The sequence below is a fragment of the Sphingomonas sp. TF3 genome, from assembly GCF_003985085.1.
Taxonomy (GTDB): Bacteria; Pseudomonadota; Alphaproteobacteria; order Sphingomonadales; family Sphingomonadaceae; genus Sphingomonas.
Map to the genome: position 1 here is coordinate 111,379 of NZ_RWKS01000009.1, position 55,001 is coordinate 166,379.

Sequence of the window (55,001 nt, forward strand, 5' to 3'; positions counted from 1 at the left end):
GCTGGACGCCGGGCGCGTAACGGGCTTTCGTACGGCGATGACCGGCGAGCTTTACGCCGTATTGCTGCGACATTCGTTGCTGGGTCGTTTGGCAGAGGATCCGGGCGAGCATGACACCGCGGGTGCCTTTGCCCGTGGCGTGAACCGCGCGCTGGCAGATCCGGCGGTGTCGATGCTGCTATTCTCGGCGCGTGCGGAGGTGCTGCTGGGGAAGCTTTCTACGCGGGAGGTTGCGGCGTATCTGTCGGGCCTGCTGATCGGGGCCGAGATCGGCGCGATGATGGGGGCAGCGCCTGGCACGATCACGATGATCGGCGATCCAGCGCTCAGTGCGCGCTATCGCACCGCCTTCGCCCTTGCCGGGCGAACAGACATCGACCTCGTCGATGGCGATGCGGCCACCGCCGCCGGACTGTGGACGATTGGAAAGGAGATCCGATGACCTTCGACGACTTGCTGGACGAGCTTCCGCTCATCGCGATCCTGCGGGGGCTCACGCCGGGCGAGGCGGGGCCGGTCGCCCGCGCCCTGTGCGATTGCGGGTTCCGGTGCCTGGAAGTGCCGCTCAACTCACCCGAGCCGTTTGTGAGCATCCGCGCCATCGTCGATACGCTGGGGGATACCGCGCTGGTCGGGGCGGGGACGGTGCTGCACCCGGACGATGTGCAACGCGTCCAGGATGCAGGCGGGCAGATCGTGATCTCGCCCAATTGCAATACCGACGTGATCCGCGCGACCAAGGCGCTGGGGCTGGTGTCGCTGCCCGCCTTCTTCACCCCAACCGAAGCCTTTGCCGCAATTGACGCGGGGGCCGATGGATTGAAGCTTTTTCCTGCCGAAGTCGCCGGTCCGCAAGGCTTGAAGGCGATGCGGGCGGTGTTGCCGAAGGCGATGCCGGTGTTCCCGGTGGGCGGCATCGATGCCGAGACGATGGCCGCTTATTGTGCAGCCGGGGCGACGGGCTTCGGCATCGGCTCCTCGCTTTATGCGCCGGGTCGTTCGGCGGAAGACACCGGCGCGCGCGGGCGTGCGTTGGTTAGCGCCTTCCGGGCGGCGCGAGCGACGGCGTAGATCGCACGTCGCCCGTCCGAACGGGTCGCGTCGCTGCGCGTCAGCGCGTGGTCGACAGCCGGAAGACCATCCGGTGGTGATAGGGATTGGCGGGATCGACGCGCGCCGAGCCGAACACCGGTTGGTTGGGCGTGTCGGGGAAGAGTTGCGGCTCAAGCGCGATGCCGTCGCCCATGCGGTACAGGTGCCCGCTTTTGCCGATCAGCGTGCCATCCAGGAAATTGCCGGTGTAGAGTTGAACGCCGGGTTCGGTCGTCAACACCTCAAGCACGCGACCCGAGGCCGGATCTTCCAGCCGCGCGGCAAGCTTGGGCTCCTTGGTCCGCCCGGCATCGAGCACGAAATTGTGATCATAGCCGCGGCCGAACACGATTTGCGGGTCGGTGCCGTCGCGTATGCCATCCTGAAGCACGCGCCCGTGCGTGAAATCAAACACGCTGCCCGCGACGGGCTTCAGCACGCCGGTCGGGATCAGTTGCGCATTCACCGGGGTGTAACGGGCGGCGGGGATGGTCAGCCGGTGTTGCAGGGCACCCTGCGGCGCGCCTTCCCCGGCGAGATTGAAGATCGCGTGGTTGGTGAGGTTGACGATCGTCGGCGCGTCGCTGGTCGCATCATAGTCGATCGTCAGGTTGCCCGCATCGTCGAGTGCATAGCTGGCGGTGACCGCGAGCGTGCCGGGATACCCCTGGTCACCCGCCGCGCTTGTCAGCGCAAACGTCACGCGCGCGGTAGGACCGGAGGTTACCGAGACCACGCGCCACGGCCGTTTGTCGAAGCCCTTGGTGCCGCCGTGCAGCGAGTTGCCCTTATCGTTCTGCGCAAGCTGAATGGTCTTCCCGTCCAGGATGAAGCGTCCGCCCGCGATGCGGTTGGCATAGCGGCCCACGCTCGCACCCCAGAAATTGGGACGATCGACATAGCTTTGCAGATCGTCATAGCCGAGTTCGACATCGGCGATCTTGCCGTCTCGGTCGGGCGCTTTCAACGCTTGCAGGGTCGCGCCGAAAGAAATGATCGTCGCGCTGACGCCGTTTGCGCCCTTCAGCGTCACGGCTTCGACTGCGGTCCCGTCGGCCAGTGTGCCAAAGGGGCGTCGTTCCGCCGTCGCGGCGAAGGCCGGTGTCGCGACGCACGTTACGAGCGCTGCGAGTAGCGTTGTCTTCGTCCAACCCAGACCGTGGCGCCGCATAAACTCTCCCATCGTTGACCAGTTTGAACTTGCTATATACTCAGACAAAATAGATGCAAAGGGCACCTTGCGCGATTATGCCGACTGCCCGAACGACGGAGAGATAGAGTGACGGTTTCGCTGATTCAGATCCGCCAGCCAGATGACGCCCGTGCGGTGGTCGTCGCGCAGGGCGACATGCTGCGAACGGTTCCGGGGGTCACAACGGTGGTGGAATTGGCGCGCCGCGCGCTTGCCGAGCGACACAGCCTGATCGAGATGATCGGTGCGTTGGGCGAGGGCGAACCGGTCGATCTGTCGCGCGTCACCGTGCTCGCACCGATCGACCACCCCGATACCGCGCATTTGCTGATGACCGGCACGGGCCTGACACACCTCGGCTCGGCCGAAGGGCGCGACAAGATGCACCGTGCGATCGATGATGCCGCGCAGCAAACCGATTCGATGAAGATGTTCCTGATGGGGGTGGCGGGCGGCAAGCCCGAGGGAGACGCGGTCGGTGCCCAGCCCGAGTGGTTCTTCAAGGGCGATGGCAGTGCGTTGATCGCGCCCGACGCGCCGCTACCGTCCCCGGCGTTCGCGCTCGATGCGGGGGAGGAGCCGGAAATTGCCGGCATCTACCTGATCGATGAGGATGGCACCCCGGTGCGGCTCGGGTTTGCGCTCGCCAATGAATTTTCCGATCATGTCACGGAGCGCGGCAATTATCTGTGGCTCGCCCATTCCAAATTGCGGCCCGCGGCGCTCGGCCCGGAATTGCTGATCACGCCGTTGCCGTCACATGTCGAGGGCACCAGCAAGATACTTCGCGATGGCACTGTCCTATGGGAAAAGCCGTTCGTATCGGGCGAAGCGAACATGTCGCACAGCATCGCCAACCTTGAGCATCACCATTTCAAATATGCACTGTTTCGGCGTCCGGGCGACGTACACGTCCATTTCTTCGGCACGGCGACGCTGTCGTTCAGCGACGCGGTTCACACCCAACCGGGCGACATCTTCGAGATCGCTGCGGCCCCATTCCACTATCCCGTGCGCAACCCGATCGGCGCGGAACCCGCCACGCCCGTGTCGGTAAAAACGCTGTGAGCCCGATCCGCGTCGCCATCGTTGGGCTCGGCAAGATTGCCCATGACCAGCATTTGCCCGCGATCGCCGGGTCGCCCGAGTTCGAATTGGTCGCGGCGGCAACGCTGGCCGGGACGCTCGCCGATGTGCCGGTGTTCGCGTCGGTAGAGGCCATGCTCAATGCCGACATCGCGATCGACGCGATCGCGATGTGCCAGCCGCCGCAGGTGCGGTTCGATGCCGCCGTGCAGGCGATCCGCGCGGGCAAGCATGTGCTGCTGGAAAAGCCCCCTGGCGCGACCCTGTCCGAAGTCGAAGCGCTGACGCGCTTGTCTGACGCTGCCGGCACGACGCTGTTCGCGGCATGGCATTCGCGCTTTGCGCCTGCGGTGCACGACGCCCGCGCGTGGCTCACCGAGCGGCGCATCAACCATGTCGAGATCACCTGGAAAGAAGATGTCCGGCGCTGGCATCCCGGGCAGCAATGGATCTGGGAGCCGGGCGGGCTCGGTGTGTTCGATCCGGGCATCAACGCGCTGTCGATCGCGACGCGGATCCTGCCGCGCCATTTCTATTTGCACGACGGCACGCTCGACTTCCCCGCAAACCGTGCCGCGCCGATCGCCGCCGAGCTCAACATGATCGGGATGAGCGGTGCACCGGTCCACGCCGTGTTCGATTGGCGGCAGACCGGCCCACAGACATGGGATATCGTCGTCGATACCGATGACGGCACACTGATGCTGACGCATGGCGGCAGTCGCTTGACGATCAACGGCATGGCGCGGGAAAGTGCCCCCGAAGCCGAATATGCCGCGCTCTATCATCATTTTGCCGCGCTGATCGCAAAAGGCGAGAGCGATGTCGATCGCACTCCGCTGCGACTGGTCGCCGACGCATTCCTGCGCTGCCGCCGCCGCGATACGGACCCCTTCGACGATTGAATCGACCATAGCGGGCGCGCGCTGAGATGGTGCGCCATCCGTCGCGCGATCGGCGTTTGACGCGCTCGCTGGCCACATATACTCAGACAATAGAGGATTGATTCAGGAGAGACAGGTAATGGCGATGGTGGCCCCAACGGCGCGGATATCGGAAAGCGCGAGCGGACCAAAAGCAGGGCGGGCGCTGGCACTGCTTGCCAGCCTGTTCTTCATGTGGGGCTTCATCACCGTCATCAACGGTACGCTGTTGCCGCACCTGCGCAGCGTGTTCGCGCTGAGCTACACCCAGACCACCTTGATCGAATCGGTCTGGTTCATCGCCTATTTCTTCGCCTCGATCCCGTCGGCGATGGTGATCGAACGGGTCGGCTATCAGCGCTCGATGGTGATTGGTTTGGGGATGATGGCGGTGGGCGCGCTGATCATGGTGCCCGCGGCGAAGCTTCCTTCCTATGAAGTGACGCTGTTCGCCCTGTTCGTAATCGCCAGTGGGATCACGCTGCTACAGGTCGCTGCCAACCCCTATGTTTCGGTGCTGGGCAAGCCCGAGACCGCGTCATCGCGGTTGAACCTGGTGCAGGCATTCAATTCGGCAGGGGCGACGCTCGCGCCGTTGTTCGGCGGCTATCTGATCCTTGGCCGCACGACGTCGGGAACGGCTGCGGCAGGAGCTGCCGCCTTGACCCCGGCCGAGCGGCTGGCCGACGCGCAATCGGTCGTGCTGCCTTATGTCATCGTCGCCGTTGTTCTTGCGGTGCTGGCCGTCATCATCGCGCGCTATCCGCTGCCGCCGATGGGCGTCGCGACGCAGCGCGCCGCCAAAGCACCCCCCTCGGGCAAGTCGCTCGGCTATCGCATCGCGCATCATCCCCTGTGGCAGCACCGCAATCTCGTGCTCGGCATTCCGGCGATCTTCATTTACCTGATCGCCGAGATCGGCGTCGGCAACCTGTTCATCAACTTCGTGTCGCAGCCCGAGATCGGCAACCTGACGCACCAGCAGGCCTCCAATTATCTGTTCCTGTTGTGGGGCGGGATGATGGTGGGCCGTTTGGTCGGGGCGTTCGCGATGCAGCGCATCGAGGCCGGACACGCGCTGGCGGTCGCCAGTATCGGTGCGACGGTCGTTATGTTGATCGCCGCCTTCACCACCGGCCATGTCGCGATGTGGGCGCTGATTTCGGTCGGGCTGTTCCACTCGATCATGTTCCCGACGATCTTCACGCTCGGCATCAAGGGCCTCGGGCCGCTGACCGAGGAGGGATCGGGCCTGCTGATCATGGCGATCGCAGGCGGTGCTCTGGTCGTGGTGCAGGGCTGGCTGGCCGACAGCTATGGCCTGCAGACCTCGTTCCTGCTGACCGCTGCGTGCGAGGTCTATGTGCTGTTCTACGCGCTATGGGGCAGCAAGACGGCATAGCCGCACCGATGGGTGCACGGCGAACCTGCTATGTCGGGTTGGACCGTGCGCCCGTTATGGGGTTTGTCCCGGTCCGCGCTCAAGCCGACCGACATGCACCGGCTGACCCTGCGAGGGCAGGGTGCATCGTTTCAGAGATGTATATGGTGCGGACGGCGGGACTCGAACCCGCACACCCTGAGGGCGAGGGATTTTAAGTCCCGTGCGTCTACCAATTTCGCCACGTCCGCATGTGCGGAAATTCCAAGCGTACCGCGCGGGTTGCGTCAAGTCGCTTAGACGTTGAGGCGCGCGCGCATTTCCTTGCCAGGCTTGAAATAGGGGACGCGCTTCGCGCCGACATCGACCAATTCGCCGGTGCGGGGGTTGCGTCCGGTGCGCGCATCGCGGGCGCGGGTCGAAAAGGCACCGAAGCCGCGGAGTTCAACACGCCCGCCCAGTGCCAGTCGCTTTGTGATCTCGTCGAAAAAGGTGGTGACCAGCGCCTCGATGTCGCGCAGCGACAGATCGGGGTTTTCAGCTGCCAATGTTTGCACCAGTTCAGATCGGATCATCGCGTCGTTTCCTTGCCGCCGCGGCCTTGCTCCAATGGAATGAAGTGGCCGCTTCGGACTTTATTTATCGTAAGTCCATCATGAACGATAGCCACGAAACGACGTGAAAGGACAGGACGGGGCTACTCCATTTGGATGAATAACCCCGTCCTTTGGCCTTACTTCTTGCTGTCGGCCCCTTGCGCCTTGAGCGCGGCACCGAGGATGTCGCCCAGCGACGCACCCGAGTCGGACGAGCCGTATTGCGCCACGGCCTGCTTCTCTTCGGAGATCTGCATCGCCTTGATCGAGAAGGTCGGCTTCTTCGAACGGTCGAAACCGGTCACCATCGCATCGAACTTCTGGCCGGTCTGGAACCGCTCCGGACGCTGCTCGTCGCGATCGCGGCCGAGATCGGTGCGCTTGATGAAGCCGGTCGCGCCGTCGTCGCCGACCTGCACTTCGAGACCCGCATCGCGGACTTCGAGCACGGTGACCGTGACGATGGCATTCTTGTTGAGGCCCGACGAAGCGTTGCCGCCTGCCGCTGCCGCACCGGCTGCCGGAGCACCACGCTCAAGCTGCTTCATGCCAAGCGAGATACGCTCCTTCTCGGCGTCGATGTCGAGCACGATCGCCTGAACGACCTCGCCCTTGCGATGCAGGTTGAGGGCGTCTTCGCCCGACACGCCCCAGGCGATGTCCGACATGTGGACCATGCCGTCGACGTCGTTGTCGAGGCCGATGAACAGACCGAATTCGGTCGCGTTCTTGACTTCGCCTTCAACGGTCGAACCGATCGGATGCGCTTCGGCGAAGGCCTCCCACGGGTTGCTGATCGCCTGCTTGAGGCCGAGCGAGATGCGGCGCTTGTCGGGGTCGACCTCGATGACCACGACATCGACTTCCTGCGAGGTCGAAACGATCTTGCCCGGATGGACGTTCTTCTTGGTCCAGGACATTTCGGACACGTGGACCAGGCCTTCGATGCCCGGCTCGAGTTCGACGAACGCACCATATTCGGTGATGTTCGTGACGCGGCCCGACAGCTTCGCGCCGACCGGATACTTGGCGGCAGCGCCTTCCCACGGATCGCTCTCGAGCTGCTTCATGCCGAGCGAGATGCGCTGCGTGTCCTTGTTGATGCGGATGATCTGAACGCGGACGGTATCGCCGATGTTCAGGACTTCCGACGGATGGCCGACGCGCTTGTAGCTGAGGTCGGTGACGTGCAGCAGGCCGTCAATGCCGCCCAAGTCAACGAACGCACCGTAATCGGTGATGTTCTTGACGACGCCGTCGATGATCTGGCCTTCAGCGAGGCTGAGGATCAGGCCCGAACGCTGCTCGGCGCGGGTTTCTTCGAGGATCGCGCGACGCGACACGACGATGTTGCCGCGCTTGCGGTCCATCTTGAGGATCTGGAACGGCTGCGGGATGTCCATCAGCGGGGTGACGTCGCGCACGGGGCGGATGTCGACCTGCGAACCCGGCAGGAAGGCCACGGCACCGTTGAGGTCGACCGTGAAGCCGCCCTTGACGCGGCCGAAGATGACGCCCTCGACGCGGGCGGTCTTGGCGAATTCGGTTTCGAGCGTGTCCCAGGCGGCTTCGCGACGGGCGCGGTCGCGCGACAGCATCGCTTCGCCGTGCACGTTCTCGACGCGGTCGACGAACACTTCGACTTCGTCACCGACCTTGAGATCGGCTTTCTGGCCCGGCATCGCGAATTCGCGCAGCGGAACGCGGCCTTCCGACTTCAGGCCGACGTCGATGACGGCGAGGTCGTTTTCAATCGCGGTGACGGTGCCCTTGACGACGCGGCCTTCGAAGCTGTCGGCACCGCCGAGCGTCATTTCGAGAAGGGCGGCGAAATCGTCGCGGGTTGGGTTTGCCTGAGTGGCCATAAAGTCTTGTATTCCTAAATCATGTTCCGGCCAGCCGGTTGTCTCCGGCGGTCTTGGCCAATGGTGTCGGGGTGGCCGTATGCGCAGCCCGACATCCGTTGATTGGGGGCAGGGAGGGCCAAGTCGCGCGAATGCGAAAAGGGCGCGAGAGGACATGCCTGTCGCGCCAGCCTCCGTGAACACCGCTCACCGGACGACCGCTCTATAGCGTGAGATGCCACTGCGGGCAAGCCGTAGGGGGGCGTTGAGGCACGGTGCCGTTGGCTATACCAATGCGGGAGAGACAGGGGAGCGATATGCGGCATTATCGATCGGCGATTGCAATAGGCACGTTATTGATGATCGGCGGCAGCGCCGTGGCGCAGGCCGTCGACGATCCGCTGACCCGGCCGATCGCCGCCGACTACGCCGCGCGCTGGCTGGCACTACAACCACCCACGCGCATCTACGGCAACACCTATCTGGTCGGCTTCCGCAAGATGAACGTCGCGCTGATCGATACCGGGGCGGGGCTGATCCTGATCGATGCGGCGCTCCCGCAATCGGTCGCGGCGGTCGAAGCCAATATTCGCACGCTCGGTTTCAAGCTGCGCGACGTGAAATTCATCCTCAGCACCGAGCCGCATTATGACCATGCCGGCGGGCTGGCCGCGCTTGCGCGTGATAGCGGCGCGACAATAATAGCCAGCGCGCCGGCCGCCAAAACGCTTCGGCAGGGGCATAGCGATGCCGATGACCCGCAATTCGGGCAATTACCCAATCTTCCTGCCGTTACCGGCCCGTTGCGAGTGGTGAAGGATGGCGAGGCAGTCCGGCTGGGGAAAGTCGACGTCACCGCAGTGGCCACGCCCGGCCATGCCGCCGGAAGCACGAGTTGGCGGTGGCGGTCCTGCGAGGCTGGGCGCTGCCTGAACATAGTGTTCGCCTCCAGCATCAACCCGGTATCGGTGGACGGCTACCGTTTCTCGGATCCGGCGCACCGCGCCATCGTCGCCACGTTCCGGCAGACGATTGCCCGGGTCGGCGCATTGCCGTGCGATATTCTGTTCACCGCGCATCCGGACAATTCCGGCGGGGATGTGACGTTTGCGCAGTTCGAGCGACACCCGACGCCCAATCCGTTCATAGATCCCGCCGCCTGCCGAAAACTGAGTGCCAGCTACACGAGCATCCTCGACGCCCGGCTGGCCAGGGAAGCGAAGCCCGCCGACCCGCAGTGAGCGCGAGGGACTATCCTTCAGCCTGAGCAGATTTCGCCTGAAGCCTGGCGTCAACGATCGCGATCGCGCGCTGCACGCTGGCTTCGATCGAGAGGAAGCTGGTGTCGAGCAAGGCCGCGTCGTTGGCGGGAACCAGCGGGGCGTTGGACCGTGTCGAATCGCGCAGGTCGCGCGCGCGAATGTCGGCCAGCACCTTGTCGAGGCTGATCGTCGAACCGTGCGCGCGCAGCTCGGCATGGCGGCGCTTGGCGCGGATATTGGGCGTCGCGCGGATGAAGAGCTTGGCATCGGCATCGGGGGCGATCACCGTGCCGATGTCGCGCCCGTCGAGCACTGCGCCGCCGGGTTGATAGGCGAAACGCTTTTGCCGGTGAAACAATGCCGCGCGCACCAGCGGATGCGCCGACACGATCGAGGCGAGCGAACCGATCGCGTCGGTGCGCAGGATCGGATCGTCGAGCAGGGCATCGTCAAAATCGCACGCGGCGACAGCGTCGGCCTCGATCGAACCGTCCAGTTCCAACCGCTCTACATTCGCCGCGACCGCACGATAGAGCAGCCCGGTGTCGAGATGCGGCAGGCCATAATGCTGGGCGAGCGCGCGCGCGATCGTGCCCTTGCCGGACGCGGCGGGTCCATCGACAGCAATAATCATCGGCGAAAACTCAAAATGCGAACCAATCCAAGAAGTGCAATGGCGGCCCAGGCCAGTTCAAGGGCGAGCGCGGGGAGGTTGTAGTTCACCATCAGCGACACCGCCAGCAAGGATGCGCCGAGAAAATTCAAACCGTTCGACAAGAGGTTAGGCGCGGCATTGCGCAGCGTCTGATAAGCAAAGCCAGCGAGGATGGTCAACGCGCCCACGAAACCAAGGATGTCGGCGGCATGCGAGTCGATCATCCCGCGCCGCCCTGCAGTTGCGCGATCTGGGCGAAAAAAGCGGGGTAGCTGGTCGCGACCGGGCTGGCATCGTCGAGCGTGACGCCGGTGCCGTCATTGGCGCGGCGGCAGTGCAGGCCAGCGACCGTCATGCTCATCGCGATGCGGTGGTCGAGCAGGGTCGCGATGGTACCGCCACCCGGCAGCGGATCGCCACCAGTGCCGTCTATGATCATGCCGTCCTCGACCTCTTCGACACGCGCGCCGATCACGGTGAGGGCGGCGGCCATCGCGGCGATGCGGTCCGATTCCTTGACGCGCAACTCGTCGGCACCGCGCGCTACGGTGCGGCCGCTGGCGAAGGCTGCGGCGACGAACAGCACTGGATATTCGTCGATCATGCTGGGCGCGAGATCGGGCGGGATTTCGATGCCGGTAAGCGCCGCATGGCGTACGCGCAGGTCGGCGACCGGTTCGCCGCCGACATCGCGCGGATCCAGTTCCTCGATGCTCGCGCCCATCATCCGCAACGCGGTGAACAGTCCGGCGCGGGTGGGATTGAGGCCGACATTTTCGACCACGATATCCGACCCCGGCACGATCGTTGCCGCGACGACCAGAAAGGCAGCGGAGGAGGGGTCGCCCGGCACGACGATCTGCTGGGGGACAAGCTCGGCCTCGCCAGTGATCGAGATGATGCGGCCTCGCGGCGAGGGCTCGACCGTCACGTTTGCACCAAACCCGCGCAGCATCCGCTCGCTATGGTCGCGCGTCGCAATCGGTTCGATCACGCGGGTGATCCCCGGCGTGTTGAGCCCGGCCAGCAGCACCGCCGATTTCACCTGCGCCGATGCGACGGGCAGGGTGTAGGTGATCGGGATGGCCGGGCAGATCCCGCGCAGCATCAGCGGCAAGCGGCCGCCCGGGCTCGACGTGAACTCCGCGCCCATTTGCGACAGCGGCGTTATCACGCGCCCCATCGGACGTTTGGACAGCGAGGCGTCGCCAATGAAGGTGGCTGTAATGGGATGGCTGGCGACCAGCCCCATCAACAGTCGGGTCGAGGTGCCCGAATTGCCCATGTCGAGCGCATTGGTCGGCTGCAGCAGGCCACCGACGCCGACGCCGTCAATCGTCCACACACCATCGTCGCCCCGGACGATGCTTGCGCCCATTGCGCGCAAGGCGGCGGCGGTGGCGAGAACATCCTCGCCCTCCAGTAGGCCGGTGACGCGACTGGTGCCGACGGCGAGCGCCGAAAACATCAGCGAGCGGTGACTGATCGACTTGTCGCCCGGAACGCGAACGCGACCGGTGAGCGGACCAGAGGGTTGGACTTCAAGCGGAGCGGGAGTAGGATGTGCCATCGGCCCCGCGCTTTGACAGTGCGCTTGCGCTATGGCAAGGCGCGCCCCACTTTGCGGCGTCGCGGTCGCAAGATCTCATTATCATCTTGAAGAAGGTCAACTCGGCATATGATCCAGCCGGAATGGGGCACGAAGCGTACGTGCCCGAAATGCGCCACCCGTTTTTATGACCTGGGCAAGGACGATCCCGTCACGTGCATCAACTGCGGCGCACATTGGGAGCCCGAGCCGATCCTGAAGTCGAAGCAGCCGCTGCCGTTCGAGCAGGCCAAGCCGGAGCTGATCAAGAAGGACGACGATCTCGCCGGTGACGACGAGGATCTGGACACCGGTGAAGACGAGGAGCCCTCGCCCGACGACGAGGTCGATCTCGGCGGTGATGACGATCTCGGCGTGGAAGCGCCGACCAGTGACGACGATCATTGATTTCCAGGCGTAATCGATGATTTTTTTGGCAAGCGGCACATTGGCCGCTTGCCAAGGGCGCGCCGCCTCGGTAGGGGCGACGCCTTCCCGCTGAAGGTCCGGTTTTACGGACCTTCGAAAACGCGATGGGGCCGTAGCTCAGCTGGGAGAGCGTTCGCATGGCATGCGAAAGGTCAGGGGTTCGATCCCCCTCGGCTCCACCATTTTTCCTGTAAATCCGGATGATGTGTCACGGGACCAAAACCGCGGCACCATCGAACCGGCCATGCCGCAAATCGTCCAACGCCGTATTGGCGTTTTGGAGCGAGTAGACCGTGGTCTTTACGGCGATCCCGATTTTGGGGACAAGGCCGAGGAAATCGATTCCATCCTGCCGCGTGAGATTGGCGACCGACACGAGTTGGCGTTCTTCCCAGAGAGCTTCGTAGGGGAAGCTCGGGATATCGCTCATATGAATCCCGGCGCACACCACGCGCCCGCCCTTGCGGACCGCCTTTAGCGCCATCGGAACGAGATCACCTGCCGTCGCGTAGATGATCGCGGCGTCCAGCTGTTCGGGCGGACTTTCGTCGGACCCGCCCGCCCAAATCACGCCCAGGCTTCGCGCAAAGTCCTGCGTTCGTGTGTCGCCCGGCCGCGTGAAGGCGAAGACCGCACGTCCCTGCCATTTTGCGACTTGCGCGACGATATGGCCTGCCGCACCAAAACCGTAAATTCCCAACCGCTTGCCGTCGCCCGCGATCTTAAGCGACCGCCAGCCGATCAACCCGGCGCAAAGAAGCGGTGCCAGCGACACGTCGCTACCGGATTCTCCAAGCGGGAAAGCAAAGCGTGCGTCGGCGATCACCGAGGTCGCAAACCCACCATCCCGGGTATACCCCGTGAATTGTGGCGCATCGCACAGATTTTCCCGCTGCTCCCGGCAATATAGGCACACGCCGCAAGTGTGGCCGAGCCAGGGGATGCCGACCCGATCCCCTATTTCTAAGTCTGCGACGCCCGCACCGATCGCGTCGACGCGACCGACGATCTCATGACCGGGAATGATCGGCGATTTCGGGTCGGGCAATTCGCCATCGACAACGTGCAAGTCGGTGCGGCAAACCCCGCAGGCAAGCACCTTCACCCCGACTTCGCCGGGGCCGGGTGCACGATCGGGCAGCTCGGTCCACTCAAGCGGCGTTCCCGCGCGGTTCAATACCATCGCCTTCATGGTCCGAAACTCCTCGCACGGGTGCCTTGGTTCTGCCCTGACAGACGCAGGTTCACGATCGTTGAGCAGGGAACTCCGATGATAGCGGGCTACGCGACCGTCGGGAGGTTCGGATATTACGCAGGTTTCCACCTGTAAGGGCCGTTCGGCGATCATTCAGCCCGGTGCCGTTGGCTGCGCGGGACGGCGCCGGTGCCGGTCAGCGATACGCGGCCGCCGCTCGACCGGGATGGGGTACGCAGGCCAGGTCAGTCGCAAGACGTTCTTCCACACCCCTAGCGTATCGGCGGGTCGGCGTTTACATGGACCGCCACGACTCGCTCCCCACTACGCGCAGGACACGGCATCCCATGGACATTCGACTCGGCTTAACCTTCGACGATGTCCTGCTGGTGCCGGCGGAATCCGACATCGTACCGAGCCAGACCAACACCGCGACGCACGTGACCAAGGGTATCGCGCTCGATATCCCGATCCTGTCGTCTGCAATGGACACCGTGACCGAGGCGGACATGGCGATTGTGATGGCGCAATTGGGCGGCATCGGTGTGCTGCATCGCAATCTCGAGATTGACGAACAAGTCGCCGCAGTGCGAGCGGTCAAGCGCTTCGAAAGCGGCATGGTCGTCAACCCGATCACGATCGCGCCCGGTGCGACGCTCGCCGAGGCGCAGGCTTTGATGGTGCGCAACCGCATCAGCGGTATCCCGGTGGTCGAGGCCGATGGCAAACTCGTCGGCATCCTTACCAATCGCGACGTGCGCTTTGCCGAAAACCCGCATCAGCCGGTGTCGGAGCTGATGACCCACGAGAATCTCGCGACCGTCTCGACCGGCGTCGGCAAGGAAGAGGCGCGCCGTCTGCTCCATCAGCGCCGGATCGAGAAGCTGTTGGTGGTGGACGAGCAATATCGCTGCGTTGGCCTGATCACCGTCAAGGATATCGAGAAAGCTGTCACCTATCCCAACGCTACCAAGGATGCTGCCGGGCGCTTGCGCGTCGCCGCCGCAACGACGGTGGGCGACAAGGGGTTTGCCCGCACCGAGGCGCTGGTCGATGCCGAACTCGATCTGGTGGTGATCGACACCGCGCATGGCCATAATCGCGACGTTGCGCGCGCGGTCGAGCGGGTGAAGAAGCTCAGCAATTCGGTGCAGGTGATTGCGGGCAACGTCGCCACCGCCGAGGCAACGCGCGCGCTGATCGATGCGGGCGCGGATGGCATCAAGGTCGGCATCGGGCCGGGCTCGATCTGCACCACGCGCGTGGTCGCAGGCGTCGGCGTGCCGCAATTGACGGCAGTGATGGATTGCGCCGAAATCGGCCTGAAGGCGGGCGTGCCGGTGATCGCCGACGGGGGCCTGCGGACCTCGGGCGACCTCGCCAAGGCGCTGGCGGCGGGTGCTTCGGCGTGCATGATCGGGTCGCTGCTGGCGGGCACCGAGGAAGCGCCGGGAGAGACCTTCCTGTATCAGGGGCGCGCGTACAAATCGTATCGCGGCATGGGTTCGGTCGGCGCGATGGGTCGCGGATCGGCTGATCGCTATTTCCAGGGCGACATCAAGGACCAGATGAAGCTGGTGCCCGAGGGCATTGAGGGCCAGGTGGCGTTCAAGGGCCCGGCCAAGGACGTGATCCATCAGCTCGTCGGCGGGATTCGCGCGGCGATGGGCTATACCGGCTCGGCCACGCTCAAGGACCTGCAGGAGCGCGCGCGCTTCGTGCAGATTACGGGTGCGGGGTTGAAGGAAAGCCACGTCCACGACGTTGATATTACGCGCGAAGCGCCGAATTACCCGACGCGCTAATTTTCTCCCTCTCCCCTTCAGGGGAGAGGGTCGGGGAGAGGGGCAGTGTTGCGCGCCCTTCGTTGCTGCCCCTCTCCCGCGCTTCGCTTCGCTCGCTTGCCCGTTGGCGGTAAACAGTGCCCCGCACTGTTTAGGTCATGCCGGGGGCATGACCGGCCGCCGACGCCCCGCAAGCGGGGAGAGGGATAAAAAGAATGACCCCATCTGCCCGCACCCAAGCCGCGATCGAACTGCTCGACCAGATCATCGCGGGCGCACGCGATTCGGGGGCGGCGGCGGATACGATCGTCGCGCGCTACTTTGCGACGCGGCGTTATGCTGGATCGAAGGACCGGCGCGCGGTGCGCGAATTGGTCTATGCCGCGATCCGGGCACTCGGCGAACGTCCGGCCTCGGGCCGCGCGGCGTTGCTGGCGCTGGCCAAGGCGGACCCGGAACTTGCCGCGACCTTTGACGGCGTCGGCCACGGCCCGGCAGTGATCGGACCGAGCGAAACCCCGGCCAAGACCGGCATCGCGCCCAACTGGATCCTCGATCGCTTGCGCCAATCGGGGCTGGATGATTCCGAATTTCCGGCCCTGATCGACCGCGCGCCGCTCGATGCGCGGATCAACCGCGTGATCGACGAAGTGATCGAGATTGAGGGAGCCGAGCCGATTGCCGGGTTGCCAAACGGGTTGCGTCTGCCCTCTGGCACGCAAGTCGAACAACTCCCGGCCTACAATCATGGTGCGATCGAAGTGCAGGATGCAGGCAGCCAGTTCGTCACGCTCGCTGCGCGGGCCCAGCCGGGCCAGCGTATCGTCGATCTGTGTGCAGGCGCAGGCGGCAAGACGCTGGCGCTTGCGGCGGCGATGGGCGGGCAGGGGGCCCTGCTCGCCACCGATACTGATCGCGCCCGCCTCTCCCGCCTTGCCCCGCGGGCGGAACGCGCGCGCGCCGGTATCATCGAAACGCGGCTGCTCAATCCCGGACGCGAAGTCGAGATGCTCGACGATTGGCTCGGCAGCGCCGATTGCGTGCTGATCGATGCCCCCTGTTCGGGCACCGGCACGTGGCGGCGCAATCCCGAGGCGCGCTGGCGGCTGACCCCGGACAGGATCGAGCGGCTGGTCGAAACGCAGCGCCATGTCCTCGAAGTCGGCGCGACGCTGGTCAAGCCGGGCGGCACCCTCGTCTACATCGTCTGTTCGCTGCTCGACGAAGAAGGGGCTGGGCAAGTGGCGGCATTCCTCGCGGCCAATCCGGGGTGGCGCGCGCAGTCGGTCGATCTGGGAGCAGGACGCGCGCATGGCGCGGGCACGCGGCTGACTCCGGCACACGATGCGACCGACGGGTTTTTTGTCGCGCGATTGCAACACGCGTGATAGCTCTGTCGTCGTGCCAAAGCTGGAGTATCTCATGCGTTATACGTCTGTCGCCGTCGCCGCTGCGCTGACGCTGCTCACCGTTGCGACTGCGGTGCAGGGACAACGCGGTGAGGATACGATCGACGGGCGGTCGATGGCGCTGCTCGCGCGCGGTCGGGCGCTGCAGGCGGCGGGCAATCTCGACGCCGCGACCGACACGCTGGAAAGCGCGCTTGCGGTCGATCCGCGCAATCGCGGTGCGTTCGTGACGCTCGCGGAAGTGGCCAAGACACGCGGCCTGCCGGGCAAGGCGATCCGCTTGTATCGCGAGGCGTTATCGCTTGATCCCAATGACGTCGTTGCCTTGAGCGGGCAGGGCGAGGCGCTGGTCGCCAAAGGCGCAGTCGCGCGCGCGCGCGAAAATCTCGCGCGGATCAAGACGGTGTGTGGCAAGCGGCCTTGTCCCGAGGTAGCCGCGCTGACGGCATCGATCGCGAAGGGGCCACCCATCGTAACGGCCGCAGCAGCGGCACCGGCGGCAGCTCCCAAGAAAGACTGAACCCTGGAACGGGGAGGAGCGACTAGCCCAGCGCGCGCGCCAAGGCGACGAACTCGGTGACGCTGACGGTCTCGGCGCGCCGCGTTGGGTCGATGCCAACGCGCTCCAGCGCCTCAAGCGCACCAGTAACGCCTTTGAGGCTTTGCCGGAGCATCTTGCGACGCTGCCCGAACGCAGCGGCCGTCAGCCGCTCCAGCGTCGCGAAGCGCACGCCCTCAGGCGCGTCTCCGGGCACGATATGCACCACCGCCGACATCACCTTGGGCGGTGGGGTGAAAGCCGAGCGGTGGACCGGCATCGCCAGCGTGGCACGCGACCGCCACTGCGCGAGCACCGCAAGCCGCCCATACGCCTCGCCGTCGGTTGGCGCGACGATGCGGTCGGCCACCTCGCGCTGGAACATCAAGGTCAGGCTTTGCCACCACGGAGCCCACTCCGCCGACAGCCAGCGTACCAGCAACGCCGTGCCGATATTATAAGGCAGGTTGGAGGCGATGTGCGGCTTGCCCTCGAACAGCGATGCGGCGTCAATCTCCAGCGCATCGCCCTCGATCACGCGCAGCTTGCCGGGAAACGCCTCGCCCAGTTCAGCCAGCGCGGGGATACAGCGATGATCGCGTTCGATCGCCGTGACGCGAGCACCCGCCGCCAGCAAGGCGCGGGTCAAGCCGCCGGGGCCGGGGCCAATCTCCAGCACTTCGGCGTCGTTCAAGTCGCCGGGAATCCGTGCGATCCGCGCCAGCAATTGCGCATCGAGCAGGAAATTCTGCCCAAGCGCCTTGCTCGCATTCAGACCGTAGCGTGCAATAACGTCGCGCAGTGGTGGAAGGTCGGGGCGCGGGGGCACCGAAGCGGGCTGGCTCACGCGTCGGCGGCAGCGCGGCGCTCGGCTGCCTCGCCCGCCAGCCGGATCGCGGCGATCGTCGCGCCGGGCTCGGCAATGTTCTTGCCGGCAATGTTGAACGCAGTCCCGTGATCGGGCGATGTGCGCACGATCGGCAAGCCGAGCGTGATGTTCACGCCCGAATCGAAATACAGCGTCTTGATCGGGATCAGCGCCTGATCGTGATAGCAGCACATCGCCGCGTCATAGGTTGCGCGGGCGCGGGCGTGGAACATCGTGTCGGCAGCAAAGGGCCCGGTCGCGTCGATCCCTTCGCTTTGCAGGATCTCGATCGCGGGGGCGATCAGGTCGATCTCCTCGCGACCGATCGCACCGCTTTCCCCGGCATGGGGGTTGAAGCCGGCAAAGACGATGCGAGGCTTGAGGATCCCGAAATTGCGCATCAGCCCGCGCGCTGTCGCGCGCGCTTTCGATACGAGCAGTTCGATCGACAACAATCCGCTCACTGCAGCAAGCGGAACGTGGGTGGTGATCGGAACGACGCGCAAGTCAGGGCCAGCCAGCATCATCACCGCATTCTCGCCCGCTATGCCGCAACGTTCGGCCACGAACTCGGTCTGACCGGGATGATTGAACCCGATTTTATAGAGTTGCGCCTTCGACACCGGCCCTGTCACCAATGCGCGCGCGGCACCGGAACGCACCAGGCCCGCCGCGAGCTCCAGCGCGCGCAGCGCACAGCGTGCACCCTCGACATCGGGAATGCCGGGCATGATCTCGCCGCCATCCTCGACCGTCAGCACCGGCAACGCAGTCTCGAACACGCGGTTGGTATCTTCCGGGTGCGAGATCGGCTCTACCGGTCCATCCCACACCGCCGCGATCGCCCTGGCGTCGCCCGTGGCAAAGAACGGCGGCAATCCCTCCGCAACGCGCTGCGCCCAGGCTTTGGCGATGATCTCGGGGCCGATCCCGGCCGGATCCCCCATCGATATGGCGAGCGGCGCGAGCATGGCGTTTTCTCCCCGGTCAGCGATATTCGATGATCGCGTCGCGTCGCAAATCGCGGAGCAACTGGTTCGCGCGCAGGTTCACGCGTGAATTTTCCATCAAAGTTCGGACCTGCTCGACGCCGGGAATGCGCGGCCCAGTCGCTTCGTCGCGCCCGCACAGCACCAGCGAGCGGATGCCGTCCTTCGCCGACCCGAAGGGCGGGGTCGATTCGCCGACCTGCAGTTTCAGCATGATCTCGCGCAGCGGTCCCGGCAGATCCTTGATCCGCACCGAATCATTGTCGACCACGTCGGCACCGAGCGCGGTCGCAACCTTGGCGACTTCACCGCAACCGTGAATCGTCTGGCTCAGCTTGGCGAACTCGGTAACGCGCGCATCGGCCTGGGCCTGCGTCGTGCCTTCGGCAAAGCGCACGCTGAGCTGCTTGAGCGTCAGCTTGGCGTCCATCGGATCGGCGACGCCGACCTTGCGCGTGTCGACCAGGTAGATGATCGAGAAACCGCCCGGCACCTCGATCGGGCCAGCCAGATGCTCGGGCGTCATCGACTTGATCGCCTCGACCAGCGTCGGCGGCAATTGCGCCAACTGCGTTTCGCTCAACCAGTCGAGATCGCCGTCGGTCGCACGCGTGGTGGCGTCGGACAGGCGCGCATAATAGCCGAACGTGTCCTCGCCCTTTTCGCGCTTCTGGATCGAACCGATAATCTGTTGCGCCTGGTTGAACACTTCCTGCGCGCGATCCGGATCTGCCTTCAGGTAGATTTCACGCACGTGATATTCGGTCGTGCCCTGCTGCTTCTTCAGCTTCTCGATGATGGCGTTGACCTCTTCGTCGCCGACATTGATGTCGACCTTGCGCCGCAAATAGCGGTTCCACGAAAGCTCGGCTTCGATCTGGCGCTTGAGTGACCGCTCCGAGGAACCGATACCGCGCAGATAGGCCCGCATTTCGGCGACGGATTTGCCGAAGTTGCGCGCGACGGTCTCATAGCTCTTGTTGACCTCATCGGGCGCGATCTTGACCTCGGCGGTCTTGGCCTGCTGGATCTGCAACGTTTCGTCGATCAACTGGCGCGCGGTCAGCAATTTGTACTGCGCCATTTCCTCGGGCGACAGCTTCAGGTCGCGCGCCGCCACCAGCAAGGCGACGCGCTGGTCGATATCGGTGCCGGTGATGACCGCCCCGTTGACGATCGCAGTCGGCTTGCGAACGTTTGGATCGACCTTGCCGAAAATCTGCAGGTTCTTCGGAATGTCGAGCCCCACGGCGGGCGTCGCATCATCGGGTACGGTCTGAGCGATCGAACCGCCGCTGCTCGAAACAAGCGCGACGAGTGCCGCACCGAGCGCCAAACGGCGGCCGAGCGAACCGAGGCCGGTGGTGGTTGCGCCGGTCTTCTTGGTGATATCAGTCTTCACGTAGTTAAAATCCCATCCCGCGCGGTCTGCGTTTCTGCTCAGCCCAACGAGCCCTTGGAAAAGGCCGTGCAACAGGCCGCCTGAACCAGTGCTTAGCGGCCAAGATTTTTGAATGCCAGCGTCAACAGGAAGCTGTTGCCGGCACGCGCGTCGCCGGTGTCCTGATAATCGCGCTTCCACGTCACCCCCAGGCGGAGGCAATCGTCCTCATATTGGAAACCCAAGCGGTGCCGGACCGGATCGAAACCGTTGGCCAGCGACAGCGGATCTTCGTTGCGGTCGGTGAGGTCGATCACGGTCGATCCGAAGACCGACCAGAATTTGGTGACCTGCACGCGTGCGCCCAAGCGCACTTCCTCGCGGTCGCGCAGATCCTCCAGCGTCGGGTCGATGTTGCGATTGAGCCGGAGGTAGCCGATGAGAACATAGGTGCTGCGCGAGCCGACCCTTGCGTCCACTTCGTTCCGGCGAATCGCCAGATTGCCCTTGTCGAGGCGATAGCGATGCGTGATCGAGACGAAATCACGATAGCGAATTTCCGTGCGCCCGACGATGTCGGAGACCCGGCCCGAAAGCCCCGTCCCATCGGGAAACAGCGTTTCGCGATTGTTCAGGCGATAGCTCTGACCGATATTGGTCGAAATCGAAAAACCGGGAAGATCGGCCGACCAATCGACCCCATAAGTGAAGCGAGTCGAATCCTCGAACCGGTCGTATCCCGGGAAGCGGTTCAGGGCGAACAGGTTGGAATCCTCGAGATCGACTGCCCGGGAATCTTCGTTCGGCACGGCAAGATTGGTCGTCTGCGGCGAAGCGACCACTTGAAACCGCGGGGTCAGGCGCTGCGTGCCGCCCAGGAAGGTGCCGATGAACGGCCACTTCACGTCGATTGCGAATGCGCCGATCGCGCGCGCACTGATTCCTTCATTGCCGCGATAGCTCGCCACCGTCGTGGCCAGCGTGTCGTTGGCATTGTACACATCGCCGCGACCGAACGCTGTGAATGTCACCTCCTGGCCCCAGGGCGTCAATTTGCGCAGATCCCACTGCGCGCTGGCAAAGGCGCGTTGCGTATCCTGGCCCGCCGGACGCGAAATCGCGAGGCTGTTGGCTTGCAGTTCGAAAGTGCCGCCCAGCAAGCTGTCGGTAAAACGGTGGCGGTAATCGATTTCGGGCAGCGCGATCGGTTGCAGGCCCTGGCGATCGCCGACGCGCATCGTCTGGACGTACCAGCCGGCGATCGAGAAATAGCTGTCGGTATCGATGCGCTCGACATTCGCGGTGGTGCGCAGGCGATCGTCCTGCGAAATGTCATAGCGACGCAGGAAGGTGCGATCGGTGGTCAAGCGCAGCGATCCGCTGACGCTCCAATTCTCATCGAGCTGGAAGCGGGCCACCCCATCCAGATAGCCGCGAAACGAATCGGGCGTGCCGGGCGCGGTCGGGGTGAGCAGATCGGCACTGCGCGGGCTGGCGGTGGCGTACGCCTTGATCGAATAGGAACCGAGCGTGTTGAGTTCCTGATACTCCGCCTTGAGCATCGGCAGCACCGCGCTGAAAAAGCGCGGGGTGATGGTCAGCCCCTTATTGGGGGCCAGCGCGAAGTGATACGGCTGCGCAAATTCGAAGCCATTGACTCGGCCGTAGCGGAAATCGGGTGAGAGCAGGCCGCTATTGTTGCCTTCGCCGACAGGATTGGAAAAGGCGGGCAGCGGCAGCGTCGGCAAGCCGAACAGGTTGATGCGCGCGCCCGTATAATAGATCCGGCCGCGATCGGGGCGATAGAGTACGCGAACCGCCGTGATCTTCCATGTCGGCTCTTTCGGGCAGTTGCTGGAATCGGTCACCGCGCACGGCGTGTACGCCGCATCCTCCAGCACGACGACTTCATCGAGCGAGCGCGTGCCCTTGCGTGCCGCCAGGCGTCCGCCCTTTTCCAGCACCAGCAACATATTGTCGACGACGCCGTCCTTCAGCGCATCGGTCAGTTCGATCGAATCGCCATAGGCCGTATCGCCACCCGGATTGACGACCGCGATGTTGCCGCTCGCGTGGACCTTCCCGGTCTTTCGGTTCCACACCACCTTGTCGGCGCGCAGGCGGTCGCCGGAGCGGTACATACGGACATCGCCCGTTGCGGTGACGATGTCCTCCTTGCTGTCATATTCCAGGTTGGTCGCGGTGAACTGGACCTGGTCATCGGGCGCGCTCGGCGTAGCGGAGGGCGGCGGCGGGGTTACTGGGCGTGTCTGGAGGTCCTGCGCCAACGCCGGATTGGCGAGCAGCACAGCGGGAAACACACAAGTGACAAGGAGAACGGCACGCTTCACGTCGGAACAAGCACCCTGTTGCGAGAAGGCCCCGGTTGAACCCCGGTTGCCGCTGGTCGATCCCGCCCTATCGCATCGACGCCGCTTTGCTGCAATCGTGCTGCGGTGAATTCGGCGTGGCCGCTTTGCCAGCGACGCGTCGCTGTCCTAAGAACACGCGACTCATCGCATTTTTCGTAACCGAGGCCTCCCCGTAATGCAGATCGAATTTTCCAGCGCCGCGCCAGCGTCGGCCGCCGCCATTGCCCTTCTTGTCGAGAAAGACGGGCTTGCTCGTCTCGCGACCACACTGATCGACGCCGCTGCGCTCGATCTGGTGAAGGCGGCGGCGCAGGCAAGCCGGTTTGAGGGCGAAGCGGCCGCTGTGGTGGAGACCTTCGTGGCGGATGGTGCCGGTGGCGTACGCCGCGTCCTGCTGCTGGGCACCGGCGCGGCCGGCGAGGCCGAGTATGAACGGGCAGGCGGCGCATTGACCGCGCGCTTGCTCACTTCGGGCGTTAAGACCGCGAGCGTCGATTTCGCCAGCGCCGGAGCCACGCCAAAGGCGGCTGCGCGTTTCGCAGCGGCGGCCGCGCAGCGCGGCTGGCGGCATGACGTCTATCGCACCAAGCTGCCCGAGAAATCCAAGCCGACGCTCAGCACGATCGTGCTGCATGGCTCGCCCGAGGGCACCGATGCGGCGTGGAGCAAGCAGAAGGCGCTGACCGAGGGGCTGGAGCTGACGCGCACGCTGGTGGCCGAGCCGCCAAACGTGATCTATCCCGAAACCTTCGTCGCCAAGGTGCGCGCCGAGGTCGAGGGGCTGGGCCTTGAGATTACCGTGCTGGGCGAAACCGAGATGCGCGAACTGGGCATGGGCTCCCTGCTCGGCGTGTCGCAGGGGTCGGCCAAGCAGGCGCAGTTGCTGGCGCTCAAGTGGAGTGGCGCGGGCGCGGGTGACCCGGCGCTGGCGCTGGTCGGCAAGGGCGTGACCTTCGACACCGGCGGCATTTCGCTGAAGCCCGGGCCCGGCATGGAAGACATGAAGTGGGACATGGGCGGCGCGGGCGCGGTGGTCGGCGCGATGAAGGCGATTGCCGGGCGCAAGGCGAAAGCAAACGTCATCGGCGTGTGCGGCCTGGTCGAGAACATGCCCGATGGCGACGCGATTCGCCCCGGCGACGTGCTGACCTCCATGTCGGGCCAGACGATCGAAGTGCTCAACACCGATGCCGAAGGGCGGCTGGTCTTGTGCGACGTCATCACCTGGGTGCAGCGCACGCACCGCCCCAAGACGATCGTCGATCTCGCCACGCTGACCGGCGCGATGATCGTCAGCCTGGGCAATGAACATGCCGGCTGCTTCGCCAATGACGATGCGCTGGCCGATCAATTGCTGGCGGCGGGCAAGGCCTCGGGCGACCTGTTGTGGCGCTTCCCGCTGTCGGATGCCTATAACAAGCTGATCGACAGCCCGATTGCCGACATGAAGAATGTGGGCCCGCGCGGGGCAGGGTCGATCACCGCGGCGCAGTTCATCCAGCGCTTCGTCGAGCCGGGCGTGAAATGGGCGCATCTCGACATCGCCGGCATGGTGTGGGCGGACAAGCCGGGTGCGACCTATGACAAGGGCGCGACGGGGTATGGCGTGCGTTTGCTCGACCGGTTCGTTGCGGACAATTTCGAGGGCTGAGCGCCAATTCCCCTCCCGCTTTGCGGGAGGGGTTAGGGGAGGGCGGTGTTTCGGGTCGAACGGGTGCCAGCGATGGATTTCCCTCCCCCAGCCCAGTTCGGGGTCGGATGTGCCCCCAGCACATCCTCGACAGCGCGGGGCGCTGTCGACCCCGAGCTCGCAAGCGGGAGGGGAGTAGGTGCAAGTCGATTTCTACCATTTGACGCTCCAGCCGCTCGACCGCGTGCTGCCGCGCATTGCCGAGCGTGTGGTCGAGGGGGGCGGGCGGTTGCTGGTGGTGGCGGAGAGCGTCGACCAGCGCGCCGCGCTCGACCGCTTGTTGTGGACCTATGCCGCCGACAGTTTCCTGCCGCATGCACAGGCCGACGGGGAGGGCGATGCGGCGCAACCGATCCTGATTGCCGAGCAGCCGGTCGCGGCGAACACCGCACGCAACATCGCGATTGCCGATGGCCTGTGGCGCGAGGAAGCGCTGGGCTTCGACCGCGCTTTCCATTTCTTCGACGAAGACCGCATCGGCGCGGCGCGGGTGGCGTGGAAAGCGCTGACCGATCGTCCCGGGATCGAACGGCGGTATTGGAAGCAAAATGACAATGGCCGTTGGGAGCAAGCGGCCTGAGGGTTGCCCAGAGGCTTGCCCAGAGGCTTGCCCAGAGACTTGCCCAGAGACTTGCTTTGCCGCGCCCCCGCGACTAGGGACACGCGACTTTCCAAATCCCCCACCTATCAACACAGGAGCTTCACGGTCATGGCCGCGAACCGCACGTTTTCGATCATCAAGCCCGACGCCACGCGCCGCAACCTGACGGGTGCCGTCACCAAGATGCTCGAGGAAGCCGGCCTGCGCGTCGTCGCCTCCAAGCGCATCCACATGACGCGCGAGCAGGCCGAAGGCTTCTACGCCGTCCACAAGGAACGCCCGTTCTTCGGTGAGCTGGTCGAGTTCATGATCTCGGGCCCGGTCGTCGTGCAGGTTCTCGAAGGCGAGAACGCGATGCAGCGTAACCGCGACATCATGGGCGCGACCAACCCCGCCAATGCCGAGCCGGGCACGATCCGCAAGGAACTGGCCGAATCGATCGAAGCCAACACCGTTCACGGTTCGGATTCGGACGAGAATGCGGCGATCGAAATCGCCTATTTCTTCAAGCCCGAAGAAATCGTCGGCTGATCATCTGATGCAATGGCGCGTGCGACAGGCAGGTGTGGCGGATGCCGACCTGCTGTCGCTTGTCGCCAATGCGACCTTCCTGGATACCTATGCGCCGTCTTTGGAGGGCGCGGACTTGCTCGCGCATTGTCTCAAGAACAATCGCGCTGAGGCCTTTGCGGTGTGGCTCGCCGATCCCGCGACCATCGTGACCGTTGCCGAGATCGAGCCGGGCCACGCACCGCTCGGGTACGCCGTTCTCACCGCACCGAATTTCCCGATTGCGCTGGAGCCGACTGATATGGAGCTCCGCCGCATCTATTCGTTGCGGCAGGCACATGGGACCGGCCTTGGGCCTGCGCTGATGGCGCGCGCGATCGAGGATGCGACGCGGATCGGCGCGCGCCGGCTGTTGCTCGGCGTGTGGGAGCAAAATGCGCGGGCGCGCGCTTTTTACGAACGGCACGGCTTCCGCGTCATCGGCACGCGCGAATTTCAGGTCGGCAGCGAAGTGCATATCGATCCGATTTACGCGCTGGACCTCTCGTCTAGGGTTTCGGCTTCGGCTTGACGTTGGCCCACACCGCATCGAGGCTCGCTTGCGTGCCGCCGAGTTCGTGCAGGTGCAGGCTTTCGAGCTTGAGCGAACGGCCGAACGGGAAACCGCCCTCTGCCTTCCAGCCAATATCATAGATGCCGCGCGTGGTGCGCGGGGTGTCGCCGTCCCAATAGGTGAGCGCGATGAGGACGGGCAGGCGGCCGGTTTTCTTTTCCGTGGCCCCATCGGTTGCCTTCAGCACTTCATGCTCGAACCAGCCGCGCTCGATCGTATCGCCGACGGTATCCTTGCTGCCGATGCCGAGCTCGCTCGGGAAGGTAACGGTGGCATCGCGGATCGGGTGGCGGTCGTCATGCTGGAGCAGCAAAGCCGTGCCGTTGGCCGCAGGCACCGCGCGCACGTCGAAGCGCGAGGAGTCGCGCTGCGCCTTGACCGCGGCGACCTGCTTGTCGGCCTGGTCGGCGCGGTGATCGGACCAATTGAGATACAGGCTACCGCCCGCGATCAGCAATCCGGCGACGGCGATAAATTCGCCGAGGTTGATCCAGCGCCGCCGCGTTGCTGCGGCTTCCGCCTGGGCGACGGCTTCGGTCGCCGCGACCTGGATTGCGGGGTCGTGCGGGGGCGGGGTTTTCGTGATGTCGTCGCTCATCGTCCACCCGCTTCCAGCAAGCGCCGCGGCGCCACCAATTCCCAACTGATCGCGATCCGGTCGCCAATGCGGTCCCAGTCGACCTCTTCGCGATCGAGCCGCATCGCAATCCAGCCAGATGGCCCGAGATAGGGCGGGCTATAATAACACTCCGGGTCCAGCTCGATCAGTATCGCTTGCTCGTCGCGGCCAGTGGTCTTGACGATCACCACGGTTTCGCCGTCGCCATGATGGTTATGCCAGAAATAGGCGAAGAACTTGCCCTTTTCGATCAGGAAGCCCGGCGATCCATGCGACGCCCGCTCAACCGTTTCCGGCAACGCCAAGGCGAGCGCGCGGACTTTGGCGAGCGGAAGGTCGGGATCGGGGCTCATCGCGTGACGAAGTCTGCCAGAACCGAGGGGTAAAGGCCATGCTCGGCCGCGAGCACGCGCGCGGCGAGGGTGTCGGATGTGTCGCCGGGGAGGATCGGCACTTCGGCCTGGCCGAGCACTTCGCCGCCATCGAGCTCCTCGGTCACGACATGGACCGAGCAGCCCGCCACCGCATCGCCCGCCGCGATCGCGCGGGCATGGGTGTCGAGGCCCTTATATTTGGGCAGCAGCGAGGGGTGGATATTGATGATCCGCCCACGCCAGCGCGCGACGAAGGCGTCGGACAGCAGGCGCATATAGCCAGCGAGCGCGATCACCTCGACCCCGGCGGCGCGCAGCGCAGCGTCGATCGCGGCTTCATAGTCGGCCTTGGGCATGCCCTTGGGCGATTGGGTGAAGGTGGCGAGGCCGCGCTCGCGCGCCCAGGCGATGCCGGCGGCATCGGGCTTGTCGGAAGCGACCAAAGCGACGTCATAGCCGCGTGCGTGCTCGACCAGCGCCATCATGTTGGAGCCACGGCCCGAGAGCAGGATGCCGACTTTGCGGTTCAAGACTCCCCTCCCGCCTGCGGGAGGGGCTGGGGGAGGGGCGTGTCTTCACGCGATGCGATGCTGCTGGAGGCCAGGCCCTCCCCCAGCCCCTCCCGCAGGCGGGAGGGGAGCAGGATGGCGTCACCCATGATTGTGCGTCGCGGTCCAGGCGCTGCGGCCGCCCCAGGTTTCGAGCGAGCCGGTCACGGTGCAACCGCGCACGCCCGCTTCGACCGCGCCGATGGTGAACACGGTTTCGCCCGCCGCAGTCAACGCTGCCGTCACCGCCTCGACCTGATCGGGCGCGACGGCGGCGACCATGCCGATGCCGCAATTGAAGGTGCGCGCCATTTCCTCGGGCTCGATATTGCCCTGCGCTTGCAGGAACGCCATCAGCCGTGGCTGCGGCCAGGCATCGGCATCGATCCGCGCGTGGACGCCTGCGGGCAGCACGCGCGGCACATTCTCGAGCAAACCGCCGCCGGTGATATGGGCGAGGCCCTTGATCCGCCGCTCGGCCAGCAAGGGCAGCAGCGACTTCACATAGATGCGGGTGGGTGCCATCAGCGCATCGATCAGCAGCACGTCGGCATCGAACAAAGCGGGGCGATCGAGCTTCCAACCTTTGTCGGCAGCCAAGCGGCGGACCAGCGAGAAGCCGTTGGAATGCACACCCGACGAGGCGAGGCCGAGCAGCACGTCGCCGGGGGCGATGTCCTGCCCGGTCAGCACGCGATCCCGCTCGACCGCGCCGACGCAGAAGCCAGCGAGGTCATAGTCATCCGCGGCATACATGCCGGGCATTTCGGCGGTCTCGCCACCGATCAGCGCGCAGCCCGCCTGGCGGCAGCCTTCGGCGATCGACGCGATGACGCGTTCGGCGACCGCAGGGTCGATTTTTGCGGTGGCATAATAATCGAGGAAGAAAAGCGGTTCGGCACCCTGCACGATCAGATCATTGGCGCACATGGCGACGAGATCGATTCCGACTCCGTCATGCGCATTATGATCGATCGCGAGTTTCAGCTTGGTGCCGACGCCGTCATTGGCAGCGACCAGCAAGGGATCGGCGAAACCCGCCGCCTTCAAATCAAAAAAGCCGCCAAAGCCGCCGAGTTCTGCGTCCGCGCCCGATCGTCGGGTGGACTTGGCGAGCGGCGCAATCGCCCGGACCAGGGCATTGCCCGCTGCAATCGAGACGCCCGCTTGGGCATAGGTATAGGACGTCGCGTCCGAGTTCGTATCGCTCATGATGCCCGCCTAGCCATATCCTGCTTGGATTTCCACGCCTCCTTCGCCAAAAGGGCGCCGACATGTCGATCCGCCGCTTTTCCCGCCCCCTGCAGTTCGCCGCTGCGCTTGCCCTCGTGGCGACCGGCGGGCTTGTGCTCGCGCAAGTCGATGATCCCGATCAGGGCCTCGCGTCTGCCGACAGCTCGGGCAGCTATGAGGTCAGCGGCATCGCGGTCGACGTCACGGGCAAGACCGCCGACGCCGCGCGCTATGCGGGCTGGCGGATCGCGCAGCGCAAGGGCTGGGCGATGCTGGCGCAGCGTATGGGGCAAAGCGCCACAGCGCTATCCGACGGTGCTCTGGACGGGATGGTGTCGGGGATCGTCGTCGAAGATGAGCAGATCGGGCCCAACCGTTATGTGGCGCGGCTCGGCGTGCTGTTCAGCCGCGCTAAGGCCGGGGCGATCTTAGGGATAGCCCCCGAAGCGGCGCGATCGGCCCCGATGTTGACGATTCCGATCGAGATCAGCGGCGGCGTCGCCACCGGTTTCGAACAGAAGACGGCGTGGCAGGATGCGTGGCGGCGCTATCGCACCGGCAACAGCTCGGTCGATTATGTTCGTCCGACCGGCACGGGCGGCGATGCGCTGTTGCTGACGCTCGGCCAGGTCGAACGGCCCGGTCGCGGCTGGTGGCGCGTGGTGCTCGATCAATATGGCGCAAACGACGTGCTCGTCCCTAAGGTTACACTGCGTCGGGAATGGCCGGGCGGGCCGATCATCGGCATGTTCGAGGCACGGCACGGCCCGGATAACCGGTTGCTCACGCAATTTTCGCTCCGCGTCGACCGGGCCGATGCGTTGCCCGTGCTGCTCGACGCCGGGGTCAAGCGGATCGACGATACCTATCAGGCGGCGCTGCACGCGGGGCTGCTGGGGACCGATCCCGGCCTCGCTTTTGTTGCGCCGGTCGTTGCCGCGACACCGACCGACACGCCAAGCGATGTCGGTACCGGCGACGTCGCGGCTGGCACTCAACCGGGTGCGAGCGGCAGTGTGATCACGATTCAAGTCGATACGCCCAGCGCGGGCTCGGTCACCGCGACCGAATCTGCATTGCAAGTGGTGCCGGGGGTGCGCTCGGCCGTCACCACCAGCCTTGCCATCGGTGGCGTGTCGGTGATGCGAGTCGGCTTCGATGCCGATCCCGCTGTGTTGCGCGCTGCGCTGGAGGCGCGCGGCTGGACCGTGGTTGCCAGTGGCTCGACGCTGCGCATCCGGCGCTCGGGGCAGCCATCCGCAGGTGGGCAAGCAGCCCCGCCGGCTGATAACACGACGGGTTGACGGGATGCAGCCGGCCCAAATGGCATTGCCGCTCGACTGGCCTGCCGATCCGCGTGACGACGAATTTCTGATTGGTCCATCGAACGCCCGCGCGGTGCAGCAGCTCGAGCGCTGGAGCACCTGGCCGGTGATGGCCGTGGTGGTCACAGGCCCACGCAAATCAGGCCGGAGTCTGCTCGCCCGGATCTTCGCCGCCAAGACCGGTGGCGGTTTGATCGACGATGCCGAACGGCAGAACGAGACGGCGATTTTCCATGCCTGGAACCGCGCACAAGAGGATCGCCGCCCGGTCGTGATCGTCGCCGATGCGCCGCCGCCGGAATGGTCGATCAAGCTCCCCGATTTACGCTCGCGGCTGAGCGCAAGCCCGACGATCCGGATCGGCGATCCGGACGAGAGCCTGATGCGCGCGCTGTTCGAGCGGCAGTTCCTGCGGCGCGGGCTCGATGCCCGGCCGGAGTTGATTCAATGGCTCGTGGTCCGGGTCGAGCGCACGCATGTTGCGCTGCTACGCGCGGTCGATGTGCTCGATCAAGTCGTGCTGGAAAGCCACAAACGCTTGTCGATTCCGCTCGCACGGGCCACATTGGAGGAAGCGGGGTTGATCCCCGGTCGCGCACCCGAATCGATGGAAAACCCATGACCCGACCCGCCCATATTGCGAGCCTGGACCACGACGACGACCCCTTTGCGGGGAGCGAGGGCAGCGACCGGTATTTCAATCGCGAGCTGTCGTGGCTCGCCTTCAACCGGCGTGTGCTGGAGGAAGCGTGCAATACGGCGCACCCGCTGCTGGAACGGCTGCGGTTTTTGTCGATTTCGGGCTCGAACCTCGATGAGTTTTTCATGGTCCGAGTGGCTGGCCTGAAGGGGCAGCAGCTTCAAGATGTCGCCCGCTTGTCGAGCGACGGGCTCACCTCGGGACAGCAACTCGCCGCGATCGTCGCCGAAGCCGACGCTCTGGTGACGAGCCAACGCGACGTGTGGCGCGACCTGCGTCGCCAGTTGGCCGAGACCGGCATCGCCGTGCTCAGTTCGCGCACGATCGATGAAGCGCTGTCGCCCGAGGACCTGCACTGGCTGGAGACGCAATTCCGCGAGCAGCTTTTCCCGATCCTGACGCCGCAGGCACTCGACCCGGCGCATCCTTTCCCGTTCATGCCCAATAAGGGGCTGGCGGTGATGTTCGATCTGGTGCGGATTTCGGACGAGCAGCCGATCCGCGAACTGGTGATGATCCCGGCACCGATGCCGCGCTTCATCCGCTTGCCGGGGGAGAAGGCCCGCTATGTCGCGGTCGAATCGCTGGTGAAGCGCTTCGCGCCGTTGGTGTTCCCCGGCTACCGCGTCATCGGCGGTGCCGAGTTCCGCGTGCTGCGCGACAGCGACATCGAGATCGAGGAAGAGGCGGAGGATCTCGTCCGCTATTTCGCCAATGCCATCAAGCGCCGCCGTCGCGGCCGGGTCATCCGGCTCGAGCTGGAAAGCGGGATGCCCGAGGGGCTGGGCGCGGTACTGCGCGACGAGCTTGGCGGATCGGATGCCTTCGTCACTGAAAGCGGAGCGTTCCTGGGCGTCGGTGACTTGGAGGCGATCGTCGATGAGGATCGTCCGGACCTGAAATTCACGCCCTTTTCGCCGCGCTTCCCCGAGCGCATCCGCGAATATGGCGGCGACTGTTTTGCCGCGATCAGCGCCAAGGACATTGTTGTCCACCACCCGTATGAAACCTTCGACGTGGTGCTGGCCTTCCTCAAACAGGCCGCAGCGGACCCCGACGTGGTCGCGATCAAGCAGACGCTCTATCGTGCCGGCAAGCAGCCCGCCGTCATCAACGCGCTGATCGCCGCCGCCGAGGCCGGCAAATCGGTGACTGCGGTGGTCGAGCTGAAGGCGCGCTTCGATGAGGAGCAGAATCTGCTCTGGGCGTCGGCGTTGGAGCGGGCCGGGGTGCAGGTCGTCTATGGCTTCATCGACTGGAAGACCCATGCCAAGGTCTCGATGGTCGTCCGCCGCGAGAACGGGCAATACCGCACCTACTGCCATTTCGGTACGGGCAACTATCACCCGATCACAGCGAAGGTGTATACCGACCTCAGCTTCTTCACCGCCGACCCGCGGCTCGGGCGCGATGCCGCGCAGATGTTCAACTACATCACCGGCTATGTCGAACCCGAGAATATGACGCTGATCAGCTTGTCGCCCCGCGACTTGCGTCCGCGCCTGATGCGGCTGATCGACGCCGAGATCGCCAATGCGCGCGAGGGCAAACCCGCCGCAATCTGGGCCAAGATGAATTCGGTGGTCGATCCCGCCGTGATCGAGAAATTGTACGAAGCCTCAAACGCAGGGGTCGAGATCGACCTGATCGTACGCGGAATTTGCTGTCTGAAGCCCGGCGTCCCCGGCATGTCCGAGAATATCCGCGTCAAATCGGTGATCGGCCGCTTCCTCGAACACAGCCGCATCTGGGCGTTCGGCAATGGCAAGGCCTTGCCCAATGACGGTGCCAAGCTGTTCATTTCCTCCGCCGACTGGATGCAGCGCAATTTCGACCGGCGGATCGAATATATGCTGCCGATCGAGAATCGGACTGTTCACAAACAGATTCTCGACCAGGTGATGGTCGCCAATCTGATCGACAATGAGCAAAGCTGGGAATTGCAGGCCGATGGCAGCTATGTGCGCGTCCAGCCGGGCGAGCGACCATTCAACCTGCACCGCTATTTCATGACCAATCCGTCGCTGTCCGGTCGCGGTGCCTCGCTCGCCGCAAGCGGGTCGGTGCCGAAGCTGTCGCTGCGAAACCGGCGTTAGTCGCCCGATGGCGACCCTTCTGTTCCGCAAGGCGAAACCCGAAATCACGGGAGAACCACGCACCGGCATCATCGACATCGGGTCCAACTCGATCCGTCTGGTCGTCTATCAAGGCCCGGAACGCTTGCCCGCGATCCTGTTCAACGAAAAGGTGATGGCAGGGCTCGGTCGCGGCCTGGCCGAGACCGGGACGATCGCCGAATCGGGGCTTGCGGTTGCCAGTGACGCCCTGGCACGCTTCGCCGCCGTCGCGCGCGAGATGGAGGTGACGCGGCTGCGCACCGTTGCAACCGCTGCTGTGCGCGATGCGACCAACGGCAAGGTCCTGCTCGACACGGCGCGCGATCTCGGGCTCGAGGTCGAGCTCCTGTCCGGCGAACAGGAAGCGACGGCGGCCGGACACGGTGTCTTGTCGGCGATCCCCGCGGCCGATGGGATCGTCGGCGACCTTGGCGGCGGCAGCCTTGAGTTGATCCGCATCAGCGGCGGCAAGGTGGGCGAGCGCGTCTCTTTCCCGCTTGGCGTGCTGCGGCTCGGCGCGCTGCGCGACAAAGGGCAGGGCGCTCTCCAGCGCCAGGTCGCGCGCTTGCTCGATGCCGCCGGGTGGACCGGCAAGGGCGCAGGGCTGCCGCTGTATCTGGTGGGCGGATCCTGGCGCGCGCTGGCGCGGCTTGACATGCATTTGGGCAGCTATCCGCTGCCCGTCATCCACGAATATGCGATGTCGGCCGAAGCGGTCGCGCGGATGGGGCGCACGATCAGCCATGTGAACAAGGCCTGGCTCCGCGCGATCCCGGGCCTGTCGGCGGGGCGCGCCGCGACGCTGGGCGATGCGACCGCCTTGCTGGTGGTGTTGCTCAAGCATTTGCAGATCGAGACGACGATCGTCTCGGCCTTCGGCTTACGCGAGGGGCTGCTGTACGGCGCGCTCGACGAAAGCGTGCGCGCGCAGGACCCGCTGATCGTCGCAACGCGTGATGAAGGGCGGCGGCATGGCCGCTTTGCCGAACATGGCGATTTGCTCGATGGCTGGATCGCGCCGCTGTTCACGCGCGATGCGCCGGACATGGCGCGACTACGGCTTGCGGCATGTTTGCTTGCCGATGTCGGCTGGCGTGCCAACCCGGAATTTCGCGCCGAACGCGGGGTCGAAATCGCACTGCATGGCAATTGGGTCGCAATCGATGCGCGCGGCCGCGCGCTGGTGGCGCAGGCGCTCTACACCAGCCTTGGCGGCGGCACCGAAACGCCCGCGCCGCTGGGCGTTCTCGCGACACCGGCGGACTTGCGCCACGCGGTGTTGTGGGGGCTGGCGATGCGGCTGGGCCAGCGAATGAGCGGTGGATTGGCCGGGCCGCTGCAACGCTCGTCGCTCGCCGATGATGGCAACACGCTCACGCTCAGCGTCGCGTCGGGGGATCTGGCACTTTACAGCGAAACGGTGGAACGTCGGCACTCGGCGCTTGCTACCGCGCTCGGGCGCAAGGCACTGATCCTGGCGCGGTAGCGCCTGCGGTCGCGTCAATGGTCGGTGCTGGGCTCCGATGAAGCGGTCGTCATTGCTTTCATCGCAGCGGTCATGGCGGCCTCAACCTGTGCTTGCGCAGCCGCGATCGCGTCCCGTTGCTGCTTCATGGCAACCTCGATCGCCGATTGCACAGCGCCCGTCGCGATGTGTTGCTGTTGTTGTGCGGCCTCCATCGCAGCTTGCACTGCGGCCATCGCGGCCTGGTGCTGTTGCTGGGCGGCGGCCATCCCTGCTTCTACCGCATCTTGCGCCGGTCGCTGCGAGTCGCCTTGCCCGGCGTGCGGTTGCGATGGATCCTGCTCAATCATAAGTGGTACTCGCTTTGGGCGCGGCGGCGTCTGAACCCGAGGGGTGATCTTCGCCCACATAGTCCTGGGAGATCGCGACAACCATCCGCAGCGTTTCGATCGCCTTCGTAATCAGATGCTGCCCTTCCTTAGCAGCCTCCAGATAGATGCGATCGTTGGTTGCAAAAAAGCGCGCCAGCCCGGCTGCGGATGCCGCTGTGGCAATCATCGTGGAATTGCGCAGTGCATCGGTGGCATCCTGCACCGCGATACTAAGCGCCAGCCTGATTTGCGGGTCGGCATTCTGCATCATTGCTCAGCCGCTGCTGGCTTGGGCGAGGGAGCCGCCACTGCCGCCGCGATGCGCGCGAGCGCGGCGGTCGCCGCCTCCGCATCCTGACCGGCTTGCACAACGCGCGCCTTCAAGACATCGACGGCCAACCGCGCCTGCTGCTCGTAAACCGCGACGATTGCCGAGTTCGGCGAGTGCGCGCCGGGACCGGGCGGGAGCGGTGCGCCCAGGATTTGGGCACAAGCCGCCGCCGTCGTCGCGGATGCGATCGTCGCATCAGCTTGCTGGCGGATCACGGCCTGAAGCTGCCCCAGCGCAATGGCCTGGGCGCTCGCCAGTTCGACCATCGCCGCGGCGGGATTGTCGGCTGCGCCTTTGGTCAGCGCCTGGATTGCCGCTAGGCTGTCCAACACCTGCGCGTTGACCGTAGCGAACGGTTCCGCGGCAGCCTCGGCCGCTGGATTTGTGTCGGTGTGGTCTTGCACTATCGTCCGCCTTTCAGGCTACGCCAGAAGCGACGGGACCAGCCGCCGGTTGGCTTTCGGCCACCGGGGCCATCGCGGCGGGACTGTGCAACGTGTTGGCCTGGGCGTAGATCAGGGCGACGCCCTGCGCCGTGGCGGCCTGGGCTGTGATATAGGCCTGTTGCTGCGCGAAGGTAGCGTTGTGCGCAGCCATCGCGATCGCCTGGGCGACTGCCTGATAAAGCGAGGCCAACGCCACGGCGGGGGCGGAACCAAGCGTGACCACGCCAGCTTGCGAAACAGAATCGGTGATCTGGCTGTTGACGGCGGTAGGATAAGCCATGGGTCGTGCTCCGGATTTGGTCGTTCGAGACGAATGTGTGGGGCGTTAAAGCCCCCTCACACGACCCGACTGCAAAATATCTTCCGTGGAGGCTCCCGTGCTTGCGGTATCGATCGAATATAGGGTGGCAACCCCCATCGTCGTGGCCGCTTGCGCTGTTACGTAGCTTTGTTGCTGTGCCGCTGTCGCATTGTGCGCGGCATTGGCCAGCGCCTGCGCGGTGGCCTGATACAGATTTCCCATCGCAATCGCCGGGCTCTCACCCAGAACCTTGACGTTGGCTTGTGTAACCGAGTCGGTGACTTGATCGTTGACAGAGGTCGGAAAGGCCATGAACGTTCTCCCGCTACAAAAAGTTTCGATATCGAAACTTTGCATGGCGAACGTTACCGGTCAATGAAACCCGGAACGAAAGAAACGGGGCTGGCTGATCGTCAAAATTATTGCGGATAGACCGGGGCGTCCTCGGTGCGCGTCATCTTCAACTTGCCGTTCACCACTGCAAAGGCCAGCCGCCCCTCGACCAGGTCGAGCGCATCGCGGCCGAATTGGTCGAAGCGCCAGCCCTCCAGGATCGACAAACCGCTGCGTTGACCCGCGGCCAACGCGTCGAGATCATCGGTGCGCGCAAGCAAGCGCGCCGCCACGTCGATTTCCTTGGAGCGGATCTTGAGCAGCAGCTTGAGCAAATCGGCAACCAGCGCGCCATCCTTGCCCATGCCGGGCTTGCGGTCGTCGCGCGAGGGCAGTTCCTCGGGGGACATCGGTTGGGCATGTTCGAGCGCCGCCATCAGCCGCGCGCCGATATCGTTCTGCGCCCAGGTCGCGGAAAGACCGCGCACCTTGGCGAGATCGGCCTGTTTGCGCGGGGCGTGTCCAGCAAGATCGGCGATCGTCTCGTCCTTGACGATGCGGCCGCGCGGCAGATCTTTGCTGCGGGCCTCGATTTCGCGCCAGCGTGCCAGCGCCTTCAGGCGGCCGAGCACTTCGGGCTTGCGGCTGGGCACCTTGATCCGACGCCAGGCTTCCTCGGGATCATTGGCGTAATTTTTGGGGTCGCCGAGGCGCTCCATTTCCTGGTCGAGCCAGGCCCCGCGCCCGGTGCGGCGGAGCCGCTCGAGCATTTTGGGGAAGATCTTGGCGAGATGCGTCACGTCGCCAATCGCATATTCGATCTGCCGCGCGTCGAGCGGACGGCGGCTCCAGTCGGTGAAGCGCGCGCCCTTGTCGACGGTGATGCCGAGATAGGCATCGACCAGATTGGAATAGCCGACCTGCTCGCCTTGCCCCAGCGCCATCGCGGCGACTTGCGTGTCGAACAGCGGGTGCGGGGTGGTGCCGGTAAGGTTGTAGACGATTTCGAGATCCTGCCCGCCGGCGTGGAAGACCTTCAGCACATCCTCATTATTGACCAGCAATTGCAGCAACGGCGTCATGTCGAGGCCGGGGGCGAGCGGATCGATCGCGGCGGCTTCGTTCACGTCGGCAATCTGGATCAGGCAGAGTTCGGGCCAGAAGGTGTTCTCGCGCATGAACTCGGTATCGACGCAGACGAAGTCGGCTTCGGCCAATCGGGTGCAGAGATTGGCGAGGGTGGCACTGTCGGTGATGAGCGGATGGATATGCATACAGCCCCCCATAGCGAGCGCCGGGCGGGTTGACAAAGGTGGGTGGGGGAGGGAAGCGCAGCGGCTATATTCGCCGTCACCCCGGCGGAGGCCGGGGCCGCTGCGTTGTCAGGCGTTGCGCTTCGATACACAGCGGCCCCGGCCTTCGCCGGGGCGACGAACATGAGAAGATTTATGCACGCCTATCGCACTCATACCTGTGCCCAGCTTCGCGCCTCCGATGTCGGGGCCTCGGTCAAGCTTTCCGGCTGGATCCACCGCAAGCGCGACCACGGAAACCTGCTGTTCGTCGATCTGCGCGACCATTATGGCATCACCCAGATCGTTACCGACAGTGACAGCCCGACGCATGCAGTGCTCGACAAGTTGCGCCCCGAGTCGGTCGTCACCATCACTGGCGACGTGGTTGCGCGCTCGCCCGAGACGGTGAACGCGGCGCTCCCCTCGGGCGAGATCGAACTGCGCGCGCGCGATGTCGTGGTACAGTCGGCGGCGCAGGAATTGCCGATGCCGGTGTTCGGCGAGAATGAATATCCCGAGGAAATCCGCCTCAAATATCGCTATCTCGATTTGCGGCGCGAGCGGCTGCACGCCAACGTGCTGCTGCGCTCCAACGTCATTTCCTCGCTGCGCCAGCGCATGATCGGCCAGGGCTTCACCGAATTCCAGACGCCGATCCTGACCGCCTCGTCGCCCGAGGGCGCGCGCGATTATCTGGTGCCGAGCCGTGTGCATCCGGGCAAGTTCTACGCGCTGCCGCAGGCGCCGCAGATGTTCAAGCAGTTGCTGATGGTGGCGGGCTTCGACCGCTATTTCCAGATCGCGCCGTGCTTCCGCGACGAAGATGCGCGTGCCGACCGCAGCCCTGGTGAATTCTACCAGCTCGATTTCGAGATGAGCTATGTCACCCAGGACGACGTATTCGCCGCGATCGAGCCGGTGCTGCACGGCGTGTTCGAGGAATTCGCCAATTGGCAGGGTAAGGGCCGCACCGTCTCGCCGCTGCCGTTCAAGCGCATTCCGTACCGCGAATCGATGCTGAAATACGGCAATGACAAGCCCGATCTGCGCAACCCGATCGTGATCAGCGACGTGTCCGAGCAGTTCAAGGGTTCGGGCTTCGGTCGCTTCGCGTCGATGGTCGAGGCGGGCGATGTCGTGCGCGCGATCCCGGCGCCCGGCACAGCCGAGAAGAGCCGCAAATTCTTCGACGAAATGAACAGCTGGGCGCAGTCCGAGGGCTTCCCGGGCCTTGGTTATGCCACGCAGAAGGACGGCGTGTTCGGCGGGCCGATCGCCAACAACCATGGGCAAGAGGGCATGCAGGCGATCGCCGCTGCACTCGGCATCGGGCCGAATGACGGCATCTTCTTCTCGGCGGGCAAAGAAGCCCAGGCGGCCAAGCTTGCGGGCCTCGCGCGCACCCGCGTTGCCGATCAGCTCGGCCTGATCGACCAGAAGCGCTTCGAATTCTGCTGGATCGTCGATTTCCCGATGTTCGAATATGATGAGGACGCGAAGAAGGTTGATTTCAGCCACAACCCCTTCTCGATGCCGCAGGGCGAGATGGAAGCGCTGGAGACAAAGGACCCGCTCGACATTCTCGCGTACCAATATGACATCGTCTGCAACGGCATCGAATTGTCGTCGGGCGCGATCCGTAACCATCGCCCGGAAATCATGTACAAGGCGTTCGAGATTGCCGGGTACACGCAGGCCGATGTCGATACCAATTTCGCGGGCATGATCAACGCCTTCAAGTTCGGCGCACCGCCGCATGGCGGCTCGGCCCCGGGTGTCGACCGCATCGTCATGCTGCTGGCCGACGAGCCCAACATCCGCGAGGTCATCACCTTCCCGATGACGCAGAAGGCCGAGGATCTGATGATGGGCGCGCCCAATTTCGCGACGCCAAAGCAGTTGAAGGAACTCAACATCCGCGTGACCGGCGACGCCGCGCGAGCACAAGAGGGTTGAGGATGCCCGGAAGCGCTACAGCAGCGCAGTGGAGCCGCCGTGGCGTCATCGGCGCGGGGCTCGGCTTGCTGGCGGCACCGGTGCTCGGTGCCGAGATCGCTTCCGGCACCGCAGTCACGCCGCATATTCTGCGGCTGGCACCGGGGCTCGACCGCATTCTTGATCCAAATGCGCCGATCGAGACGATCGCAACGGGAATCCGCTGGGCCGAAGGGCCGGTATGGGTGCCGCGTGGGAACTATCTGCTGTTTTCCGACCCTCCGGCAAATATCATGCGGCGTTGGTCGCGCAGCACCGGGACATCGGTATTCCTTTCGCCTTCTGATGCGGTCGCGCCCGATCCAGCGACCGTGCGCGAAGGCGGCTCGAATGGCCTGACGCTCGATCACGCCGGAAACCTGCTGATCGCTGGCAGTGGATCGCGCGCGGTGGTGCTGCTCGATCTCAAGACCAAACGCCGGACGGTGCTGGTCGATCGCTATCAGGGCAAGCGCTTCAACAGCGTCAACGATCTGTGCGTCGCGGCGGACGGCGCGATCTATTTCACCGATCCGCCTTATGGGCTGGTCGGGGGCGACCAATCGCCGCTGAAGGAACAGCCGCATAACGGCGTTTATCGCTGGGCACCCGGCGGCGCGGCGGTGCTGGTCGATGGGACGCTCACGCGGCCCAATGGCATTGCTTTGTCACCCGACGGCAAGACGTTGTTCGTGTCGGTTTCCGATGAGCAGGAACCGCGGATTATGGCTTATGCGCTTGATGCGCGCGGGATGCCGACGTCGCGCAGGCTCTGGCTCGACGCCAAGCCGATGCTCGCCAACGCCGCGCCGGGCCTGCCCGATGGCATGAAGATCGCGCGCGACGGTACGCATTTCAACAGCGTGCCCGGCGGGATGATGATCCTCACGCCGGACGCCGAGCCACTCGGACTGATCGCCACCGGCGCGCCGATCCCCAATTGTGCGTTTGGTGAAGACGGTCGCACGCTGTTTCTGACGGCGAATGACCGCATCCTGCGCCTGCGGTTGAAGGTTTCTGCACTATGACGATCTCCCTGTCCGATTATGAGTCGGGCAAGCCCTATGCGGGCGATTACGAAGCGGATCTGATCGCGCTGCAAACCCGGCTCGCGCATATCCAGGTCGCGCATATCGTCCACCGCAAGCGCGCGATCGTTTTGCTTGAGGGTTGGGACGCGGCGGGGAAGGGCGGGATCATCCAGCGTCTTTGCGCCAATTGGGACCCGCGCAATTTCGAGGTGTGGCCGATCAAGGCACCGACCGAGGACGAGCTCGACCGGCATTTCCTGTGGCGCTTCTGGCAGAAACTTCCCGCCAAGGGCGACATCGCAGTGTTCGATCGTAGCTGGTACGGGCGCGTGCTGGTCGAGCGGGTCGAGGGCTACGCGACCGAAGCCGAATGGAAGCGCGGCTATGACGAAATCAACGAGTTCGAAGCGCAACAGGCCGATTCGGGCACGACGATCGTCAAGCTGTTCGTCCATGTGACGCAGGATGAGCAGGACAAGCGCCTAAAAGACCGGCTCGACCATCCTTGGAAACGCTGGAAAACCGGGCTCGAGGATTATCGCAACCGGGCCAAGCGCGCCGACTATCTCGATGCGATGCACGACATGTTCAAGCGCACCGATACGCGCTGGGGTCGGTGGACGATCATCGACGGCAACGACAAGAAAGCAGCGCGGATCACGGCGCTGACCACGATTGCCGAGCAGCTCGAAGCGCAGGTCGACATGACTCCGCCCGTGCTCGATCCCGAAATCGAGAAGGTCGCGCGCACCGCACTGGGGCTGCCACCGACGCCCGCCGCCTGAGGCGGAGGGCGGCGCGGCTAGACCCAGAGCAGGACGATCGGCACTACGGTGCCAAGCACCAGCAAGATGATCGAAATCCGCCGCATCGCGCGGCTGGCGAGCGCGATCACGATGCCCGTAATCGTCGACAGGCTGAGCGCGATCGACAGCAGAACGACGAAGATCTTGAGCGGCAGGGGTGAGGGGCGTTTTGCGGCACCGGCGCTCGCTTCCGCACGCGGCTTCTGCGCTTCAGCGGTGCCGGGCGCGGGCTTGGGCTTCTCCGCCTTGCGTTCACGCGGCGGGCCCTGATCCTTATGGACGCTGGCGAGCCACACGATCCAGTTGGGCGGCGTGCCGCCATAGCCCTTGGCTTCCTGCAACCGGAAGGTCTGCAGCGCGCCGCTGATCGCGAACAGCAGGATCATCGGAGCGAAGAACAGCCCGAGATAATGGTGATAGCGGCGCAGCAGCCGAAGCGTGTTGGGTCTCATGCCGAACGGCTAGCCGACCGGTGCCGCGGGAGCAACCGCAACCGCGACACCTACGCCGTATCGTCCTATATGTTTTCCCAAAGAACGGGTTATGCGGCCGCGAAGACGCCGTCGTCGTCCATCACGTGCAACACGCCGTCAGCTATGGCAAAATAAGCCCCGCGAAGCTTCAGCGTGCCTGCGGCCTCGCGCTCGGGAATACAGGGGAAGGTTCGCAGGTTGGCGATGCTCACCCGCACCGTTTCCAGTTCCAGTTCATGGATCGCCTCGGGCCCGGAACCGTGTTCCGCCACGATCCGATCGCGCGCGTCGTCGAGCATGTCGACCCAGTGATCGATGAAGCCGCCTTCGCCCGGGGCCTTGCCGGCGAAGGCCTGGGTCATCGCGGCGTGCACGCCGCCGCATTGGCCGTGGCCCATGACCACAACTTCAGACACCTCCAATTGTGTCACTGCGAATTCGAGCGCGGCCGAAACGCCGTGGCGTCGTCCATCCAGCTCGAACGGCGGCACCAGATTGGCGACGTTGCGCACGACGAAGATCTCGCCCGGCGATGTGTCGAACACCTGCGCGGGATCGACTCGGCTGTCGGAACAGGCGATCACCATCACCTTGGGGCTTTGACCCTTGGACAATTTGGCCCAGCGGTCGCGCTGGCGGGTCCATTCACTGTCGCGAAAGCGGCGATATCCGCCGATCAGATCTGAAAAATCGGTCATGGGGGCCGTGTATCCGCCCTCAGGGGGGGGTGGCAAGGGCGCGCGGCAGTCGCTATCTGCCACGCATGAACGAGATGTCCCCACTCGCCCGCCCGCGTCAACGCAAGCCCGACTGGATCCGCGTGAAGGCGCCAGGCGGCACCGCCTTTGGCGAGACCAAGGCGATGATGCGCCGCCTGAACCTCAACACTGTGTGCGAGGAAGCGGCGTGCCCCAATATCGGCGAGTGCTGGACCAAGAAACACGCCACGGTGATGATCCTGGGCGACACTTGCACGCGCGCCTGCGCCTTCTGCAATGTGAAGACCGGGATGCCGCGTGCGGTCGACGCGCTCGAACCGCAGCACACCGCCGATGCCGCCGCCGAGCTGGGGCTCGAACATATCGTCATCACCTCGGTCGATCGTGACGATCTGCCCGATGGCGGCGCGTCGCAATTCGTGAAGGTGATCGAGGCGCTGCGCCGCACCACGCCCAATACGACGATCGAGATCCTGACCCCCGATTTCCGCAACAAGACGCAAGCGGCGGTCGAGTCGATCGTGGCCGCGCGTCCGGATGTCTACAACCACAACCTCGAAACCGTGCCGCGTCTCTACCCGACGATTCGCCCCGGCGCGCGTTATTATGCGTCGTTGCGGCTGCTGGAGAGTGTGAAGCGTCACGATCCCTCGATCTTCACAAAATCGGGCGTGATGCTGGGTCTGGGCGAGGAACGGCTCGAAGTGCATCAGGTGATGGACGACATGCGCTCGGCCGAGATCGATTTCCTGACGATGGGGCAGTATCTGCAGCCGACCCCGCGCCATGCCAAGGTGATGGACTTCGTCACCCCCGCCGTGTTCGATGCCTATGCCGCGATCGCACGCGCAAAAGGGTTCCTGCTGGTCGCGAGTTCGCCGCTGACGCGGTCGAGCTATCATGCCGGTGACGATTTCGCCCGCCTGCGCGCCGCGCGGGAGGCAAAGCTCGCCCAGCGCTGATGCCACGCCATTCCGAAACGCGGCGGCTGCCCTACACGCCCGAACAAATGTTCGATCTGGTCGCTGACGTTGCCCGTTATGCCGAGTTTTTGCCGTGGGTATCGGCGATCCGCGTGCGCTCGAACAGCGAAACGCAGATGGTTGCCGACATGATCGTCGGCTTCAAAGGCTTGCGCGAAACCTTCACGTCGAAGGTCGAGAAACACCGGCCCGAGCGGATCGAGGTCGAATATCTCGACGGGCCGCTCAAATATCTGCGCAATGAATGGGCGTTCCGGCCCGACGGGAGCGGCTGCGCGGTCGATTTCACGGTCGATTTCGCGTTCAAGAATCGCGTGTTCGAAATGTTGGCGGGCCAGGTGTTTGGCACCGCCCTGCGCAAGATGATCGGCGCGTTCGAGGACCGCGCCGCCGTGCTTTACGGGGCTTCCTCGGCCTCAGGCGCGGTATCGTCCTCGGATGGCAGCAGCAGTTCGAGCGCGCACAACGCCGCCTGAAGCCGCACGCCGCCACGCCCGAGGTCGCCGAAATCCTTGCGATCGGCGACGACATGCCCAGGATCGGCACCACGTTCGGCACGGGCAAACACCACCGTGCCGACCGGCTTCTTCTCAGTGCCGCCGCCAGGGCCTGCCACGCCCGTGATCGCGACCGCGACATCGGCACCGCTCGCCTCCAGCGCGCCCTGCGCCATGCTCCACGCCGTCGCTACCGAGACGGCACCGAAGGTTTCGAGCACATCGGCACTCACCCCCAGCATCTCCAGCTTGGCGTCGTTGGAATAGGTGACGAAACCGCTCTCGAACATTTCGGACGAACCCGCGATTTCGGTGATTGCGGCGGCGACGAGGCCGCCGGTGCAGCTTTCGGCGAGCGCCACGCGGCGGCCGGCGGCGAGATTGGCGGCAACTACCTTGCGGGCGGCCTCCACCAATTGGGCGGGCAGGATGGTGTCCATCGTTATCGCTCCCCTGGAACCCGGACGGTGGCGGCGGCCTGCGCCGCAATCCCCTCGCCACGTCCGGTAAAGCCCAAACGTTCGGTCGTCGTCGCCTTGATGCTGACCTGATCGGCGTCGAGCCGCAAGAGCTCTGCGATGCGGTCGCGCATCGCGACGCGGTGCGGGCCGATCTTGGGGGCCTCGCAGATCAACGTCAGGTCGATGAAATCGATGATCCCGCCGCTCGCCGCGATCAGTGAGGCGGCGTGTTGCAGGAACTGCGCCGAATCGGCACCGCGCCATTGCGGGTCGCTGGGCGGGAAATGCGTGCCGATATCACCCGCCGCGATCGTGCCGAGCAGCGCATCTGTGATGGCGTGGAGTGCGACATCTGCATCGCTATGCCCCGACAGACCCTTGTCATGCGGGATCAGCACGCCGCCCAGCCACAATTCCTCGCCTGCCTCCAACCGGTGGACGTCGAAGCCGGTGGCGGTGCGAGAGCGCATCGTGGTGGCAAGCCGCGCCTCGGCGGCAGCGAAGTCGGCGGGATGGGTGATCTTTTCGAGCATGGGGTCTCCTTCGACCAGCGCGACTCGGCCACCGGCGGCGCGCACCATTTGCGCGTCGTCGGTCGGTTCGTCGCCGGTCCAGCCGCGATGCGCGGCGAGGGCTGTGGCAAAGTGAAAGGCTTGCGGGGTCTGGATGCGGTGCAAGGCATCGCGGGCAACGGTTTCGCCCAGCTCGCTCTCGCCGCGCGCGAGCGTGTCCGCCACCGGCAAAGCGGGGACAGCGCCGTTATGCGTGTCGAGCGCCGCGATCAGCCGGTCGATCACGGCCGCGCCCAGGAACGGGCGAGCCGCATCATGGATCAGCACGCGGGCAGGGGCGTCGTCCGCCAGCGCCTCCAGCCCCGCCAGCACAGACATGCGCCGTGTTGCGCCGCCGGTGACATGCTCTGCCTCACCGATGGCTTCGTATAGTGCGGCCTCCTGATCGGGACCGATCACCACGATGACGCGGTCGATCGCGGAATGGTTGCGCAAGGCGGCATAGCTGTGCGCGAGCACCGCCTTGCCGCCAAGGCGGGCATATTGCTTTGGAACGGTGCTGCCCGAGCGGACGCCGGTGCCGGCGGCAACGATGATGGCGGCGGTCTTGGTCGAAGTCATGCCGCGCGCCTAGCCCAAGCCGTGGCCGCCCGCCAGCCCGCCTTGCTGCAGGACGGGCTTTCGCCTATAGGCTGCCCGTTTTTCAGGCAGATCCCATCCCGTGACTTCGCGTACTCTTGCCCCTCTGAACGTCGGTCCCGTGACGATCGCGAGCCCGGTGATCCTGGCACCGATGACCGGCGTCACCGACATGCCGTTCCGCACGCTGGTGCGGCGCTATGGCTCGGGCCTCAACGTCACCGAGATGGTCGCGAGCCAGGCGGCGATTCGCGAAACGCGCCAGTCGCTGCAAAAGGCGGCGTGGCACCCGATCGAGGATCCGGTATCGATGCAGCTCGTCGGCTGCACGCCCTATGAAATGGGCGAAGCGGCGAAGCTGAGCGAGGATCGCGGTGCTGCGATCATCGACATCAACATGGGTTGTCCCGTGCGTAAGGTCACCAATGGCGATGCGGGCTCCGCGCTGATGCGCGATCTCGACAATGCCGGTGCGATCATCAAGGGCGTGGTCGAGGCGGTCAGTGTGCCCGTCACGCTCAAGATGCGCATGGGCTGGGATCACAGCAGCCTCAACGCGCCGCAACTGGCGCGGATCGCGCAGGACCTGGGGGTGAAGCTGGTCACCGTCCACGGGCGCACGCGCAACCAGATGTACAAAGGCAGTGCCGACTGGGCGTTCATCCGCACTGTGAAAGACGCGGTGACGATCCCGGTGATCGCCAATGGCGACATCTGCTCGATCGAGGATGCCGAGGCGGCGCTCGACCAGTCGGGCGCGGACGGCGTGATGATCGGGCGCGGTTCTTATGGGCGGCCATGGCTGCTGGGCCAGGTGATGGAGTGGTTCGCCAGCGGCCGCCGCGTGGCCGATCCCTCAATCGAGGAACAATATACCGTGATTGCAGAGCATTACGAAGCGATGCTCAGTCATTACGGGAACGAGACCGGCGTCAATATGGCGCGCAAGCATATCGGTTGGTACACGCGCGGCCTGCATGGCTCTGCCGAATTCCGCAATCGCGTGAACCAGATCGCCGATCCGAAGGTCGTTCAGGCGATGCTCGCCGAATTCTACGCGCCCTGGTGCAGTCGCGCCGCCGCGTGAACACGGCCGCCGGTCCCGATTTCGCAGACTTGTTTGCCGCGCTGCCGGTGGCGGTGCTGGTGGTCGACCCCGAGTCACGAGTTGCCCATGCCAATGCCGAGTGCGAAGCGCTGCTCAATCTGTTCGAGCGCGCGATGCTGGGACAGCCATTGGCGTCGATCCTGAAGGCACCGGAGGACGAAAATCCGCGCGACAATCACGGTTTCGCGGCGTTCGATGTCGAGATCGCGCTCAAGCGCGGCGGCAAGGTGCGCGTCGATTATATCGAGTCGCGGATCGCCGATTATCCCGGCTGGCAGACGATCACGCTGCATCATGCAGCCACCTCGCGCCGGATGGGGCACAATGCCGATCGCGCGTCGGCTGCGCGCGCCGCAATTGGCGCGGCAGCGATGCTGGCGCATGAAATCAAAAACCCGCTCTCGGGCATTCGCGGCGCGGCGCAATTGCTGTCCAAGGGCAAGGGCGCGGCGGAACTGACCACGCTCATTACCACCGAAGTCGACCGGATCGCGGCGCTGATCGACCGGATGCAGGATTTCACCGATACGCGCCCGTTGCAGCTTGTGCCCGAGAATATCTATCCCCTGCTGGATCATGCCCGGCGCGTCGCGCTCGCCGGTTTCGGGCGGCATGTGGTGATCGAGGAACGCTTCGATCCGTCGCTGCCGCCGGTCCAGATCGACCGCGACGCGACGCTGCAAGTGGTGCTCAATTTGCTCAAGAATGCGAGCGAGGCCGTGCGCGACCAGGCCGATGCGCGGATTACGCTGGCCACCGCTTATCGCCACGGCATGGCAATTGCGCCCGCCCCCGGCAAACCCCGCCGACCACTCCCGATCGAAATTTGCGTGATCGACAATGGCCCTGGACCACCCGCCGATATTGCCGAACATCTGTTCGACCCGTTCATTTCGGGCAAACCCGAAGGGCAGGGGCTTGGCCTTGCGCTTGTCGACAAACTGGTGCGCGATATGGGCGGGATCATTCAATTTGCGCGCGAAGGAACCCCGCCGATGACCGTGTTTCGCATCATGCTGCCGCGTGGGGGTGCATGACCCGCACCGGACGGATCCTCGTCGTTGATGACGATGCCGCCATCCGCACGGTGGTTGGGCAAGCGCTGAAACGCGACGGCCACCGCGTGATCGTCGTGGCGACGGTCGCCGAGGCCGAAGTGCACCTTGCCGCGACAGCGCCCGACGTATTGGTCACCGACGTGGTCCTGCCGGACGGTAACGGCCTCGATCTGGTCGAGCGCGTTGTTCAAGCGCATCCGGGCTTGCCGGTGATCGTGCTGTCGGCGCAGAACACGTTGACGACGGCGGTGCGCTCGACCGAAGTCGGCGCGTTCGATTATTTGCCCAAGCCATTCGACCTCGACGTGCTGTCCCGCACCGTCCAGAGCGCGCTCGCCCGGGGGGCGGGGGCTGTGGCCGATCCGATCGAGGCCGAAGATCGCGCGCTGCCGCTGATTGGGCGGTCGCCGGCGATGCAGGATGTCTATCGCATCATCGCGCGCGTCGTTTCGAATGACCTCACCGTGCTGATCTCGGGCGAATCGGGCACCGGCAAGGAACTGGTTGCGCGCGCGATCCATGATTTGGGGCCGCGCCGCCGTTCGCCCTTCATTGCGCTCAACATGGCCGCGATCCCGCGCGAACTGATCGAAGCGGAGCTGTTTGGCCATGAGCGCGGTGCCTTTACCGGCGCGCAGGCGCGATCGGCCGGGCGGTTCGAGCAGGCGGCGGGCGGCACGTTGTTCCTCGACGAAATCGGCGACATGCCGATGGAGGCGCAAACGCGGCTGTTGCGCGTGCTGCAATCGGGCGAGTTCACCACCGTCGGCGGTGCCCGCACGATCCGCGCCGACGTGCGCATCGTTGCGGCCACCAATCGCGATCTCGCGCAGTTGGTGACGATCGGCCAGTTTCGCGAGGATCTGTTCTATCGCCTCAACGTCGTGCCGGTGCTGCTGCCTGCCTTGCGCGCGCGGCGGCAGGATATCGCGCTGCTCGCGCGCCATTTCCTCGACCGCGCAGCCGAGGACGGCTTGCCGCGCAAGCAGCTCGATCCCGACGCGATCGCCGTGATCGAGGCCTATGACTGGCCGGGCAATGTCCGCGAGCTGGAAAATATGATGCGGCGCATTGCCGTACTGGCGCGCGACGAGCGGATCGATGCCGATGAGATGCGCGCCATGTTGGGTGGCGCACTGCCGTTGGTGCCGATGATTGGCGATGCGGGAATCGAAGCGGCCATTCGCGCTCGGATCGAGCGGCTGGCGATAGAGGAACCCGCCGCGCTTGACGATGGAACGCTTTATGACCGAATCATCGCCGAAGTGGAGCGGCCGCTGATCGAGGCGCTGCTGGCGCGTCACGGCCAGAACCAATTGCGGGCTGCGCGCGCCTTGGGAATCAATCGCAACACGCTGCGCAAACGTTTGGATATGCTCGGTATTGCCCCCTGAACGGGCGACGAGCCGGGCTCACCCGGTTCGAACTTGAGATCGGCGGCGTCATTTGTGTGTTTTCCTTGCAACGCGGGCGTTGTAGGAATGTCACGATGAGTGAGTCTGTGCTTTCGGTTCCGTTAAGGGGCGGCGTGCCGCCCCGGTTCCATGTCACGCGCTTTCTGGAGCTGGCGGTGCTCGCCATCGCGATTGTAATCGCGGCAGCCAGCTATCTGTTCATCGCGCGCGGGAGTAGCGCGGATGCGCTGTTAAGCCCGGCTCTGGTGGCTTCACTGTTGCTCGCCAATTTGCTGCCCGGCATTGCATTGCTGGTGCTGATCGGGCGCCGCATCGCGATGCGGCGTGCCTCGCGTTTGCCGATCGGCGGGCGTGGTCGGTTGCACGTACGGCTGGTTGCGCTTTTCTCGATCATTGCGGCGGTGCCAACACTGTTCGTGGTCATCTTCGCCTCGCTGCTGTTTCAATATGGCGTGCAATTCTGGTATTCCGATCAGGCGCGCAGCATGATCGAAAATGCTACTGGCGTTGCAACGACCTCGTATCAGCAAATGCTCCAACGTTGGCAGGTTGCTACGGTTACCGCCGCGCAGGATATTTCCGAGAATTTTTCAGAAAAGGTAAGATCTCCAGATTTTCCCGAATATTTTGGAAAATACCAGATTTTTTACAGAAGCTTTTCGGATGGTTTTCTTTTTATATATTCCCCGGACGGCAAATTTCATGAAATCGTCAACCTGAACCCGGACAAGCTCGATCTGGCGCGGGAGGTGACGCGTGGAGACATTCTGGATGTCCAACAGAAGGTGCCCAGCATTACCACGGTGAACGGCAACCGCATCAAAACGCTGGTGCCGATCCCGGGGACGACCAATGTCTATTTGCTGACCGTCGCGATTTCGGACGTCCGCGTGATGGAAGCGCAGTCGAAGCGCAGCGCGGCAGTGCTGTCCAGCTATCGCGACTTTCTCGCGCGTTCGCGATCGCTGCAGCTGAAGTTCAACGCTGCGTTGCTCGGAATTTCGCTACTGATCATCGCCATCGCCGTATGGATCGCGCTGGAAGTTGCCGATCGCATCGTGCGTCCACTCGGCGCGCTGGTGGCAGCGGCGGATCTGGTTTCTACAGGCGATTTTACCGCGCGCGTGCCGACGCCCAAAACCGACGACGAGATCGGCACGTTGACCAGCGCCTTCAACCAAATGACCGAGCGCCTGCAAGCGCAGACCGGTGCGCTGGAAAGCCGTCGCGCCTTGATCGAGGCGGTGATGTCGGGGGTCACTGCCGGCGTCATCTCGGTCGCGCCCGACGGGACCGTCCGCCTGATCAATCGTTCGGCCATCACGCTGCTGGATGGTCCTGACGATATGCCGGTCGGCAAACCGCTGAAGCTGATCGCGCCCGAATTGGCGGCGCTGCTCGACGGACAGGATCGCGAAGCGATCATCGAGATCGGCACCGGTAATGACGCGCGCACGCTGGCGGTCAAGGTCACGCGGGCACACGAAGGGCCGATCCTGACCTTCGACGACATCACCGGGCAACTGCTCGACCAGCGCCGTGCCGCCTGGTCCGACGTCGCGCGCCGCATCGCGCATGAAATCAAGAACCCGCTGACCCCGATCCAGCTCGCCGCGGAACGGCTCCAGCGGCGCTATGGCAAGCAGATCGACCCGGACGACACCACCTTTGCGCGCCTGACCGATACGATCATTCGCCAGGTCGGCGACTTGCGACGCATGGTCGATGAATTCTCCTCCTTTGCGCGGATGCCCAAACCGGTGTTCCGGGAGGAGTCGCTGGTCGATCTCGCTCGCCAGACACTGTTCCTGCACGAAGTCGCGCACCCCGGCGTCGTGTTCAGCCTGGCGCATGAAGAGCCGAGCATCATGCTGGTGTGCGACCGCCGCCAGATTAGCCAGGCTCTCACCAACATCGTCAAGAATGCGGTCGAGGCGGTTGAAGCCAATCCGGGCGCAGCCGAGGCGAGCATCACGATGACGCTGGAGGAGCGGGACGGCCGCACCACCATCACCGTCGCCGATACCGGCATCGGCTTGCCCGCCGCGCGCGACCGTATCGTCGAGCCCTATGTCACGACGCGGGCGCGCGGCACCGGCCTTGGCCTGGCGATCGTCAAGAAGATCGTGGAGGAGCATTTCGGCACGATGACCTTTGCCGACCGCCCCGGCGGCGGCACGATCGTCACCGTCAGCTTCGACACGGCGATGCTCTCCAATCTCGACACCGGCGACGGAGGCGATGGGGGCATCGCCGAAGCGCCACCCCAGCAACTCTCGCAGAACCGGACCTGAACCCATGCCCCTGGACATCCTTGTCGTTGATGACGAACGCGATATTCGCGATCTGGTCGCCGGTGTGCTCGAAGACGAAGGCTATGGCGCGCGCGTCGCGGCCGACAGCGATTCGGCCCTGGAAGCCATTTCGGTGCGGCGGCCGTCGCTCGTGCTGCTCGACGTGTGGCTACAGGGCTCGCGGCTCGACGGCCTCGAGTTGCTTGATGAGATCAAGCGGCGCGACCCGTCGATCCCGGTGCTGATGATTTCGGGGCATGGCAATCTCGATACCGCCGTTGCTGCGATCCGGCGTGGTGCGGCCGATTTCATCGAGAAACCGTTCGAGGCCGAGCGGCTGCTGCTGATGGTGGCACGCGCGACCGAGACCGAGAGCTTGCGCCGCGAGATCGCCAGCCTGCGCGCGGTGGTGGGCCGCGATACCGATTTGACCGGCAATTCCGGTGCGATCAACGGCGTCCGCGCAACGCTGAAGCGCGTGGCCGCGACGGGCAGCCGCGTGCTTATCATGGGCGCGGCGGGCGTCGGCAAGGAAGTGGCTGCTCGGCTGCTGCACGGCTGGAGCCAGCGCGCCGATGCGCCGTTCGTCGTCGTCAGTGCGGCGCGGATGACGCCCGAGCGAGTCGAGGAGGAGCTGTTCGGCATCGAGGAGGGGGGGCAGCTCGTCCGCTCCGGCCTGCTCGAACAGGCGCACGGGGGCACGCTGTTCCTCGATGAAATCGCCGACATGCCGCTGGCAACGCAAGGCCGCATCCTGCGGGTGCTCACCGACCAGAGTTTCAGCCGCGTCGGCGGGCAGCGCGTGGTCAAGGTCGATGTGCGCGTGGTGTCCGCCACCGCACGCGATTTGACGCATGAAATTGCCGAAGGCCGCTTCCGCGAAGATCTCTATTACCGGCTCAACGTCGTGCCCGTCACCATTCCGGGGCTGGCGGAGCGGCGCGAGGATATCCCTGCGCTGGTCGATCATTTCATGGCGCATTACGCGTCCGAACGGCGCGTTCCCACGCCAGCCGTCGCGCCTGACGCCATGGTGGCGCTGCAATCCTACGAATGGCCAGGGAACGTGCGCCAGCTCCGCAACATTGTGGAGCGCACGATCATCATGGCACCGGGGGACCGGATCGGACAGATCGATCTCGATATGCTGCCGCCCGATGTGCTTGGCGATCCGGGCGAACTGGGCGGCGGGGCGACCGCGATCATGGGCGCGCCGCTGCGCGAAGCCCGCGAGACCTTTGAGCGGGAATATTTGCGCGTGCAGATCCGCCGCTTCTCCGGCAACATCTCCCGCACCGCCAATTTCATCGGGATGGAGCGGTCGGCACTGCACCGGAAGCTGAAGCTGCTCGGCATTACCGAGGTGCGCGAGGATTAATCGACTGGATCGGTGGACGAAACGATCGTGCATCCCTAGATTAGAGGACGGGTACACCACCTAACTCGACGCCGGAACCGGCGCGCCGCGGGAACCCCCCGCCAAGAACAAAGGATCGACCGATGGCCGACAAGCACACCTCTCTGCAAGACCTGTTCCTCAACGCCCTGCGCCGCACCAAAACCCCGATCACGATGTTCCTCGTGAAGGGCGTAAAGCTGCAGGGCATCGTCACCTGGTTCGACAATTTCTCGGTGCTGCTGCGCCGGGATGGGCAGTCGCAGCTGATCTACAAGCACGCCATTTCGACGATCATGCCGGCCAACACCGTTGATATCGATGCGATCGTCAATGCGATCGGCGAAGCGCAGAAGAAGCAGCCGCTGCTGCAGGAAATCTTCCTCAACGCGGTGCGCAAGTCCGAAGACAATGTCACCATGTTCCTGGTCAACGGCGTGATGCTGCAGGGGCAGATCGCGGCATTCGACCTGTTCTGCATGCTGCTCCAGCGCGACGGCATGGCGCAGCTTGTCTACAAGCACGCGGTCTCCACCATTCAGCCCGCCCATCCCCTTAATTTGGCTGATGAAACAGCAGGTTCGGACAACGATTGACTACAGGTTTTGAACGGGACCGCGACGATGTCGCGCGGGGTGCCAAGGCCGTTGTCGTCTATCCCGACACCGGCATTTCGTCGCGGGATGCCGATGCCCGGCTGGCCGAAACCGCCGGGCTTGCCATGGCGATCCATGTCGAAGTGGTCGATCGCGTCGCGATCAAGGTGCGCGCGCTCCAGCCTTCGACCCTGATCGGCAAGGGGCAACTCGAAGCGCTGGCTGCCACCGTGCGCATGGCCGAGGCCGAGCTGGTCGTGTTCGACGCCAGCCTCACGCCGGTGCAGCAGCGCAACCTCGAAAAGGCGCTGTCGGCCAAGGTGATCGATCGCACCGGGCTGATCCTCGAAATCTTCGGCGAACGCGCGGCAACCGCCGAGGGGCGCTTGCAAGTCGAACTGGCGCATCTCGATTATCAGGCCGGGCGGCTGGTACGCAGCTGGACCCACTTGGAACGCCAGCGCGGCGGCTTCGGCTTCCTCGGCGGCCCGGGTGAAACGCAGATCGAAGCCGACCGTCGCTTGATCCGCGATCGCATGGCGCGGCTGAAGAAGGAACTCGAGCAGGTTTCGCGCACGCGCGGTCTGCACCGCGACCGGCGGCAGCGCGCGCCCTGGCCGGTGATCGCACTGGTCGGCTATACCAACGCCGGAAAATCCACGCTGTTCAACCGCATGACCGGCGCTGACGTCATGGCGGAGGATCTGCTGTTCGCAACGCTCGATCCGACGCTGCGGCAGATCGCACTTCCGGGCATCGACAAGGCAATCCTGTCGGACACTGTCGGGTTCGTCTCCGAACTGCCGACCCAGCTCGTCGCGGCCTTCAAGGCGACGCTGGAGGAAGTGGTGTCGGCCGATTTGCTGATCCACGTCCGCGACATCGCGCATCCCGATACGATTGCGCAGAAGGACGATGTCGAGGCGGTGCTGCGCGATATCGGTGTCGACCTCTCGGTCCCGCGGATCGAGGCGTGGAACAAGCTCGACATGCTCGATGCCGATGATCGCGCCGAATTGCTGGGCGAAGCCGCGCGGCGCGACGATGTGGCGGCGATTTCGGCGCTGAGCGGGGAAGGGGTGTCCGCCTTGCTCGACACCGTCGCCGCGCTGCTGACGTCGAGCCATCGCCGCTACACCATCCTGCTCGATGCGGGCGACGGTGCCGGCGCGGCCTGGCTCCACGCGCATGGCGAGGTGCTCGAACAATCGGTCGAGGGCGAGCAGGCGATCTATGAAGTCCGCATGGCCGAGCGCGATTATGAACGGTTCTGCCAGCGCTGACGTCGTCGATCGCGACCTGATCGCAGGCTGGCTCCATGCCCGCTCGGTCGCGCGTGCGCTGCCGACGCCAGTGGCCGATCACGGTGGCTGGCGGGTGGATACGCGGTCGGAGCAGGAATGGTGCCGCTATGTCTTTGTGGACCCGGCCCCGGCGATTGCCGACTTGGCGCAAAGCATCATGCAGCCGAAAGTCTATGTGAAACTTTGCCAGGATGACGCTGTTTTGAGGGCGCTTTTGCCGTCGAAGTGGCAAATCTGTGCACCTTCCTGGATGATGACAGCGGGGGCCACGCCCCTTGC

Annotated in this window: 55 protein-coding genes, 2 tRNA genes and 1 pseudogene (2 of these 58 only partly in view); 32 read left to right on the forward strand and 26 right to left on the reverse strand. The window is 64.7% G+C overall.

Going from position 1 to position 55,001, the window contains the following annotated elements; all coding sequences use genetic code 11:
• Both EJC47_RS10185 and EJC47_RS10190 read left to right on the forward strand, forming a co-directional pair.
• A protein-coding gene (locus EJC47_RS10185) for a 2-dehydro-3-deoxygalactonokinase (protein WP_052191979.1) crosses the window boundary here: on the forward strand, nt 1–442 show its 3' portion. The gene continues 443 nt to the left of window position 1, outside the view; only the last 442 of its 885 coding nucleotides appear in the window; its start codon lies off the left edge, out of view; it ends in the stop codon at nt 440–442.
• The gene (locus EJC47_RS10190; protein ID WP_126847334.1) at nt 439–1,071 is read left to right on the forward strand and encodes a 2-dehydro-3-deoxy-6-phosphogalactonate aldolase; all 633 of its coding nucleotides are present in this window, start codon (nt 439–441) and stop codon (nt 1,069–1,071) included. The genes EJC47_RS10185 and EJC47_RS10190 overlap by 4 nt, the downstream gene beginning before the upstream one ends.
• 40 nt (nt 1,072–1,111) lie before the next feature.
• Here the strand turns inward: EJC47_RS10190 and EJC47_RS10195 are convergent, their stop codons facing one another.
• Nucleotides 1,112–2,263 carry an aldose epimerase family protein gene (locus EJC47_RS10195; protein ID WP_126847336.1) on the reverse strand — a complete coding sequence of 384 codons (1,152 nt, stop codon included), beginning with the start codon at nt 2,261–2,263 and terminating at the stop codon, nt 1,112–1,114.
• A gap of 108 nt (nt 2,264–2,371) precedes the next feature.
• Here EJC47_RS10195 and araD1 point away from each other — a divergent pair, with 108 nt between their 5' ends.
• The 3 genes from araD1 to EJC47_RS10210 all read left to right on the forward strand — a co-directional run bounded on the left by araD1 (nt 2,372) and on the right by EJC47_RS10210 (nt 5,695).
• Entirely contained in the window at nt 2,372–3,352 is a 981-nt protein-coding gene (gene araD1, locus EJC47_RS10200) for an AraD1 family protein (RefSeq protein WP_126847338.1), read from the forward strand.
• Nucleotides 3,349–4,275, forward strand: a complete 927-nt coding sequence (locus tag EJC47_RS10205; protein ID WP_033963206.1) for a Gfo/Idh/MocA family protein — start codon at nt 3,349–3,351, stop codon at nt 4,273–4,275. Before araD1 ends, EJC47_RS10205 begins: the two co-directional genes overlap by 4 nt.
• 118 nt (nt 4,276–4,393) lie before the next feature.
• Complete coding sequence (locus tag EJC47_RS10210; protein WP_405053010.1) at nt 4,394–5,695, forward strand: sugar MFS transporter; 1,302 nt, start codon at nt 4,394–4,396, stop codon at nt 5,693–5,695.
• Nucleotides 5,696–5,839: 144 nt separating this feature from the next.
• Here EJC47_RS10210 and EJC47_RS10215 read toward each other — a convergent pair.
• The 3 genes from EJC47_RS10215 to rpsA all read right to left on the reverse strand — a co-directional run bounded on the left by EJC47_RS10215 (nt 5,840) and on the right by rpsA (nt 8,135).
• A tRNA-Leu gene (locus EJC47_RS10215) sits at nt 5,840–5,925 on the reverse strand.
• Nucleotides 5,926–5,970: 45 nt separating this feature from the next.
• Nucleotides 5,971–6,249, reverse strand: a complete 279-nt coding sequence (locus tag EJC47_RS10220; protein WP_033963205.1) for an integration host factor subunit beta — start codon at nt 6,247–6,249, stop codon at nt 5,971–5,973.
• Between the two features lie 158 nt (nt 6,250–6,407).
• Nucleotides 6,408–8,135: a 30S ribosomal protein S1 gene (rpsA, locus tag EJC47_RS10225; protein ID WP_010402708.1), complete on the reverse strand. Its 1,728-nt coding sequence runs from the start codon at nt 8,133–8,135 to the stop codon at nt 6,408–6,410.
• Nucleotides 8,136–8,431: 296 nt separating this feature from the next.
• Between rpsA and bla the strand changes: the two genes are divergently transcribed.
• On the forward strand, nt 8,432–9,355 hold the full coding sequence (gene bla / locus EJC47_RS10230; RefSeq protein WP_033963203.1) for a subclass B3 metallo-beta-lactamase: 924 nt from the start codon (nt 8,432–8,434) through the stop codon (nt 9,353–9,355).
• A gap of 10 nt (nt 9,356–9,365) precedes the next feature.
• Here bla and EJC47_RS10235 read toward each other — a convergent pair whose 3' ends face one another.
• From EJC47_RS10235 to aroA, 3 genes are read right to left on the reverse strand one after another with little or no spacing between them, the layout of a single operon-like run.
• Nucleotides 9,366–10,010 (reverse strand): (d)CMP kinase, encoded by a 645-nt coding sequence (locus EJC47_RS10235; RefSeq protein WP_126847340.1) that lies wholly within the window; start codon nt 10,008–10,010, stop codon nt 9,366–9,368.
• On the reverse strand, nt 10,007–10,255 hold the full coding sequence (locus EJC47_RS10240; RefSeq protein WP_185867634.1) for a CBU_0592 family membrane protein: 249 nt from the start codon (nt 10,253–10,255) through the stop codon (nt 10,007–10,009). The genes EJC47_RS10235 and EJC47_RS10240 overlap by 4 nt, the downstream gene beginning before the upstream one ends.
• Nucleotides 10,252–11,601, reverse strand: a complete 1,350-nt coding sequence (gene aroA, locus EJC47_RS10245) for a 3-phosphoshikimate 1-carboxyvinyltransferase (RefSeq protein WP_126847342.1) — start codon at nt 11,599–11,601, stop codon at nt 10,252–10,254. Before aroA ends, EJC47_RS10240 begins: the two co-directional genes overlap by 4 nt.
• Before the next feature lie 108 nt (nt 11,602–11,709).
• On the opposite strand from aroA, the gene EJC47_RS10250 reads away from it, so the two are divergent.
• On the forward strand, nt 11,710–12,027 hold the full coding sequence (locus EJC47_RS10250) for a TIGR02300 family protein (RefSeq protein WP_126847345.1): 318 nt from the start codon (nt 11,710–11,712) through the stop codon (nt 12,025–12,027).
• A 127-nt stretch (nt 12,028–12,154) separates the two neighbouring features.
• A tRNA-Ala gene (locus EJC47_RS10255) sits at nt 12,155–12,230 on the forward strand.
• A 26-nt stretch (nt 12,231–12,256) separates the two neighbouring features.
• Here EJC47_RS10255 and EJC47_RS10260 read toward each other — a convergent pair.
• Complete coding sequence (locus EJC47_RS10260) at nt 12,257–13,240, reverse strand: zinc-dependent alcohol dehydrogenase family protein (RefSeq protein ID WP_033963201.1); 984 nt, start codon at nt 13,238–13,240, stop codon at nt 12,257–12,259.
• Between the two features lie 350 nt (nt 13,241–13,590).
• Here EJC47_RS10260 and guaB point away from each other — a divergent pair, with 350 nt between their 5' ends.
• From guaB to EJC47_RS10275, 3 genes are all read left to right on the forward strand, one after another.
• Entirely contained in the window at nt 13,591–15,048 is a 1,458-nt protein-coding gene (guaB, locus tag EJC47_RS10265; RefSeq protein ID WP_033963199.1) for an IMP dehydrogenase, read from the forward strand.
• Nucleotides 15,049–15,242: 194 nt separating this feature from the next.
• The gene (locus tag EJC47_RS10270; RefSeq protein WP_126847347.1) at nt 15,243–16,415 is read left to right on the forward strand and encodes an RsmB/NOP family class I SAM-dependent RNA methyltransferase; all 1,173 of its coding nucleotides are present in this window, start codon (nt 15,243–15,245) and stop codon (nt 16,413–16,415) included.
• A gap of 34 nt (nt 16,416–16,449) precedes the next feature.
• The gene (locus EJC47_RS10275; protein WP_081988865.1) at nt 16,450–16,956 is read left to right on the forward strand and encodes a tetratricopeptide repeat protein; all 507 of its coding nucleotides are present in this window, start codon (nt 16,450–16,452) and stop codon (nt 16,954–16,956) included.
• Nucleotides 16,957–16,978: 22 nt separating this feature from the next.
• On the opposite strand, the gene rsmA is transcribed toward EJC47_RS10275, so the two are convergent.
• The 4 genes from rsmA to EJC47_RS10295 form a co-directional block, all read right to left on the reverse strand.
• Nucleotides 16,979–17,821 (reverse strand): 16S rRNA (adenine(1518)-N(6)/adenine(1519)-N(6))-dimethyltransferase RsmA, encoded by an 843-nt coding sequence (gene rsmA / locus EJC47_RS10280; RefSeq protein WP_126847351.1) that lies wholly within the window; start codon nt 17,819–17,821, stop codon nt 16,979–16,981.
• Nucleotides 17,818–18,813 (reverse strand): 4-hydroxythreonine-4-phosphate dehydrogenase PdxA, encoded by a 996-nt coding sequence (gene pdxA / locus EJC47_RS10285; RefSeq protein WP_126847353.1) that lies wholly within the window; start codon nt 18,811–18,813, stop codon nt 17,818–17,820. The genes rsmA and pdxA overlap by 4 nt, the downstream gene beginning before the upstream one ends.
• Nucleotides 18,814–18,829: 16 nt before the next feature.
• Complete coding sequence (locus EJC47_RS10290; RefSeq protein ID WP_126847355.1) at nt 18,830–20,233, reverse strand: peptidylprolyl isomerase; 1,404 nt, start codon at nt 20,231–20,233, stop codon at nt 18,830–18,832.
• Nucleotides 20,234–20,325: 92 nt separating this feature from the next.
• Nucleotides 20,326–22,563, reverse strand: coding sequence for an LPS-assembly protein LptD (locus EJC47_RS10295; RefSeq protein ID WP_126847357.1), 2,238 nt, complete (start codon nt 22,561–22,563; stop codon nt 20,326–20,328).
• A 196-nt stretch (nt 22,564–22,759) separates the two neighbouring features.
• Here EJC47_RS10295 and EJC47_RS10300 point away from each other — a divergent pair, with 196 nt between their 5' ends.
• From EJC47_RS10300 to EJC47_RS10315, 4 genes are all read left to right on the forward strand, one after another.
• Nucleotides 22,760–24,235 (forward strand): leucyl aminopeptidase, encoded by a 1,476-nt coding sequence (locus tag EJC47_RS10300; protein ID WP_126847360.1) that lies wholly within the window; start codon nt 22,760–22,762, stop codon nt 24,233–24,235.
• Between the two features lie 178 nt (nt 24,236–24,413).
• On the forward strand, nt 24,414–24,854 hold the full coding sequence (locus tag EJC47_RS10305; protein WP_126847362.1) for a DNA polymerase III subunit chi: 441 nt from the start codon (nt 24,414–24,416) through the stop codon (nt 24,852–24,854).
• Nucleotides 24,855–24,983: 129 nt separating this feature from the next.
• Nucleotides 24,984–25,406: a nucleoside-diphosphate kinase gene (gene ndk, locus EJC47_RS10310; RefSeq protein ID WP_126847364.1), complete on the forward strand. Its 423-nt coding sequence runs from the start codon at nt 24,984–24,986 to the stop codon at nt 25,404–25,406.
• Between the two features lie 19 nt (nt 25,407–25,425).
• Nucleotides 25,426–25,956, forward strand: coding sequence for a GNAT family N-acetyltransferase (locus EJC47_RS10315; RefSeq protein ID WP_312845341.1), 531 nt, complete (start codon nt 25,426–25,428; stop codon nt 25,954–25,956).
• Here the strand turns inward: EJC47_RS10315 and EJC47_RS10320 are convergent.
• The 4 genes from EJC47_RS10320 to purM all read right to left on the reverse strand — a co-directional run bounded on the left by EJC47_RS10320 (nt 25,934) and on the right by purM (nt 28,751).
• Nucleotides 25,934–26,596, reverse strand: a complete 663-nt coding sequence (locus EJC47_RS10320) for a hypothetical protein (protein WP_126847368.1) — start codon at nt 26,594–26,596, stop codon at nt 25,934–25,936. The two genes, EJC47_RS10315 and EJC47_RS10320, sit on opposite strands and share 23 nt — an antisense overlap.
• Nucleotides 26,593–26,970: an MmcQ/YjbR family DNA-binding protein gene (locus EJC47_RS10325; RefSeq protein WP_126847370.1), complete on the reverse strand. Its 378-nt coding sequence runs from the start codon at nt 26,968–26,970 to the stop codon at nt 26,593–26,595. Before EJC47_RS10325 ends, EJC47_RS10320 begins: the two co-directional genes overlap by 4 nt.
• Entirely contained in the window at nt 26,967–27,476 is a 510-nt protein-coding gene (gene purN / locus EJC47_RS10330) for a phosphoribosylglycinamide formyltransferase (RefSeq protein WP_126847474.1), read from the reverse strand. Before purN ends, EJC47_RS10325 begins: the two co-directional genes overlap by 4 nt.
• Before the next feature lie 165 nt (nt 27,477–27,641).
• Nucleotides 27,642–28,751: a phosphoribosylformylglycinamidine cyclo-ligase gene (gene purM / locus EJC47_RS10335; RefSeq protein WP_126847372.1), complete on the reverse strand. Its 1,110-nt coding sequence runs from the start codon at nt 28,749–28,751 to the stop codon at nt 27,642–27,644.
• Between the two features lie 62 nt (nt 28,752–28,813).
• Here purM and EJC47_RS10340 point away from each other — a divergent pair, with 62 nt between their 5' ends.
• Genes EJC47_RS10340 through EJC47_RS10355 form a run of 4 tightly spaced genes read left to right on the forward strand, consistent with a single transcriptional unit; the run spans nt 28,814 to nt 34,400 of the window.
• Complete coding sequence (locus tag EJC47_RS10340; protein ID WP_126847374.1) at nt 28,814–30,076, forward strand: heavy-metal-associated domain-containing protein; 1,263 nt, start codon at nt 28,814–28,816, stop codon at nt 30,074–30,076.
• 19 nt (nt 30,077–30,095) lie between these two features.
• Complete coding sequence (locus EJC47_RS10345) at nt 30,096–30,719, forward strand: HdaA/DnaA family protein (protein WP_033967193.1); 624 nt, start codon at nt 30,096–30,098, stop codon at nt 30,717–30,719.
• A complete protein-coding gene (locus EJC47_RS10350) occupies nt 30,716–32,893 on the forward strand; it encodes an RNA degradosome polyphosphate kinase (protein WP_033967194.1) in 2,178 nt (725 codons plus the stop codon). Before EJC47_RS10345 ends, EJC47_RS10350 begins: the two co-directional genes overlap by 4 nt.
• 7 nt (nt 32,894–32,900) lie before the next feature.
• Complete coding sequence (locus EJC47_RS10355; protein WP_126847376.1) at nt 32,901–34,400, forward strand: Ppx/GppA family phosphatase; 1,500 nt, start codon at nt 32,901–32,903, stop codon at nt 34,398–34,400.
• Between the two features lie 14 nt (nt 34,401–34,414).
• On the opposite strand, the gene EJC47_RS10360 is transcribed toward EJC47_RS10355, so the two are convergent.
• The 6 genes from EJC47_RS10360 to rnd all read right to left on the reverse strand — a co-directional run bounded on the left by EJC47_RS10360 (nt 34,415) and on the right by rnd (nt 37,435).
• Nucleotides 34,415–34,729 (reverse strand): hypothetical protein, encoded by a 315-nt coding sequence (locus EJC47_RS10360; protein WP_126847378.1) that lies wholly within the window; start codon nt 34,727–34,729, stop codon nt 34,415–34,417.
• Nucleotides 34,722–35,021: a hypothetical protein gene (locus EJC47_RS10365; protein WP_126847380.1), complete on the reverse strand. Its 300-nt coding sequence runs from the start codon at nt 35,019–35,021 to the stop codon at nt 34,722–34,724. Before EJC47_RS10365 ends, EJC47_RS10360 begins: the two co-directional genes overlap by 8 nt.
• Nucleotides 35,018–35,485, reverse strand: a complete 468-nt coding sequence (locus tag EJC47_RS10370; RefSeq protein WP_185867635.1) for a RebB family R body protein — start codon at nt 35,483–35,485, stop codon at nt 35,018–35,020. Before EJC47_RS10370 ends, EJC47_RS10365 begins: the two co-directional genes overlap by 4 nt.
• Before the next feature lie 13 nt (nt 35,486–35,498).
• Nucleotides 35,499–35,807: a RebB family R body protein gene (locus EJC47_RS10375; protein WP_126847384.1), complete on the reverse strand. Its 309-nt coding sequence runs from the start codon at nt 35,805–35,807 to the stop codon at nt 35,499–35,501.
• Between the two features lie 45 nt (nt 35,808–35,852).
• Nucleotides 35,853–36,140: a RebB family R body protein gene (locus EJC47_RS10380; RefSeq protein ID WP_033967199.1), complete on the reverse strand. Its 288-nt coding sequence runs from the start codon at nt 36,138–36,140 to the stop codon at nt 35,853–35,855.
• 107 nt (nt 36,141–36,247) lie between these two features.
• On the reverse strand, nt 36,248–37,435 hold the full coding sequence (rnd, locus tag EJC47_RS10385) for a ribonuclease D (protein WP_126847386.1): 1,188 nt from the start codon (nt 37,433–37,435) through the stop codon (nt 36,248–36,250).
• 174 nt (nt 37,436–37,609) lie between these two features.
• Between rnd and aspS the strand changes: the two genes are divergently transcribed.
• Genes aspS through EJC47_RS10400 form a run of 3 tightly spaced genes read left to right on the forward strand, consistent with a single transcriptional unit; the run spans nt 37,610 to nt 41,246 of the window.
• The gene (aspS, locus tag EJC47_RS10390; RefSeq protein ID WP_126847388.1) at nt 37,610–39,412 is read left to right on the forward strand and encodes an aspartate--tRNA ligase; all 1,803 of its coding nucleotides are present in this window, start codon (nt 37,610–37,612) and stop codon (nt 39,410–39,412) included.
• A gap of 2 nt (nt 39,413–39,414) precedes the next feature.
• Nucleotides 39,415–40,458, forward strand: coding sequence for an SMP-30/gluconolactonase/LRE family protein (locus EJC47_RS10395; RefSeq protein WP_126847390.1), 1,044 nt, complete (start codon nt 39,415–39,417; stop codon nt 40,456–40,458).
• Complete coding sequence (locus EJC47_RS10400; protein ID WP_033967202.1) at nt 40,455–41,246, forward strand: polyphosphate kinase 2 family protein; 792 nt, start codon at nt 40,455–40,457, stop codon at nt 41,244–41,246. Before EJC47_RS10395 ends, EJC47_RS10400 begins: the two co-directional genes overlap by 4 nt.
• A gap of 17 nt (nt 41,247–41,263) precedes the next feature.
• Here the strand turns inward: EJC47_RS10400 and EJC47_RS10405 are convergent, their stop codons facing one another.
• Nucleotides 41,264–41,719, reverse strand: a complete 456-nt coding sequence (locus EJC47_RS10405; RefSeq protein ID WP_126847392.1) for a hypothetical protein — start codon at nt 41,717–41,719, stop codon at nt 41,264–41,266.
• 89 nt (nt 41,720–41,808) lie between these two features.
• The gene (locus EJC47_RS10410; protein ID WP_126847394.1) at nt 41,809–42,438 is read right to left on the reverse strand and encodes a carbonic anhydrase; all 630 of its coding nucleotides are present in this window, start codon (nt 42,436–42,438) and stop codon (nt 41,809–41,811) included.
• A 65-nt stretch (nt 42,439–42,503) separates the two neighbouring features.
• On the opposite strand from EJC47_RS10410, the gene lipA reads away from it, so the two are divergent.
• Nucleotides 42,504–43,421, forward strand: a complete 918-nt coding sequence (gene lipA, locus EJC47_RS10415) for a lipoyl synthase (RefSeq protein WP_126847396.1) — start codon at nt 42,504–42,506, stop codon at nt 43,419–43,421.
• Nucleotides 43,421–43,918, forward strand: a complete 498-nt coding sequence (locus tag EJC47_RS10420; protein ID WP_033967207.1) for a type II toxin-antitoxin system RatA family toxin — start codon at nt 43,421–43,423, stop codon at nt 43,916–43,918. The genes lipA and EJC47_RS10420 overlap by 1 nt, the downstream gene beginning before the upstream one ends.
• Here EJC47_RS10420 and EJC47_RS10425 read toward each other — a convergent pair.
• Nucleotides 43,840–44,379, reverse strand: coding sequence for a CinA family protein (locus tag EJC47_RS10425; protein ID WP_010402752.1), 540 nt, complete (start codon nt 44,377–44,379; stop codon nt 43,840–43,842). The two genes, EJC47_RS10420 and EJC47_RS10425, sit on opposite strands and share 79 nt — an antisense overlap.
• 2 nt (nt 44,380–44,381) lie before the next feature.
• On the reverse strand, nt 44,382–45,533 hold the full coding sequence (locus EJC47_RS10430; RefSeq protein ID WP_126847398.1) for a bifunctional 2-C-methyl-D-erythritol 4-phosphate cytidylyltransferase/2-C-methyl-D-erythritol 2,4-cyclodiphosphate synthase: 1,152 nt from the start codon (nt 45,531–45,533) through the stop codon (nt 44,382–44,384).
• A 100-nt stretch (nt 45,534–45,633) separates the two neighbouring features.
• On the opposite strand from EJC47_RS10430, the gene dusB reads away from it, so the two are divergent.
• From dusB to EJC47_RS10470, 8 genes and pseudogenes are all read left to right on the forward strand, one after another.
• A complete protein-coding gene (gene dusB / locus EJC47_RS10435; RefSeq protein WP_126847400.1) occupies nt 45,634–46,638 on the forward strand; it encodes a tRNA dihydrouridine synthase DusB in 1,005 nt (334 codons plus the stop codon).
• Nucleotides 46,614–47,696 (forward strand): two-component system sensor histidine kinase NtrB, encoded by a 1,083-nt coding sequence (locus EJC47_RS10440; RefSeq protein ID WP_126847476.1) that lies wholly within the window; start codon nt 46,614–46,616, stop codon nt 47,694–47,696. Before dusB ends, EJC47_RS10440 begins: the two co-directional genes overlap by 25 nt.
• On the forward strand, nt 47,693–49,111 hold the full coding sequence (gene ntrC / locus EJC47_RS10445; protein WP_126847402.1) for a nitrogen regulation protein NR(I): 1,419 nt from the start codon (nt 47,693–47,695) through the stop codon (nt 49,109–49,111). The genes EJC47_RS10440 and ntrC overlap by 4 nt, the downstream gene beginning before the upstream one ends.
• 95 nt (nt 49,112–49,206) lie before the next feature.
• Complete coding sequence (locus EJC47_RS10450) at nt 49,207–51,426, forward strand: sensor histidine kinase (RefSeq protein WP_249340787.1); 2,220 nt, start codon at nt 49,207–49,209, stop codon at nt 51,424–51,426.
• A 4-nt stretch (nt 51,427–51,430) separates the two neighbouring features.
• Nucleotides 51,431–52,804 carry a nitrogen assimilation response regulator NtrX gene (gene ntrX / locus EJC47_RS10455; protein WP_126847404.1) on the forward strand — a complete coding sequence of 458 codons (1,374 nt, stop codon included), beginning with the start codon at nt 51,431–51,433 and terminating at the stop codon, nt 52,802–52,804.
• A gap of 98 nt (nt 52,805–52,902) precedes the next feature.
• A pseudogene (gene hfq, locus EJC47_RS10460) lies at nt 52,903–53,418 on the forward strand (RNA chaperone Hfq); the annotation flags it as partial.
• The gene (hflX, locus tag EJC47_RS10465) at nt 53,415–54,701 is read left to right on the forward strand and encodes a GTPase HflX (RefSeq protein WP_010402765.1); all 1,287 of its coding nucleotides are present in this window, start codon (nt 53,415–53,417) and stop codon (nt 54,699–54,701) included. The pseudogene hfq and the gene hflX, both read left to right, overlap by 4 nt.
• Nucleotides 54,679–55,001 carry the beginning of a GNAT family N-acetyltransferase gene (locus EJC47_RS10470; protein WP_126847406.1) on the forward strand. It continues 337 nt past the right edge of the window, so 323 of the gene's 660 nt are visible here — the first part of the coding sequence; its start codon is at nt 54,679–54,681; its stop codon lies off the right edge, out of view. Before hflX ends, EJC47_RS10470 begins: the two co-directional genes overlap by 23 nt.

Excerpts from the sequence above, each read along its gene's own strand:
- EJC47_RS10250 (WP_126847345.1), top strand. The coding sequence starts at position 11,710 with ATGATCCAGCCGGAATGGGGCACGAAGCGTACGTGCCCGAAATGCGCC.
- EJC47_RS10380 (WP_033967199.1), bottom strand. The coding sequence starts at position 36,140 with ATGGCCTTTCCGACCTCTGTCAACGATCAAGTCACCGACTCGGTTACA.
- rnd (WP_126847386.1), bottom strand. The coding sequence starts at position 37,435 with ATGCATATCCATCCGCTCATCACCGACAGTGCCACCCTCGCCAATCTC.
- EJC47_RS10325 (WP_126847370.1), bottom strand. The coding sequence starts at position 26,970 with ATGAGCCCCGATCCCGACCTTCCGCTCGCCAAAGTCCGCGCGCTCGCC.
- EJC47_RS10365 (WP_126847380.1), bottom strand. The coding sequence starts at position 35,021 with ATGATGCAGAATGCCGACCCGCAAATCAGGCTGGCGCTTAGTATCGCG.
- EJC47_RS10430 (WP_126847398.1), bottom strand. The coding sequence starts at position 45,533 with ATGACTTCGACCAAGACCGCCGCCATCATCGTTGCCGCCGGCACCGGC.
- purM (WP_126847372.1), bottom strand. The coding sequence starts at position 28,751 with ATGAGCGATACGAACTCGGACGCGACGTCCTATACCTATGCCCAAGCG.
- ntrC (WP_126847402.1), top strand. The coding sequence starts at position 47,693 with ATGACCCGCACCGGACGGATCCTCGTCGTTGATGACGATGCCGCCATC.
- EJC47_RS10345 (WP_033967193.1), top strand. The coding sequence starts at position 30,096 with ATGGCATTGCCGCTCGACTGGCCTGCCGATCCGCGTGACGACGAATTT.
- EJC47_RS10320 (WP_126847368.1), bottom strand. The coding sequence starts at position 26,596 with ATGAGCGACGACATCACGAAAACCCCGCCCCCGCACGACCCCGCAATC.
- aspS (WP_126847388.1), top strand. The coding sequence starts at position 37,610 with ATGCACGCCTATCGCACTCATACCTGTGCCCAGCTTCGCGCCTCCGAT.
- EJC47_RS10220 (WP_033963205.1), bottom strand. The coding sequence starts at position 6,249 with ATGATCCGATCTGAACTGGTGCAAACATTGGCAGCTGAAAACCCCGAT.
- EJC47_RS10195 (WP_126847336.1), bottom strand. The coding sequence starts at position 2,263 with ATGCGGCGCCACGGTCTGGGTTGGACGAAGACAACGCTACTCGCAGCG.
- EJC47_RS10450 (WP_249340787.1), top strand. The coding sequence starts at position 49,207 with ATGAGTGAGTCTGTGCTTTCGGTTCCGTTAAGGGGCGGCGTGCCGCCC.
- EJC47_RS10425 (WP_010402752.1), bottom strand. The coding sequence starts at position 44,379 with ATGGACACCATCCTGCCCGCCCAATTGGTGGAGGCCGCCCGCAAGGTA.
- EJC47_RS10190 (WP_126847334.1), top strand. The coding sequence starts at position 439 with ATGACCTTCGACGACTTGCTGGACGAGCTTCCGCTCATCGCGATCCTG.
- aroA (WP_126847342.1), bottom strand. The coding sequence starts at position 11,601 with ATGGCACATCCTACTCCCGCTCCGCTTGAAGTCCAACCCTCTGGTCCG.
- EJC47_RS10400 (WP_033967202.1), top strand. The coding sequence starts at position 40,455 with ATGACGATCTCCCTGTCCGATTATGAGTCGGGCAAGCCCTATGCGGGC.
- EJC47_RS10350 (WP_033967194.1), top strand. The coding sequence starts at position 30,716 with ATGACCCGACCCGCCCATATTGCGAGCCTGGACCACGACGACGACCCC.
- EJC47_RS10260 (WP_033963201.1), bottom strand. The coding sequence starts at position 13,240 with ATGAAGGCGATGGTATTGAACCGCGCGGGAACGCCGCTTGAGTGGACC.
- purN (WP_126847474.1), bottom strand. The coding sequence starts at position 27,476 with ATGATGGCGCTGGTCGAGCACGCACGCGGCTATGACGTCGCTTTGGTC.
- EJC47_RS10395 (WP_126847390.1), top strand. The coding sequence starts at position 39,415 with ATGCCCGGAAGCGCTACAGCAGCGCAGTGGAGCCGCCGTGGCGTCATC.
- guaB (WP_033963199.1), top strand. The coding sequence starts at position 13,591 with ATGGACATTCGACTCGGCTTAACCTTCGACGATGTCCTGCTGGTGCCG.
- bla (WP_033963203.1), top strand. The coding sequence starts at position 8,432 with ATGCGGCATTATCGATCGGCGATTGCAATAGGCACGTTATTGATGATC.
- ndk (WP_126847364.1), top strand. The coding sequence starts at position 24,984 with ATGGCCGCGAACCGCACGTTTTCGATCATCAAGCCCGACGCCACGCGC.
- EJC47_RS10360 (WP_126847378.1), bottom strand. The coding sequence starts at position 34,729 with ATGATTGAGCAGGATCCATCGCAACCGCACGCCGGGCAAGGCGACTCG.
- EJC47_RS10375 (WP_126847384.1), bottom strand. The coding sequence starts at position 35,807 with ATGGCTTATCCTACCGCCGTCAACAGCCAGATCACCGATTCTGTTTCG.
- EJC47_RS10405 (WP_126847392.1), bottom strand. The coding sequence starts at position 41,719 with ATGAGACCCAACACGCTTCGGCTGCTGCGCCGCTATCACCATTATCTC.
- EJC47_RS10210 (WP_405053010.1), top strand. The coding sequence starts at position 4,394 with ATGGCGATGGTGGCCCCAACGGCGCGGATATCGGAAAGCGCGAGCGGA.
- EJC47_RS10410 (WP_126847394.1), bottom strand. The coding sequence starts at position 42,438 with ATGACCGATTTTTCAGATCTGATCGGCGGATATCGCCGCTTTCGCGAC.
- EJC47_RS10355 (WP_126847376.1), top strand. The coding sequence starts at position 32,901 with ATGGCGACCCTTCTGTTCCGCAAGGCGAAACCCGAAATCACGGGAGAA.
- EJC47_RS10300 (WP_126847360.1), top strand. The coding sequence starts at position 22,760 with ATGCAGATCGAATTTTCCAGCGCCGCGCCAGCGTCGGCCGCCGCCATT.
- EJC47_RS10235 (WP_126847340.1), bottom strand. The coding sequence starts at position 10,010 with ATGATTATTGCTGTCGATGGACCCGCCGCGTCCGGCAAGGGCACGATC.
- ntrX (WP_126847404.1), top strand. The coding sequence starts at position 51,431 with ATGCCCCTGGACATCCTTGTCGTTGATGACGAACGCGATATTCGCGAT.
- lipA (WP_126847396.1), top strand. The coding sequence starts at position 42,504 with ATGAACGAGATGTCCCCACTCGCCCGCCCGCGTCAACGCAAGCCCGAC.
- EJC47_RS10240 (WP_185867634.1), bottom strand. The coding sequence starts at position 10,255 with ATGATCGACTCGCATGCCGCCGACATCCTTGGTTTCGTGGGCGCGTTG.
- pdxA (WP_126847353.1), bottom strand. The coding sequence starts at position 18,813 with ATGCTCGCGCCGCTCGCCATATCGATGGGGGATCCGGCCGGGATCGGC.
- EJC47_RS10420 (WP_033967207.1), top strand. The coding sequence starts at position 43,421 with ATGCCACGCCATTCCGAAACGCGGCGGCTGCCCTACACGCCCGAACAA.
- EJC47_RS10270 (WP_126847347.1), top strand. The coding sequence starts at position 15,243 with ATGACCCCATCTGCCCGCACCCAAGCCGCGATCGAACTGCTCGACCAG.
- EJC47_RS10275 (WP_081988865.1), top strand. The coding sequence starts at position 16,450 with ATGCGTTATACGTCTGTCGCCGTCGCCGCTGCGCTGACGCTGCTCACC.
- EJC47_RS10340 (WP_126847374.1), top strand. The coding sequence starts at position 28,814 with ATGTCGATCCGCCGCTTTTCCCGCCCCCTGCAGTTCGCCGCTGCGCTT.
- rpsA (WP_010402708.1), bottom strand. The coding sequence starts at position 8,135 with ATGGCCACTCAGGCAAACCCAACCCGCGACGATTTCGCCGCCCTTCTC.